The 55197-nt window shown below is 60.3% G+C and carries 56 protein-coding genes and 6 pseudogenes (1 of these 62 only partly in view); 31 read left to right on the top strand and 31 right to left on the bottom strand.

The annotated features are described in order from the left end of the window. A partial coding sequence (locus EN846_RS03390) for an ATP-binding cassette domain-containing protein (protein WP_135898713.1) occupies positions 1-238 on the bottom strand: 238 nt, incomplete at its 3' end. Positions 239-461: 223 nt separating this feature from the next. On the opposite strand from EN846_RS03390, the gene EN846_RS03395 reads away from it, so the two are divergent. The 4 genes and pseudogenes from EN846_RS03395 to EN846_RS36495 form a co-directional block, all read left to right on the top strand. Next, on the top strand, positions 462-1514 hold the full coding sequence (locus EN846_RS03395; protein WP_245493425.1) for a GSU2403 family nucleotidyltransferase fold protein: 1053 nt from the start codon (positions 462-464) through the stop codon (positions 1512-1514). Positions 1515-1718: 204 nt separating this feature from the next. After that, a pseudogene (locus EN846_RS35735) lies at positions 1719-1884 on the top strand (TrbC/VirB2 family protein); the annotation flags it as partial. 42 nt (positions 1885-1926) lie between these two features. After that, a pseudogene (locus EN846_RS34965) lies at positions 1927-2165 on the top strand (hypothetical protein). A gap of 12 nt (positions 2166-2177) precedes the next feature. After that, positions 2178-2426: pseudogene (locus tag EN846_RS36495) on the top strand (hypothetical protein); the annotation flags it as partial. 207 nt (positions 2427-2633) lie between these two features. Here EN846_RS36495 and EN846_RS03410 read toward each other — a convergent pair. After that, positions 2634-2996, bottom strand: coding sequence for a low affinity iron permease family protein (locus EN846_RS03410; protein ID WP_127390862.1), 363 nt, complete (start codon positions 2994-2996; stop codon positions 2634-2636). Positions 2997-3136: 140 nt separating this feature from the next. On the opposite strand from EN846_RS03410, the gene EN846_RS03415 reads away from it, so the two are divergent. The 3 genes from EN846_RS03415 (at position 3137) to EN846_RS03425 (ending at position 4015) form a co-directional block, all read left to right on the top strand. Next, the gene (locus tag EN846_RS03415; protein ID WP_127390861.1) at positions 3137-3316 is read left to right on the top strand and encodes a hypothetical protein; all 180 of its coding nucleotides are present in this window, start codon (positions 3137-3139) and stop codon (positions 3314-3316) included. A 74-nt stretch (positions 3317-3390) separates the two neighbouring features. Further along, the gene (locus EN846_RS03420; RefSeq protein ID WP_127390890.1) at positions 3391-3627 is read left to right on the top strand and encodes a DUF982 domain-containing protein; all 237 of its coding nucleotides are present in this window, start codon (positions 3391-3393) and stop codon (positions 3625-3627) included. A gap of 79 nt (positions 3628-3706) precedes the next feature. After that, the gene (locus EN846_RS03425; RefSeq protein WP_127390860.1) at positions 3707-4015 is read left to right on the top strand and encodes a hypothetical protein; all 309 of its coding nucleotides are present in this window, start codon (positions 3707-3709) and stop codon (positions 4013-4015) included. An 80-nt stretch (positions 4016-4095) separates the two neighbouring features. On the opposite strand, the pseudogene EN846_RS35740 reads toward EN846_RS03425, so the two are convergent. Then, positions 4096-4574, bottom strand: a pseudogene (locus EN846_RS35740) (hypothetical protein); the annotation flags it as partial. A 56-nt stretch (positions 4575-4630) separates the two neighbouring features. Here EN846_RS35740 and EN846_RS03430 point away from each other — a divergent pair. Then, a complete protein-coding gene (locus tag EN846_RS03430; RefSeq protein WP_127390859.1) occupies positions 4631-4822 on the top strand; it encodes a hypothetical protein in 192 nt (63 codons plus the stop codon). Positions 4823-6080: 1258 nt separating this feature from the next. On the opposite strand, the gene EN846_RS34970 is transcribed toward EN846_RS03430, so the two are convergent. The 4 genes from EN846_RS34970 to EN846_RS03450 form a co-directional block, all read right to left on the bottom strand. Further along, positions 6081-6239, bottom strand: coding sequence for a hypothetical protein (locus tag EN846_RS34970; protein ID WP_187331246.1), 159 nt, complete (start codon positions 6237-6239; stop codon positions 6081-6083). Between the two features lie 157 nt (positions 6240-6396). Further along, positions 6397-6903 (bottom strand): ferritin-like domain-containing protein, encoded by a 507-nt coding sequence (locus EN846_RS03435; RefSeq protein WP_127308749.1) that lies wholly within the window; start codon positions 6901-6903, stop codon positions 6397-6399. Between the two features lie 59 nt (positions 6904-6962). Continuing rightward, positions 6963-7166, bottom strand: coding sequence for a KGG domain-containing protein (locus EN846_RS03440; RefSeq protein ID WP_127393799.1), 204 nt, complete (start codon positions 7164-7166; stop codon positions 6963-6965). A gap of 604 nt (positions 7167-7770) precedes the next feature. Beyond that, entirely contained in the window at positions 7771-7971 is a 201-nt protein-coding gene (locus tag EN846_RS03450) for a DUF982 domain-containing protein (protein ID WP_127393800.1), read from the bottom strand. Between the two features lie 468 nt (positions 7972-8439). Between EN846_RS03450 and EN846_RS03460 the strand changes: the two genes are divergently transcribed. The 3 genes from EN846_RS03460 (at position 8440) to EN846_RS03475 (ending at position 11797) form a co-directional block, all read left to right on the top strand. Then, positions 8440-8907 carry a hypothetical protein gene (locus EN846_RS03460; protein ID WP_127393801.1) on the top strand — a complete coding sequence of 156 codons (468 nt, stop codon included), beginning with the start codon at positions 8440-8442 and terminating at the stop codon, positions 8905-8907. A gap of 149 nt (positions 8908-9056) precedes the next feature. Continuing rightward, entirely contained in the window at positions 9057-9881 is an 825-nt protein-coding gene (locus EN846_RS03465; protein ID WP_127393802.1) for a Ku protein, read from the top strand. A gap of 1043 nt (positions 9882-10924) precedes the next feature. Next, the gene (locus EN846_RS03475; protein WP_127393269.1) at positions 10925-11797 is read left to right on the top strand and encodes a hypothetical protein; all 873 of its coding nucleotides are present in this window, start codon (positions 10925-10927) and stop codon (positions 11795-11797) included. Positions 11798-11820: 23 nt separating this feature from the next. Here EN846_RS03475 and EN846_RS03480 read toward each other — a convergent pair whose 3' ends face one another. From EN846_RS03480 to EN846_RS03490, 3 genes are all read right to left on the bottom strand, one after another. Then, complete coding sequence (locus EN846_RS03480; protein ID WP_127393270.1) at positions 11821-12114, bottom strand: hypothetical protein; 294 nt, start codon at positions 12112-12114, stop codon at positions 11821-11823. A 208-nt stretch (positions 12115-12322) separates the two neighbouring features. Continuing rightward, positions 12323-13594, bottom strand: a complete 1272-nt coding sequence (locus EN846_RS03485) for a phospholipase D-like domain-containing protein (protein WP_245493404.1) — start codon at positions 13592-13594, stop codon at positions 12323-12325. 73 nt (positions 13595-13667) lie between these two features. Further along, complete coding sequence (locus tag EN846_RS03490) at positions 13668-13994, bottom strand: low affinity iron permease family protein (RefSeq protein ID WP_127393272.1); 327 nt, start codon at positions 13992-13994, stop codon at positions 13668-13670. A 513-nt stretch (positions 13995-14507) separates the two neighbouring features. Between EN846_RS03490 and EN846_RS03495 the strand changes: the two genes are divergently transcribed. From EN846_RS03495 to EN846_RS03505, 3 genes are read left to right on the top strand one after another with little or no spacing between them, the layout of a single operon-like run. Then, complete coding sequence (locus EN846_RS03495) at positions 14508-15563, top strand: glycosyltransferase family 2 protein (RefSeq protein WP_187331245.1); 1056 nt, start codon at positions 14508-14510, stop codon at positions 15561-15563. Further along, positions 15538-16230 carry a class I SAM-dependent methyltransferase gene (locus tag EN846_RS03500; protein ID WP_127393274.1) on the top strand — a complete coding sequence of 231 codons (693 nt, stop codon included), beginning with the start codon at positions 15538-15540 and terminating at the stop codon, positions 16228-16230. Before EN846_RS03495 ends, EN846_RS03500 begins: the two co-directional genes overlap by 26 nt. After that, a complete protein-coding gene (locus EN846_RS03505) occupies positions 16223-16651 on the top strand; it encodes a GtrA family protein (RefSeq protein WP_127393275.1) in 429 nt (142 codons plus the stop codon). The genes EN846_RS03500 and EN846_RS03505 overlap by 8 nt, the downstream gene beginning before the upstream one ends. 17 nt (positions 16652-16668) lie before the next feature. Here EN846_RS03505 and EN846_RS03510 read toward each other — a convergent pair whose 3' ends face one another. Beyond that, positions 16669-17214 carry a hypothetical protein gene (locus EN846_RS03510; RefSeq protein ID WP_245493403.1) on the bottom strand — a complete coding sequence of 182 codons (546 nt, stop codon included), beginning with the start codon at positions 17212-17214 and terminating at the stop codon, positions 16669-16671. A gap of 64 nt (positions 17215-17278) precedes the next feature. After that, positions 17279-18442: a hypothetical protein gene (locus EN846_RS03515; RefSeq protein ID WP_127391122.1), complete on the bottom strand. Its 1164-nt coding sequence runs from the start codon at positions 18440-18442 to the stop codon at positions 17279-17281. A 275-nt stretch (positions 18443-18717) separates the two neighbouring features. Here EN846_RS03515 and EN846_RS03520 point away from each other — a divergent pair, with 275 nt between their 5' ends. From EN846_RS03520 to EN846_RS03535, 4 genes are all read left to right on the top strand, one after another. After that, entirely contained in the window at positions 18718-19197 is a 480-nt protein-coding gene (locus EN846_RS03520) for an inorganic diphosphatase (protein WP_245508990.1), read from the top strand. Between the two features lie 165 nt (positions 19198-19362). Further along, positions 19363-20277, top strand: a complete 915-nt coding sequence (locus tag EN846_RS03525; protein ID WP_127391123.1) for a hypothetical protein — start codon at positions 19363-19365, stop codon at positions 20275-20277. Between the two features lie 50 nt (positions 20278-20327). After that, positions 20328-20759: a hypothetical protein gene (locus tag EN846_RS03530; protein WP_127391124.1), complete on the top strand. Its 432-nt coding sequence runs from the start codon at positions 20328-20330 to the stop codon at positions 20757-20759. A gap of 171 nt (positions 20760-20930) precedes the next feature. Next, positions 20931-21539 carry an alpha-ketoglutarate-dependent dioxygenase AlkB gene (locus tag EN846_RS03535; RefSeq protein ID WP_127391138.1) on the top strand — a complete coding sequence of 203 codons (609 nt, stop codon included), beginning with the start codon at positions 20931-20933 and terminating at the stop codon, positions 21537-21539. A gap of 41 nt (positions 21540-21580) precedes the next feature. Here EN846_RS03535 and EN846_RS03540 read toward each other — a convergent pair whose 3' ends face one another. Continuing rightward, positions 21581-22594 (bottom strand): ATP-dependent DNA ligase, encoded by a 1014-nt coding sequence (locus tag EN846_RS03540; protein ID WP_127391125.1) that lies wholly within the window; start codon positions 22592-22594, stop codon positions 21581-21583. Continuing rightward, positions 22588-23019, bottom strand: a complete 432-nt coding sequence (locus EN846_RS03545; RefSeq protein ID WP_127308755.1) for a GFA family protein — start codon at positions 23017-23019, stop codon at positions 22588-22590. The genes EN846_RS03540 and EN846_RS03545 overlap by 7 nt, the downstream gene beginning before the upstream one ends. A 761-nt stretch (positions 23020-23780) precedes the next feature. On the opposite strand from EN846_RS03545, the gene EN846_RS03550 reads away from it, so the two are divergent. The 4 genes from EN846_RS03550 (at position 23781) to EN846_RS34975 (ending at position 27098) form a co-directional block, all read left to right on the top strand. After that, complete coding sequence (locus EN846_RS03550) at positions 23781-24236, top strand: hypothetical protein (RefSeq protein WP_127391126.1); 456 nt, start codon at positions 23781-23783, stop codon at positions 24234-24236. Next, a complete protein-coding gene (locus EN846_RS03555) occupies positions 24233-25453 on the top strand; it encodes an Nramp family divalent metal transporter (RefSeq protein WP_127391127.1) in 1221 nt (406 codons plus the stop codon). The genes EN846_RS03550 and EN846_RS03555 overlap by 4 nt, the downstream gene beginning before the upstream one ends. After that, a complete protein-coding gene (locus EN846_RS03560) occupies positions 25453-25812 on the top strand; it encodes a hypothetical protein (RefSeq protein ID WP_127391128.1) in 360 nt (119 codons plus the stop codon). Before EN846_RS03555 ends, EN846_RS03560 begins: the two co-directional genes overlap by 1 nt. A 440-nt stretch (positions 25813-26252) precedes the next feature. Beyond that, the gene (locus tag EN846_RS34975; protein WP_245493267.1) at positions 26253-27098 is read left to right on the top strand and encodes a cytochrome c; all 846 of its coding nucleotides are present in this window, start codon (positions 26253-26255) and stop codon (positions 27096-27098) included. A gap of 40 nt (positions 27099-27138) precedes the next feature. On the opposite strand, the gene EN846_RS03570 is transcribed toward EN846_RS34975, so the two are convergent. The 8 genes from EN846_RS03570 to EN846_RS03600 form a co-directional block, all read right to left on the bottom strand. Next, complete coding sequence (locus EN846_RS03570; protein WP_127391139.1) at positions 27139-27555, bottom strand: c-type cytochrome; 417 nt, start codon at positions 27553-27555, stop codon at positions 27139-27141. Continuing rightward, the gene (locus EN846_RS03575; protein ID WP_245493266.1) at positions 27548-28393 is read right to left on the bottom strand and encodes a cytochrome c oxidase assembly protein; all 846 of its coding nucleotides are present in this window, start codon (positions 28391-28393) and stop codon (positions 27548-27550) included. The genes EN846_RS03570 and EN846_RS03575 overlap by 8 nt, the downstream gene beginning before the upstream one ends. Before the next feature lie 20 nt (positions 28394-28413). Beyond that, the gene (locus EN846_RS35565) at positions 28414-28722 is read right to left on the bottom strand and encodes a hypothetical protein (protein WP_135858882.1); all 309 of its coding nucleotides are present in this window, start codon (positions 28720-28722) and stop codon (positions 28414-28416) included. Further along, on the bottom strand, positions 28719-29321 hold the full coding sequence (locus tag EN846_RS03580) for a cytochrome c oxidase subunit 3 (RefSeq protein ID WP_127391131.1): 603 nt from the start codon (positions 29319-29321) through the stop codon (positions 28719-28721). Before EN846_RS03580 ends, EN846_RS35565 begins: the two co-directional genes overlap by 4 nt. Further along, positions 29318-31228 (bottom strand): cytochrome c oxidase subunit I, encoded by a 1911-nt coding sequence (gene ctaD / locus EN846_RS03585; RefSeq protein WP_135913799.1) that lies wholly within the window; start codon positions 31226-31228, stop codon positions 29318-29320. The genes EN846_RS03580 and ctaD overlap by 4 nt, the downstream gene beginning before the upstream one ends. Further along, on the bottom strand, positions 31225-32184 hold the full coding sequence (gene coxB / locus EN846_RS03590; protein ID WP_127391140.1) for a cytochrome c oxidase subunit II: 960 nt from the start codon (positions 32182-32184) through the stop codon (positions 31225-31227). The genes ctaD and coxB overlap by 4 nt, the downstream gene beginning before the upstream one ends. A gap of 29 nt (positions 32185-32213) precedes the next feature. After that, positions 32214-32762, bottom strand: coding sequence for a cytochrome c (locus EN846_RS03595; RefSeq protein WP_127391141.1), 549 nt, complete (start codon positions 32760-32762; stop codon positions 32214-32216). Between the two features lie 74 nt (positions 32763-32836). Then, the gene (locus EN846_RS03600; protein WP_127391133.1) at positions 32837-35233 is read right to left on the bottom strand and encodes an FdhF/YdeP family oxidoreductase; all 2397 of its coding nucleotides are present in this window, start codon (positions 35231-35233) and stop codon (positions 32837-32839) included. Positions 35234-35892: 659 nt separating this feature from the next. On the opposite strand from EN846_RS03600, the gene EN846_RS03605 reads away from it, so the two are divergent. The 5 genes from EN846_RS03605 (at position 35893) to EN846_RS03625 (ending at position 40737) form a co-directional block, all read left to right on the top strand. Beyond that, positions 35893-38004, top strand: coding sequence for a catalase (locus EN846_RS03605; RefSeq protein ID WP_127391134.1), 2112 nt, complete (start codon positions 35893-35895; stop codon positions 38002-38004). Between the two features lie 327 nt (positions 38005-38331). Further along, the gene (locus EN846_RS03610) at positions 38332-38913 is read left to right on the top strand and encodes a hypothetical protein (protein ID WP_187331243.1); all 582 of its coding nucleotides are present in this window, start codon (positions 38332-38334) and stop codon (positions 38911-38913) included. Further along, complete coding sequence (locus tag EN846_RS03615) at positions 38903-39298, top strand: phage holin family protein (protein ID WP_187331242.1); 396 nt, start codon at positions 38903-38905, stop codon at positions 39296-39298. The genes EN846_RS03610 and EN846_RS03615 overlap by 11 nt, the downstream gene beginning before the upstream one ends. Next, entirely contained in the window at positions 39295-40179 is an 885-nt protein-coding gene (locus EN846_RS03620; protein ID WP_127391135.1) for a hypothetical protein, read from the top strand. Before EN846_RS03615 ends, EN846_RS03620 begins: the two co-directional genes overlap by 4 nt. A 360-nt stretch (positions 40180-40539) precedes the next feature. Beyond that, positions 40540-40737 (top strand): hypothetical protein, encoded by a 198-nt coding sequence (locus tag EN846_RS03625; protein WP_127282294.1) that lies wholly within the window; start codon positions 40540-40542, stop codon positions 40735-40737. A 675-nt stretch (positions 40738-41412) separates the two neighbouring features. On the opposite strand, the gene EN846_RS03640 is transcribed toward EN846_RS03625, so the two are convergent. Then, positions 41413-41730, bottom strand: coding sequence for a YMGG-like glycine zipper-containing protein (locus EN846_RS03640; RefSeq protein WP_127282295.1), 318 nt, complete (start codon positions 41728-41730; stop codon positions 41413-41415). Positions 41731-42052: 322 nt separating this feature from the next. Between EN846_RS03640 and EN846_RS03645 the strand changes: the two genes are divergently transcribed. Then, positions 42053-42331 carry a hypothetical protein gene (locus EN846_RS03645; protein WP_127391136.1) on the top strand — a complete coding sequence of 93 codons (279 nt, stop codon included), beginning with the start codon at positions 42053-42055 and terminating at the stop codon, positions 42329-42331. 857 nt (positions 42332-43188) lie between these two features. Here the strand turns inward: EN846_RS03645 and EN846_RS03660 are convergent. The 3 genes from EN846_RS03660 to EN846_RS03670 are packed head-to-tail and all read right to left on the bottom strand — an operon-like array spanning position 43189 to position 48180. Next, a complete protein-coding gene (locus tag EN846_RS03660; RefSeq protein WP_127391142.1) occupies positions 43189-43575 on the bottom strand; it encodes a response regulator in 387 nt (128 codons plus the stop codon). Beyond that, the gene (locus tag EN846_RS03665) at positions 43572-47180 is read right to left on the bottom strand and encodes a CheR family methyltransferase (RefSeq protein WP_128346017.1); all 3609 of its coding nucleotides are present in this window, start codon (positions 47178-47180) and stop codon (positions 43572-43574) included. The genes EN846_RS03660 and EN846_RS03665 overlap by 4 nt, the downstream gene beginning before the upstream one ends. After that, positions 47134-48180: a chemotaxis protein CheB gene (locus EN846_RS03670; RefSeq protein WP_245493264.1), complete on the bottom strand. Its 1047-nt coding sequence runs from the start codon at positions 48178-48180 to the stop codon at positions 47134-47136. Before EN846_RS03670 ends, EN846_RS03665 begins: the two co-directional genes overlap by 47 nt. A 942-nt stretch (positions 48181-49122) precedes the next feature. Here EN846_RS03670 and EN846_RS03675 point away from each other — a divergent pair. Next, positions 49123-50377, top strand: a pseudogene (locus tag EN846_RS03675) (GGDEF domain-containing protein). Positions 50378-50593: 216 nt separating this feature from the next. On the opposite strand, the gene EN846_RS03680 reads toward EN846_RS03675, so the two are convergent. Beyond that, the gene (locus tag EN846_RS03680) at positions 50594-50965 is read right to left on the bottom strand and encodes a nuclear transport factor 2 family protein (protein ID WP_127308800.1); all 372 of its coding nucleotides are present in this window, start codon (positions 50963-50965) and stop codon (positions 50594-50596) included. Between the two features lie 119 nt (positions 50966-51084). On the opposite strand from EN846_RS03680, the gene EN846_RS34980 reads away from it, so the two are divergent. Beyond that, positions 51085-51240 (top strand): hypothetical protein, encoded by a 156-nt coding sequence (locus EN846_RS34980; RefSeq protein WP_187331265.1) that lies wholly within the window; start codon positions 51085-51087, stop codon positions 51238-51240. A 284-nt stretch (positions 51241-51524) separates the two neighbouring features. Continuing rightward, positions 51525-52709 (top strand): acyltransferase, encoded by a 1185-nt coding sequence (locus tag EN846_RS03685; RefSeq protein ID WP_127392774.1) that lies wholly within the window; start codon positions 51525-51527, stop codon positions 52707-52709. Here EN846_RS03685 and EN846_RS35745 read toward each other — a convergent pair. From EN846_RS35745 to EN846_RS03705, 4 genes and pseudogenes are all read right to left on the bottom strand, one after another. Next, positions 52663-52842: pseudogene (locus EN846_RS35745) on the bottom strand (SAM-dependent methyltransferase); the annotation flags it as partial. The gene EN846_RS03685 and the pseudogene EN846_RS35745 overlap by 47 nt on opposite strands. Positions 52843-53490: 648 nt before the next feature. After that, positions 53491-54261, bottom strand: a complete 771-nt coding sequence (locus EN846_RS03695) for a hypothetical protein (RefSeq protein ID WP_127392775.1) — start codon at positions 54259-54261, stop codon at positions 53491-53493. Positions 54262-54322: 61 nt separating this feature from the next. Then, positions 54323-54928 (bottom strand): BRCT domain-containing protein, encoded by a 606-nt coding sequence (locus EN846_RS03700; RefSeq protein WP_127392776.1) that lies wholly within the window; start codon positions 54926-54928, stop codon positions 54323-54325. Between the two features lie 10 nt (positions 54929-54938). Beyond that, a protein-coding gene (locus EN846_RS03705) for a thermonuclease family protein (protein ID WP_245518717.1) crosses the window boundary here: on the bottom strand, positions 54939-55197 show its 3' portion. It continues 476 nt past the right edge of the window; the window shows 259 of its 735 coding nt (coding positions 477-735); its start codon lies off the right edge, out of view; the stop codon is at positions 54939-54941.

Raw genomic sequence — 55197 nt, forward strand, 5'->3', positions numbered from 1 at the left:
CCATCGCAACGTTGCGCCTGCCCGGCGCAAGGTTCTCCGAGCGCACCCCGTCGATCGTCAGCGTGCCCACGTCAATGCTTTCGAGGCCGGCGATCATGCGCAGCAGCGTCGTCTTGCCGGAACCGGACGGACCGAGAAACACGACCAGTTCTCCCGGCTCGATGTCCAGGCTCACGTCACGGATCACTTCGACGGCGCCGAAGTGCTTTGATACGCCCGAAAGCGTGATTCCCGTCATGCTTGCGATCCTTCTTTCCTACATAATTTCGGATAAATACCCGATGTCAAGGAATGTTGGGCTTCGGCACAATGGGCGATCCGTGGTACGCCGAGACGCCCATCGCGCCAAACGCGATCGAGGCAACAACGGGCGGGCCGCCCGTGGCCGCGCGCGCAGATCCACCGGCGTCGGAACAACGGGCCGTCTGTTCAACGATTTGCACTTTCGTTGAACACGACGTATGTTCAACAAGCTAATTTTTGTTGAGCATCCCATGTTCGATCGCCACTCGCCCATTGCCCACTCAGCCTATCATGATCTACTTGCGTCCTTGCGCGATGAGGCGATCGCGGAAATCCGTGGAACGCCGACCCGCGTAGAGCGCGGGCGCCGAACCTACTGGTATGATTCCTATCGTGTCGGCTCCGACGTCAAAAAGACTTATATTGGGGAAGACAGCGAAGCACTACGCGCCCGAATGCAGCGCATCGGCGCGCTCCGAGAGGGCCGTGAAAATCGCAGGCGCAACCGTGCCCGGCTGGTCCGTCTGTTGCGCGCCGAAGGGTTTCTTGGGATCGATGCAGCTACAGGCAGCCTTCTGCACGCATTGGCCTCAGCCGGCGTATTTCGCCTTGGCGGAACCGTCGTTGGGACGCAGGCATTCCGGCTCTACGAGGGTGAACTTGGCGTTCGCTTCAGCTTCGACCAGACAGCTCAGACGAGCGATATCGACATTGCGAGCTTCGAGCGCCTTTCCATTGCGCTTGAAGATAACGTATCGAGGCCGCTCGATAATGTTCTGAGAGATTTCTCATTTGAACCGGCGCCAGCGCTGGACCCCGTCAAAGCCTGGCGCTGGAGGCAAACGCGTAACGAGACGCTAGTCGAATTTCTTACACCATCCTTTACCGAAGACGAGCCCTTGCGGCCATTGCCTGCTCTGGGTGTCCATGCCCAATCGCTGCATCACCTGAACTATCTGCTTGCGGAGCCAATCCTGGCCGCGGTCACATATCGCGACGGCGTTCTCATCCAGATACCTCGACCGGAACGCTTCGCGATCCACAAGCTCATAGTCGCGGACCGGCGACTTGATGGGCCAGACAGCCTCAAGGCGCTGAAGGACCGGCTACAGGCCGAATTTCTAATCACCGTTCTGGCCTTGGACAGGCCCGATGATCTGCAGGAAGCCCTTGAGGATGCTCTGTCACGAGGAAAGCGCTGGCGCGAACGGATCAAGAAGTCCATCAACAAGTCGCCATCGCTTCAGGCTAGGCTTGGTCCGCTCACCTAATCGACAGTTGCACGTTCGGGTTCTGAAGCGCCATCAACCGAATACGAGCACTTAGCCCGAGGAGGCCGTCAGCGCTTGGCGGACGATCCCGAGGCACGGGAGGGGACGGTGAGCCTGCCGCTGTCGACGAGCAGAGAGACACCCACGCGTCGATCAGGCGGCATCCGCGTGGTCCTACCGTTGCGCATTCGCGCAAGCGCCGGCCTGCACAACATCGTCGACCTGCCGACCGGCAACATCGCCAAGCTGCTGGCCACCATCGCGATGATAGTGATCTGCATTGCCTGGATGTTCGGCTACATGGATCTTAGAAGGGGAGGGTTCTCGATCATCGGCACCCGGCGCCACCGAACTCGTGAACATCATCGTCGAGCTGACGCCATGGCGAATTCGCGGGCTGCACCTGCCCGTGATGGTCCGCCGCGTGACCGTGGAAGCCATCTGCGTGAACATCATGCTCACCACCAGCGCCGGCTCCATCGCCCAAGCTCTCGTGGACGTGGGTTGCGCGCACTCGTCAAACACGACCACAACATGTTTCGCATTCTGCTGACCTGGGTGGAGACCTTGGCGGTCCCAGAACAGCACCTATTCGGGCGAACCAACCTTACACGCCTGAGACCCGACCGACGCTTCTTCGGTGGTCGGTAGCATGGCCGTTCGGGCATCATCAAGGTACTTCTGGGAAGCGTGACAGAAAGCGTTCTGCGTTCGGTCGCCGTCGATGTCTTTGCGGTACCGCCTATCCGAAATTGGTCAAGGTCTGCGTGGATGATAGTTTGTGTTCGTCTTGGGAGTCCGCGGTCGCCACGAAGGGGCGGGACGCCATCGTTGCCCTCACTGCGGTCCATGCGCTTCCTCCAAACGACCCACGCTGCGGGAAGACTGACGGCTGCCCATTCTGTCCGATGACCTCGCCGACTTCAGTCCGAACCAGTTGCATAGGATGAAGTCCGCTTGTCCAGTGCATGTGGCCACCGGCTACTCCGAGCTGATGCGCACGCCTGCAGCTCAATGTGCATCCCGAGATGAAATTCCAGCTCCTCCATAGTGCGGGTGCATGGCCCCACGGATAACGCGGAGAAGAACTGCGAGTCACCCGTCTTCGACACGCGCAGTCTACACATCTCGTGACCTTTCTTTCGCCCGGGCGCACGCTGCGCGAAACTCTTCGACCTCTTGCTCCGTCAGATGTTCGATGCCGATAAAGGCGTTCTTGCCCTGGCCGGAGCGGATCAACTCATCGAGCTTTGCCTGGATGGCGGCGCCATCGCGGTTCTGTGTGTTCTGAATCAGGAACACCATCAGAAAGGTGACGATGGTGGTTCCGGTGTTGATGACCAGTTGCCAGGTCTCGGAGTAGTGAAACACAGGGCCAGTTGCCGCCCAGGTCAAAACCGATCCCAAGCAAAGAGCGAACGCCCACGGCCTACCTGTTGCGTGAGCGACTGCTTCCGCCATTCGATTGAACCACTTTTCCATGACACAAACCTTGGATGATGATGCGCAACCAACGTTGGTTTAGGGCACCAGTTCCCACCGATCAGGATCGCGATTTCCGGCAACTTTTGCGCGCTTGCCGAGTTTGTTTCCTGAGGGTTTCTAGAAGGAAGAGCGTCACCATGGAAGCGACACAAATTCAGCCAGCCGCGGTAGGAGCCGGGGTGGAACGCAAGCGCTGCGCCGACATAGTCGACCTGCAGGCCTTACATTTTGAGCGAAAGAAAATCATCCCGGTAGCCAGGGCGCTGAAGGCGGTCGCGCAAGAAATTCGCGGGGTTGAATCTCCGCCCCCGATGTGAGCCCGCTGCGCCCCGGCAGGGCCGATAAGCGCGATGACCGGCTGGCAAGGCGGCGCTTCTATTCTCCGGTCTATGTGAGAGCCGCCCCGGCGGACAGGCCTTGTGAAGTCGGCCACGTCCAGGAAGCGGCCGAGCAACTCGTCAAATGGCCGAAGCGGGGCCCCGGATGGCACAAGGCAATGATCCTTTGCCTGTCAGCTCTGGAGGGCGATCCGATTGATCCGCAGGTCATACGCCAAGCCTTCGAAGCTGCGGCAAGGGAGGCTGGGATGTTGCTCACTTTCGACCCACGTAATGCCAGCCGAAATTAATTCGCTTTCCCCGGAACATCTCATCCATGAACCCTGTTTTCTCCTTGAGGTCCTTCGGCGATCTAGGGAGGATAAGCTGATGAACGTCGCCAACTTGCAACTTGAAGGCCTTCTTATGTCCCTAGCGTCAATCAACAATCTGCTGGTTCACAAGGGGGTTCTTTCGATCGACGAAATTGACCGGGCCTTACAACATGCCGAGGATTCGCTGTTGGACGACGCACGGCTTTACGAGGATATGTCCCCGTCAAATCGCGATGCTGTGTGTTTTCCGCTGAGATTGCTTCAGTTGGCTAACTTGGCTCAGTCGGAAACAGAGATTCCGCCATTCTCCGAACTTGCCAGAATGGTGGCCGAGCTCAAGCAGCCCTATAACGAAAAAGGCTAGCTCCACGACGTCGCCCCGTTCGTGCCGTACGGGGCAAAGCGCCTTCTGATTGCACATAGCATTGCCCCGCCGGCGCTTGGTCAGCGGGCAACTTCGCCTTCTCTATGACTGCCCCTTTCGTCACCGAGGTAGCTCCTGGCAAGCGGCCTAAGGCCGCGCAGCACGCTTTCGCATTCGACTTCATCCGGCCCGTATGCAGGCGCATCTGGTTGAATTCGCTCCATCCGCTGGCCTCATACTCCTGACGGCGTTCAGACACGTCAACCGAACCGTCCTGCCCGAGGATGCGCTCGGCTTCCGGAACGGAGTTCATCCTGACTTTGGCAGTCACAAGTGTTCCGCCGCGTCTGATGTCTTCGGCGCAGACGTGAGCATCCCGCTCTGGCACTCCGGATTCGGTGAGCGCGCCATGATCCCGCCGGCCGCTCCCCAACTGCGGCGCCGCTACCGCGCCGGCTGCTGTGGCGACGAGCCATCCAGCTGCAACTACAGGGGCCATCCCTGGGATGGTCATTATGCCAAGACCCGTCAAAAGAGCCCCGGCTCCCCCGATAGCCGCTCTGGATTATCAGGCAGCGTGTTTGCCGGCACCCAATGAACGCGATGGAGAGAAAAATGAAAATCCCCACGGGAACGGCGAATTGGATGCGTTCGGAGTCTCCTCGGCCGATATCAGTCTCTTACGCGGCAGACGACGACAACGCTGCACTCAAGACATTCGCCCAAGAAACGCTCCCCACGCTGAAAATGCAAAAGGAGATGATCGACATTCCGCGGCTGGGGCGGGACAACCCCGACGGCCGATAAAGACATCGAGCACCCCGTCGACAGCGTCTCCCGTGCCTGGTGCCAACAGCTTCACGGAGGACCATGCCAAAGCCCGGATCGAAAGCGCCGGGTATTCGAACGTGGCCGACCTAAAGATAACCAAGGTATCTGGCGCGGTCAGGCCACCGCCACGAACGGGCAATCCACAATCGTGGCTAACAACTCTGCCGATTGGGTGGCGAACCCTCTGACGTTGCAGACGATTCAGCAGGCGGTGCCGGCATATAGCTTTCAAACAGGCCGACAGCATTTGCTCCAGGTGAATGGAGTAAGGCAGGCGGCCAACAGGGCCACGTGCTCACGCTGCAGATTTCCCCGCGTGCACTACGATCCCGCCGCGGACGGCCCGAAAGTGAGAATAATCAAGAGGGCGACAAAAAGCATCGCGGCTATCATGGCACCCCACATCAGGATATTTCCGGTGCCGCGTTGCTCCGGGGCGCGAGACAGGTGTTTTGCCATTGGATGCGAACCTCAGTAAAATCATCTCTCAGCAACGTGCCTTCACAAGGGCTGGTTCCCGGCCGCTGCACCGCATCCCAAGTGGGGCTGAGGTCTTGTTCCGAAGATTCCGGGGCGCGGCCGGAACATTAGCGGCTTTGAATTAGTTAGGTCCTTGCGTCGGATGAGGCTGCTTGGAGTTCGGCGTAGGCTGGTGGGGCAAAAACATCAGCCGCGGCCCGCGTTATCGGTCCTCCGTAGCGCGGGCTTTTTCATGCCGCTGGAACAATGCGGCCACCTCTCAGTTTTCATGGTTGGCGGTGCATTCCAGATCACAACTCCGTGGCGCCGCCCGGAAAGCTAGCCGAATGGAGCCCGCCTCGGTCCCCTCCGGTGCGGGCTTCATCCAATATGACGCGGCCGGGGGCCGACTGAGATGGCGATTGACGGCCAAGACCCATTCAGAACTAGACCAACGAATGGAGCGAACGAGTAGGGCAGCGCGTGAAATCATCCAAATGGAAGCAGCCGCGCGCGCTGAGAGGGACTAAGAGGTTGAAGGATTTGCGCGAAGCAAACAAGCCACTGTGCGGCAGCCTGTGAGGAAAACCCAAAGACGGCCGACTAGCACCTAGGAGTCGAAATCCATGCGCCGGTGTCTGGGCTGCTCATGCCAGACAACCTGTCGCAAGTCGCGCCAGTCCACTGCTTGACCCCAGACGGGACATTTGTGGAAATGATCGCCGGCGCTCAGGTCGCGCGCCGGCAAACCGCCGCTCAAGATCAGAAAGCTTGGTCATTTTACGAAGTCGGGGGTCTGCCGTCGTTCGTCCCATTCGCGAACGCTTTCATCATCGTCGCTCCCCCGGATCTCTTCAGCAACTGACGACAGAGCCCGTGAAACATTGAACAGGTTTAGCCGTTCAAAGGCGCGCGCTCGTTGCTGCAGGATCATTATACATCGTCGACGTTCAGAGACGGCTTCGGTCACCGATGCGACTGGTACCATCGCATCGGCTGGTTGTTCTACATGGAAGTTGGATTGCATCGGTATAGTCATCGTAGCACCATGCGGCTCCGGACAAGCACCGGAGCCGCTTGTTGAGAGCTGATCAGGCCGCTTGCAGGGCGCGCTCGTTGGCGTCGCTCTCGCCCAAAGCGCTGAGCGCTTCGTCGGTCGCCGTCTCTTCTTTGAGGGTTTCGCGCAACAGCGGGATGGCATCCTTCATGCCGAGTTGCTCCGCCCAGGCGATGAGGGTCCCGTAGCGGGCAATCTCATAGTGCTCGACCGCCTGTGCGGCGCCTACAAGGCCCGCATCGAGGGCAGGCGCCCCCTTATACTCTTCGAGCACCTCCGAGCCCTCTTCGAGAATGCCGTCGATGGCGGGGCACGTCTTGCCTCTGGCAGGTTTGCCAAGTTGCTCGAAAACCTGTTCGAGCCGTTCTACCTGGCGTTCTGTTTCCATCCGGTGTTTCTCGAAGGCAGCACTCACCTGCTCGGATTCCGCTGCCTTTGCGAGCTTCGGCAATGTCTTCAGAATCTTTTTTTCCGCGTAGTAGAGATCCTTCAGGCCCTCCACGAACAGCGTTTCCAATCCCTTTTCCGATTTCATCGGCATCGCGCTTTCTCCTTCTGAATGACTAAGAAAAGCGGCGCCTCAGAGCGCCGCTTCCTCTATCAGGACTGACCACCTTTGCGACCGGCTTCCGAAGCCTTCTCGCGGTCGTCAGCAAAGTTGCCGCCGCCGCGCTGTTGGCCGCCGCGTTGCTTGTCGTCGGCCTGCTGCTGACCGCTGCCGCGACGCTGATCCTGATCGTCGGCGGATTTCCGGCTCTGTCCTGTCTTCTCATGCTGTTTGCGACTTCCGCCTTGATTGGCCATGTCATTCTCCTGTCTTGGTAAGATTTTCCTAACCATACTCAACTGCGGCCATCGCGCTCTGTTCCGGCGGAAATATTTCGTGATTGGTATCGAAATGATTGACCTACGACAGCCCGGCCACTTATTGGGTTGGTCCCGCACTTAAAGGCGACCGGATCACCGGCTCGAGGTCATGTGGGAAGTCTGGAGCATCGACCGGTATGGCATCGGCTTGGCTTCTTTTCCGATTGGTCAGCGCTGGGAGCAGATCCGCCACCTCTTCCCAGATAACTCTGATAAGCTCACTCATCACTGGACCTACACAACTGCGGATGAACGCGTTGCCTAAGGGCCCGGTTCCGGTTTCAGCATTCGCCCCCTAATGGCCGAGCGCAGCACCGGGCGCTATGTCGGGAGCGGCTTCATCGCCTTGAAAAAGGGCGCGAACGGAAAGGCTGGGGCAGCGCGTCAAGGAGCACGACCCCGCCCAAGGGTACGAAGCGGCGGCGACGCAGCTGATCGGCCGTATGAAGCTTTGCGCGGCGAGGAAGACCTGCGGCATGCCTCACTGCGGGATTTTCGCGAGGAGGTTGGGAATGAGGCGGCGTGGGCCGTCTCTGCCTCATTAAAGATGGGCAAAGGCAACGAAAATGCCTCTCGCCGGTTCAGAATCGACATCTCCCACCAACGCGGCCTTGCAAGCGCGAACAGCCGCTTTCTGTTCCGGGCTGTTGCCGCACGAATCGCTGGCGACCGTGTTGAGTTGACGGGGAAAGCCCAGTACGACCCAAACGCGGGCCGACTTTTCGAAGGGTTTGGACAGCATGGGTGACCTCCCGGCAGCCTAGGCGAGCGCTCCGCCGCCGCAGCCGTGATTGCCGCTGACCATCCAAGGCAAGGCGGTGGTCACTTCCTCATGGATTCTAGCCGGCTTAGGCGAGCGCGGGGCCACCCTCCTCAAAGGCATACCTTGCGACGTGGCCAGACAACGCGCAGTGTAACGGGCTCCGGCAACCCTCAATGCTGGTGTATGGCCCGGCCTGCCCGAATCCTGTGTCACAAGATGAAAAGCAGACCGGGCTATCGCTCAACCCTGAGAGATCCCGAACCGTCTTCAACAGCGTCTCATGAAGCGCGTGCGTCGATCGGCAATGATCGCATTGCGGCGATATCAGCGGATCGACGATGCTCTTATGTGCAAGCCCTCCGCGGCGCGCAAAATTGGCAGTTCTTTTTCTTTGTCGGCGGCCTTGTTCAGTCTGGATGCTATCTGAGGAAGCGCTAAATCACGCCAATGACACGTTTTCTGCTGAGCCTCGTATCGATCCTATTTTTCAGCACGCTTCTTCAGGCGCAAGCGTGGCAGCCTTTCGGCGTCAGGCAGTTTGGATTCACATTCGATGTCCCGCCGGGCTTTGTCTTGACCCAACGTTCGGACCAGGGCGCGGCTTTTCGGGGCGCAAACGAAGCCTTCCTCGCCGTGTGGGGTGCGAGGCTCGGCAAGGCCAGTTTTCGGGCCGAGATCAAGCATCGCATGGTCGAGGACGAAAAGGCCGGCTGGAAGCTGACGTATCGACGCGTCACGCCCCGATGGGCCAGTTACTCGGGCATCAACAATGGCCAAATCCGATATGTCCGTGCCATTGCCGTCTGCGATGACCGTGCCGCGCTCTTCACCATCAACTACAGCAAATCCGAAAAAGTCCCCTACGATCCGGTTGTGGTCCGCATGGTGCGATCCCTGAAGGCAGAAGGCTGCTGAGCTGAGTCCGCTGATGAATTGTCGGCACACGGGTTCATCTCCGCGTTTCGCTCGATGTCCTCGCGAGACTGCCAAGTCGAACCTGCCGTTTGGAACATCTCCAGCTCCTGAGTATTTCGGTAGAACTCCAGAAAAGCGAGGCAACGACCATGACGGCGCCGCGGGCAGTTTGGAAAGGCTTCCTGAAAGTTGGTTCGGTCTCCTGTGGCGTGAAGCTGGTCGGCGCGACCAGTGAAGCCTCGAAAATCCATTTCAAGATTCTGAACAGGAAGGACGGTCTTCCGGTAAAGAGCGCCTACGTCGATGAGGAGACCGGCGACATCGTCGAGGCAGAAGACCAGACGAAGGGATACGAGGTCGAAAAGGGGGAATTCATCGAAGTTCCGCCCGACGACATCAAAAAGCTCAAGCTGACGTCCGCCCACACCCTGGAGGTCGAGGAATTCGTCGCTCTCGACGACATCGACACGCGTTATTTGGAAAAACCTTACTACGTCATCCCTGCCGATGGCGCGGCTGTCGAAGCGTTTTCGGTGCTGCGAGAGGCCATGGCAAAAAAGCGCGTAGCGGCCAGATCCTGTGTGGTGCTTTACCAGCGCGGGCGGGAAGTGGTGATTCAACCCTTCGGCAAAGGCATGCTGCTCACCGAGCTGCGCACCCATGACGAAATGATCCCGGAAAAGACCGTCTTCGACGATCTGAAGAGTCCTAAGTATGATCAGGACCTGCTCGAGATCGCCGGCCTGCTGATCGACAAGAAGGTGACCAAATTCGATCCATCGAAATTCGAGGACACCTACGAGGATGCGCTCGTTGCAATGATCGACGCAAAGCGCAAGGGCAAGAAGCCGCCGAAACCGGCACCAAGGCCTAAAGAGAACATCGTCGACCTCGCGTCGGTGCTGCGCAAGAGCCTTGCCAAGGAAGGCATCAAAGAAGGCTCCAAGGCAAAGGCAACTCGTAAGTCGGCATGAGGGAACTTGCCGCTGATCAGTGGGTTGATCCTCATGATCTTCAGGAGCAATGAGCTATGACAGGCGATGAAAACCGTCGCGAGACGGGTGCCAGGAAATATCCGGCGTCGAAAGACGCCGATCCATCGGATGATTTCGAGCAAGAGGCGGCGGGCAACAAAAAGCCGCCGGGCGGGATCGGCCTAACGAGGCCAACCGGTCAAGGGGACAGCTCCCATCGGTCCGCCGGCCAGAATCCAGGGAAACAGGCGACTCCGAGCCCAGCAACAGAAAAGACATCTGGAGCCGGCCCTGCGATCTCGGAACATTCGAAAGACGCAAAGGCGCCCAAGACAGGTCGCCAACCAGGCGCTTACGTCAAAGAGTGAGCCTGAACGTCAGCGGCGAGGCGACGAAATCCGTTTGGATGCTTGACACTTTTGGCGTGCCAGATCGCGCCGTAGCGCGCCCTTCTGATCGCATCGACAGGAAACTTGACGTCTGCTGTCTTCAACTCCTGAAGGCAAAGGACGTCATACTTGGTTTGACCCAGTCACTCCAGAAGAACGGTAGCCGGCCGTTGACGCCATTCAGATGAACGTTGCGATGCGCGTCATTCGAACTCTACCATCTGGGACCATGAGACTGTCATCTCGAGAACGGGAAGCTCATTTTTCGTCCTTGTAGGATTTGGCGGCTTCATCGATCTTGCGCCAATCGTGTCCATACCGACGCACAAGTTCTCGCGCCTGGGCTGGCGACACATTCTGGGTTTCCACAATATGTTTCACCTCTGCTCCCTCACCTTTCAGCGGCCGAGAACGAGGTCTTCTCGGCCGCATGGGGGGTGTCCCTGTTTCATCGCGTCTCGGCATGGTCTCACCTTTCCGAGTTAACCGCCGAATGTGGGGAAGGTTTCACCGCGCAGAGTGCTTGCATACGTAGGGCTACACTTGTCCTCCTGCCGCAGGATCGTTTGAAGTTTGTGAACCTGCTGGCTCGGCCGGCGTTCAATGCATTGAACCGTGATCCCGCAGGGAGCGGAAAAATCGGACGCTGGTCCCATGCCACAAAAGCCGCATACTCCCGGTGCCGAAGCGCGCTTTCCCTTCGACAGGATGGCCGTCGAACGGTTCCGACAGGCTTTTCCGCGAGCGAGGTGGAGCGACGAGCGCAAGAGTTGGTTCGTTCCTGGAAAGACGGCCGCCGGGCGGATCGACCGTTGGCTGGAAAAAGAGGCAGCAATGCTGGCGGTTCACGGCGACAGCAAGGGACGCGACGCCTTCGCCTTTGATCCAATATCAAGCGCATACCTGGAGGTGTCCGACGACCTCCGTATTCGAACCCCGTATTCGAAGACGGTTATCGAGGAACTGCGAACAGTACCCTGGGCCAGTTGGGACGAGGAATTGCGGGCCTGGCGAGTGCCGTTCCGTTCTTTTGAAGAGCTACGACGCCGTTGGCCCAGCATCGAAAAGGCCGCCCAACAGGCGGAACCGGAAGAAAGGAAACGACGACGAGAGACTGCCAAAAGCTCTGATGCTTACAAGGCCGCTCAACTGCGGAACGCCGAACGCCGCCGTCATCGCTATCCACTTCCAACTGAACACTTACCGCCCGTTGGCAAGCCGGTTGCGACAGAAGAATATGGCATTGTCATTTTCGACGAAGTGTCCGGTGAACTCGTCGAGGCGGAAGATTTGACCGCCTCCTATCCAAACGCGGCGTGCGCAAACGCGAGCTACATCTGGGGCAGGTGGCGTTCGGCCACGCTGTCCGAACTGATCGCCACATGGCCAGCTCGCAGTGCGCCAAAAGCGGACAAACGTTCGAGGGGTTGGTGGCAACCGACACTTCCCGAACTGAGAGTTGCTCGTCGAAACGCCCGCAGCATGGAACGCAGAAAACAGACTCGCGACCTCAGCAAGGGTTGCTGACTGGGGAGGTGCTTCGAGACTGCTCAACCAGAACGCATGACACCGGGCTCTTCGATAGGTGCCTTGCTGCTGGAGGAGCGCGGTCCAGAAGTGTCACGCACTAGATCGGAGAAATTGACGGTCGCCACCAGATAGCCTGCCGCATCGTAAACCTTGATGATCGAGCCCGATTGGGCAGCGCCGGCGGGGTCCTCGGCGACGAGTGCGGCGTGAGCCATTTCCAGCGCTCTCGGGCTGGCCAAATCGGCGCTGGAGAGCTTTTCCTCGACTATCCTGGTCTTGCCGAATTGGACCGTCTCAAAGCGGAAAGTGGGCATGGGAAATCTCCTGTCCCCATGCAATGCTCAGGACGGCGTAGCGTTCCAGCAAAGGCGATCCGCCTCCACCAAACCGGCGGGTAGAGCGCGAACAATCGCGCACGCGCCTGCAAAGGGGGCGCCGCTGTGCCGATGTTGGTCGAGAAGGCGCCGACGAGTTTCCCATCCGGCCATGTTTATATGCGCAGGGGCAGGATCACAACGTCCCTCAAAGTTGAGAGCGTAGCCGACTGGCAAACCAGTCCGTGATCTTTTCGGACAGGGGACGCGCTTCCCATTCGTCCAAACTGACTTGCCTTGATCGCTGAAGATCCTGGTTGAACAAGTCGATCTGCGTCGTTGCGAAATCCTTTCCGTAGACGTTCAGCGTGGCTTCGTCATTTAGCCGCAAAGAGCGCTCGTCCAAATTGGCAGAACCAAAGCTTGCCCAGACGTCGTCAACGATCAAGAGCTTGGGATGATACATGGTAGGCTGAAACTCGAAGATCCGCACACCTGCTCGGAGCAAGTCGCCCCAGAAGTAGCGCGAGCTCTTTCGAGCCAGCGGCACATCCGTCAGCGAACTGGGCACAATAACGTCTACCGATACCCCGCGCCTCCTGGCATCCAAAATCTGCTGGAGGGCGATGTCGTCCGGCACGAAATAGGCCATTCCGATGCGCAAGTGATCTTTGGCGGCAGCAATGGCCGCCAACATCATCACTTGCATGTTCTCTGAGCCATTGGGCTGCGAAGACAGTATCAACTGAGCGCTCAGCGCACCTGCGGGTTGCGGTGGAAGGTAGAATTTCTCACCCTGCAGGGTCTCTCCGGTTGTTTCCAGCCAATTTTCAGCGAACGCCGCTTGAAAAGCAGAGACCACTGATCCTTCTACCCGGTAGTGCGTATCACGCCATTCATTGGGGTTGCGGGCGTTGCCAAGCCAGTTATCTGCAATGCCGACGCCGCCGGTAAATGCGACGCGCCCATCGACAATGAGCAATTTGCGATGCGTCCGATTGTTTACCCGGTCCAACGTATACCAATAGACGGGCCGATAGCGTTCGAACGCAACGCCGGCTCTTGTCATGATTCGGATCAGGTCTTCATCGAATGGAAGGCTTCCGACCCAGTCAACCAGCACACGGACTTCAACTCCATCTCTGGCTTTAGCGGCCAAAGCTGTCGCGAACTTGTAGCCGACGGCACCCGACCAGTAGATATAGGTCTCCATATCAATGGTGGACCTGGCCGCGCCGATCGCCTGCAACATTGAAGGAAAGATCTCATCTCCGTTGACCAAGGTTTGCACTGCGTTCGAATTGGAAAGCTGCCCTTGCGAATACCCGCTCATGCTCGTGGGAAACTGGGGGTCTGAGGCGTCGAAACGGTGAGGCACGATGGCTCGCAAGACGCGAGGTTCAGGGATCAGGTTTATGACAAGCAACGTGATCAAAACAGCGATCAACGCAACGGCCACATAGCTCAGAAACTTGAGCAAGCGTGCGAACCTTCCGTCGGACCCGATCGCTTTCCCTCCTGCCAGAAACGCCACGAGACCGGAAGGCCGCACGTCAATCTCCCTGCTGTTTGCGAACGCGATGTTTTTCGATTTCCTCAAGTTCCTGATCGTCAATCCGGGTGATGTTTGAAGCCGAGCTATTTGATCGCAACATCTCATCCAGCTTGGCGTGGATTGCCTGAGTGTCGCGATGCTCTGCTCGCTGGATGAACAGCGTCATGGCCCAGGTGAAGAGAGTAGCCGCCCCATGCCAATTCAAACTTTGCCGATCGAATACCATCCAAAGAATGGAATAAACCAACAACACCAGGAAGGCGGCAGGACGAGAGGTTAAGGTGCCGATCGAGGTGAGCACGCTCGTGATTGGGTGATTGGCCATCACCAAGAACTTTCGACTGTGACGCAAGTTCCCGCGCGACCTGAAGGTCGGGGGGCAAGCCACCCCCGGTGGATGCCCCTTGCGTTGATCTGGCGCGCCGATCCGCGATCGCTCTGCAATCCGGGCAGCTCTGCTCGAAGGTTTCGAATGGATGCGCTACGAAGCGGCCTCGGACCAGACCCCTCTACCGCACGTACTCATGGTGGCGCCTGCCGAGCACGGGTCTTCGATCTTCACCGCAAAGCTCGACATGCGCGAGACGCGACCCTGCGCAACTCGTGACCGAAATGGCGTAGCGCCTCATGCGCGCCGCCTTGGTCGAGGGTTCCGATCCGCGAGATAGATGAAGTAATAGGCAGTGTTACGAGGCGATTATTATTAGAGCGCCGCAGGCGCAGGCTGGCCGGTTGCATCATTGGCTGATCCCAGAAGGCTGGCAAATTAGCGATTTCTGATGTTCCTTGGGAACTTTGTGGCGGGTGTTCCATTTTCAACCGCATGCGAGACGCTGTGATGCACGGCATTCGGACGCGCGCAAACGCGCAGTCCCCGCGCTACTCATTGGTGCTGCCGATCTACAATGAGGAGGAGGTGCTGCCCCGGCTGGTCGAGCGAATAAGCCTGCTGGTGGGTCAGCTGGACGCAGAGGCGGAGGTCATCTTCGTCGACGATGGAAGCCACGACGGAAGCGTGAAATACCTTCGGCGCATGGTCGCTGCCGAGCCGAGGTTCCGGCTGATCGAGCTTTCCCGCAACTTCGGACACCAGATCGCCATCACGGCCGGCATGGAGGCGGCGGCGGGCGAGGCCATCATCGTCATGGATGCCGACCTGCAGGATCCGCCGGAGGTCGTGCTCGACCTCGTGGCGAAGTGGAAGGAAGGCTTCGAGATCGTCTATGCAAGGCGCACCAGGCGCGAGGGCGAATCCTGGTTCAAGCGTATGTCCGCGAGCCTCTTCTACCGCGTATTGGAGAAGATGACGCCGGTCGAGATTCCCCGCGATGTCGGCGACTTCCGCCTGGTCGGCCGCAAGGCGCTGGAGACCTTCAGGCGCATGCCCGAGCACGACCGCTTCGTCAGAGGCATGTTCGGTTGGATGGGATTCAAGCAGGCGGCTGTGTCGTTCGAGCGACCGGCGCGCACGCTGGGCGAGACCAAATACCCGTTCTGGAAGATGGTGCATCTTGCGGTCCACGGCATCATCAGCTTCTCGGAAAAACCGCTGCGTCTGGCGCTTTGGGCGGGATTGGTCGTTTCCGCCCTTGCCGTCCTTTTCGGCGCTTACGCCATCTTTGCGTGGCTCTTTGAAGCGGGCGTCCTCGCCGGCTGGACGTCGACCGTGGTCGTCGTGTCGCTGCTCTGCGGCATCAACCTTTTCATGACCGGCGTTGTCGGGCTTTATGTCGGCAGCATCCACGCCGAGGTCAAACGCCGTCCCCTCTACGTGGTCGACAGGCTGAACGGCTTCGGCCGCTCGGTGCGCGTCGCTTCCGGTGACCGGCGCACCTCGTTTCGCAAGGCAGAGAACGGGGTTGCGGCCGATGTCCGAACACTTCGACAGCTATAACACCAGTTACCGCGATGTGGTCGAAGGCTCGATTCGGTTCTCAGGGCTTCAGCATGATTTCTTCCTCGCAGCCAAGGCCGACCTTTTGCGGCGCCTGGTCGTCGAGCGGTACCTTCGCGCGGGCAGGGCGGAGGTGCGTGCGCTCGACGTGGGTTGTGGCATCGGCGCGCTCCATCCCTATCTCGAAGGCGCCTTCGATCGCCTCGAGGGTTGCGATGTTTCGCGGGATTCACTGGCGCGCGCCGCGCGCGACAATCCGCATGTCGGCTACAGCGCCTGCGCCCACGGTAGCCTGCCTTATGAGAGCGGCGCCTTCGACCTGGCCTTCGCCAGCTGTGTCGTCCATCATGTGCCGCCCACATCCTGGCTCAATTTTTTCCGCGAGATGAGGCGTGTCCTGCGGCGGGGCGGCGTTGCCTGCATCATCGAGCACAATCCCTACAATCCGCTCACGCGCATGGCGGTGCTCCGCTGCCCGTTCGACAAGGACGCCGTCCTGCTTGGCACCCGCAAGGTGGCATCGCTGTTTCGAGAAGCAGACTTCAGAAATATCCGGTCCGAGCATTTCCTGTTGCTGCCTTCAGCAAGACCCTTTGCCAGGAAAGTCGAGCGCGCGCTCGCCGCCCTGCCGCTCGGAGCACAGTACGCGTGTGTCGCTTATGCCTGAGCACCGCTTCACCGCTGGCGTGAAATTCCTGGCGCGCTTCGGATCGGTCGGCATCGCCGCGACAATTCTCTACGCTGTCCTGGCCGCGGTCTTCGCCCGGGCGGACCTCGGCTTCACGCCGGTGCAGGCCTCGCTCGCCGCTTATGGAGCAGCGGCACTGTTTTCCTATTTGGCGCACAAGTCCTTCAGCTTCATGTCGGCCGGATCGCATCGCTCGGAAGCCCCACGTTTCCTGCTGCTGACGGCGACCGGCCTCGGCGTCGCCTATGCTGCGCCCAAGCTCTTCACGGTGATGCTCGGCCTGCCGCTTTTCGTCCCCATACTGCTGACCTGCCTGATCATCCCGGCGCTCAATCTTATCGTGCTCGACCGCTGGGTCTTTGCCGGGCGGGGAGCCGACCGAAGGGGCGAACCGTCCTAGGTGAATGTCGCTTGCGCCTAGAGCGCATCCAGCCGAAACGAGATCAGCTTGATGGACCGGTTGTATATGTTGCTTGCTGCCGGGCTCTGCGCGATGCCGTCGGGATAGTCGAAGAACAATTCCAGCCTGCCGGTGTCGGCCAGGGCTGCCTGGGGAATGAAGAAAGCCACCGTCATCGGTGCCGCGCCCGAAACTGTCGCCTGATGCAGCCTTACGCCATTTGCCGATATGACGATCCTCTGTGTGAGTTGGGGAGGGCGGATGACGGCGGCCACCTGCAGCGTGGCCAGAAGGCCGCCACGGACGGGCGGCAGCGCCAGGCGAAGGCGCGAGGACTCGCCCAGCGAATGGGTGCCGTCCGCCACCGGACCCGACCAGCCGCAAACCCTCATAGCCGCGGTCTGTCTGGCGCCATCGGACCGAAACGATATTGTCCTGCCTGGCGTGTAGCTGCCGATCGCGTCGCGGTTGAGGCACGTCGTCGTGCGGTCGATGTAATAGGCGCGGTAGTCGCCGTTGACGTCGGGATTGAGGGCAAGCGTGAGGATGGCGAGCTCGGACAAGGCAAGGGCGGCCGCCAGACCGTAACCGCCAAGTGATACAGCGGACCTAGGGGATCGCAGCGCTTCAGACCAAGGCAAGATAGCCTCCGATCCACGCCACCGTCATGAAGTAGCAGGCGGCGAGGAACAGCGCCAAGGCCGCGACGAAGGTCAGCTTCGACGCTGACAGCAAGACGGCTACCAGTATCGCCAGCGGCGCGAGCCCGACGACGTATCTGACCATCGAGGCAAGGTTCGTGGTCAACGGCAAGATGATGCTGACGGCGCAGAAAAGGGCCGCGCCATATTGCCTGCGAGCCCCGAGCACCAAGCAGAGCGCCAGGCCGGCAATTGCCGTCATTGCGCTCCATTGCGGCGCCGTGGGCAGCCAGCCGGCATTCGGGTGGTAGGACAGGCCGTCCCACAGGAACAGCAGCGGATTGCCCGCCACGCGCCCGAAAGCGCGCTGGATGTGGAGGAAGGCAAAGCCGTCCCCGACCGTGAGATGGAGAAAGAGCATGTAGGCGAACAAACCGGCGGGCGAGATGAAGATGGCGACCAGAAGGTCCGGCCGGCCGAGCAGCCAGCGAGGAAAGGCGACGATCGAACCGCCCTTCGCGCGATATTCCTCGTACATGTGGATGACGGTGGCGAACACGGCTAGCACGCCAACGAGCCGCGTTGCCGACAGAAGCGCCGAGGCCACCCCGGCGGCGAGATAGTTGGAGCGCTTGAGCGCTAGGAAGACGCACGAGGTAAGCAGCACGAAGAGCGGCTCGCTGAGGAAAGTGGTGAAATGGAACGAGAACGGGCCACTGAGCAGGAAGGCGCAATAGAGCACGTAGGCGCGCATGTTCTTCCCCACGAGCGGCCATGCCACGAGGCAGGCTGCGTAGCTCAACGCCAGCGACGTGATCGTCGCGATCAGGATCGTGGGGAAGGGCAGGACGGATCGGATCGCCGCCACTAGAAGCGGATAGAGCGGGAAGAAGCCCCAGCGCCCGACATTGCTTGCGTTCGGAATTGGGAAGCGCTCATAGCCCTTTTCGGAGATGTCGACATACCAGGCGCAGTCCCACCTGCAGAGCGCCTGAGCATAGGCCGCAAAACCCGTATCCGACGATACCGAGGCAAAAGCCGCATAGCGAATGGCAAGGCCGCTCAGCGCGAAGAGCAGCGGCACCGCCACCACAGTGACTATCATGATGCGAATGCCGATATTCGCACGCGCCGCACCTTCAAGCGCCACGTATGTCTCCACCGTCCGCCTCGGCCCGGCAGCCGCGTATTCGGTAAAAGCGACTGCGGGAATTTTGGTTCCGCGGCAGCAGCCGGCTCGGCGATGAGCCCGCTCGACGCCTGAGCGCCCATTCGCCCCAACGCGTCGGACTGCGGCTGGGCTCGCGCTGCCCTTCGGAACATTCGTCGCGTCTTGAAGTTCCAACCGGAGCACCCCCCGCGATAGAGCATCGCAATGCCCGATTATCTGAAGCTGCCAACCACGACGAACGGGTTGTCAGAGTAGTGATTGAAACACCGCGTGGTGCGGAGGCGAAAATCGCCTACGATCGCGCAACCCGGACCTTCGGTTATGTCCGCCCCTTACCGGTCGGGATGACTTATCCCTACGACTGGGGCTTTATCCCTTCCACCTTGGGCGATGATGGCGATCCCCTCGACGGGCTGGTCATCCACCAGGCGGCTTCCGCTCCTGGCATCGTCATCAAATGCGACCTGTTGGGTGCATTGCGTGTCAAGCAGAAAGACTCCGGTGGCGAGGCCTTGCGCAACGACCGCTATGTCTTCTCTCCACATAGGGAAGATGCTGCCGAACCGGTTGCGGCGGATCGTGTGCCAGATGACCTGCGGCGCGAAATCGAGCAGTTCTTCCTGTCGTCCGTGCTGGGTACGGGCAAGACCATCAAGTTCAAGGGATGGCAGAATGCCGACGAGGCTCGCAGGGCGATCAAGAAGGGCATGAAGGCCTTTGCCGCCTGTAAATGACCCGGCTTACCGCCAACGGAACAGAAGACCTGCAGCGACATTGTTAGATCATCACACACTAACCCACAGGAGGCTTCCATGGGTCGCGGTATCTTGCTCTGGCTGCTCGGCATTCCCATTCCGATCATCATTCTCATCATGCTGTTTGCGCGGTAGGAGGCACAGATGCAGGCAACACTTGTGACCGCCGAGGCCTCTGCACCGACAGAATCCTCATCTTCAGCAGTGAACTGGGGGCCGATCATTGCCGGCGCCTTCGCCGCTTCGACCCTGACAGTCATTCTCCTGTTGTTGGGCTCTGGCCTTGGGCTGAGCATGGTTTCGCCGTGGTCCGGTGCCGGCGCGTCGGCCACGACATTTGCTGTGTCCACCGCAGTCTGGCTGGTGGTCGTGCAATGGCTTTCATCTGGCGTCGGTGGATATCTCACGGGTCGGTTGCGCACCAAATGGGTGGGGATTCATACCGATGAAACCTACTTCCGCGACACAGCTCACGGTTTCCTTGCCTGGGCACTCGCCACGCTTCTTGTTGCGGGAGTTCTCGGCTCAGCGCTTTCGGCGGCATTGGGTTCTGGAGTGCAGGCAGTTTCGACGGTGGCCGCGGGCGCCGCGACCGGGGCTTCGGCCGGTGCCGCAAGCAAGGACGGCTCAGCATTCGACAGCACGTCCTACTATGTGGATGCCTTGTTCCGCCCCGCCGACCTGACCAAGCCCGTCGATGCCAATCCGCAGAACGAAGCTGCAGCGACCGCGCAGGCGTCGCGCATCCTGCTCGCGACTGCTGCGAACGGCGGCGAACTTGCGGCTGACGACAGCGCCTATCTGACGCAACTCGTGGCCGCCCGCACCGGGCTTCCGCAGGCCGATGCCAAGGCTCGGGTAGATGCAATGATGGCCAAGGTGAAGGACGCAAAGATCAAGGCCCAGCAGGCGGCCGACACAGCCAGGAAAGCCGGCGCCACCTTCGCCCTTCTTGGCGCCCTGTCCATGGTGGTAGGCGCCTTTATTGCCAGCGTCGCAGCGGCGCTTGGCGGACGCCAGCGTGACGATGAGGAGGCCACTTATTTAGCCGACCGATAGGCTTGTCGCGAAAACCCCTTGGGTGAATGCTCGATCAACAGGAGCTGATTATGAAACACCAGACCCTCGAACAACTGCAGGCGATCGCGGACGTCAAGCCGCTGGCGCAGAGCCCCGTTATGACCCGGAGGCAACGGATCGAGCGTTGGGCGGAACTGCTCGAGCGGCACCCCGGCCGATGCCTGGGCGCGCTTGCTGGCACCGAACGCCTGCGTCTGGACGCCCGCCAGGCCGCACGAGCCGATGGATCGCCAATTTCAGTTGCCTTGGAAGATCCGCTGCTGAAAGCCGCGGGACTTAGAAACGACACCTATGGAGAGGCCCTTCGCTTCTTCGAGCTCAGCGATTGGCAGTTGCACGAAATCGTCTGCAGCTGTCATGTCGGCGCCACCATGCAAGGCAAATGGGCCGCCGCCAGGGTGCGCAGGACCGTCAATGGCAGCCGCTTCCTGGCTTGGTTGAGGACCCTCCTCTTGCACTGAGTACTGCGGCGCTTGCCATTCAGGCGGCGACCGAAAGGGCAGGGCGGCCAGGCACGGCCACCGGCTGCAAACCATGACGCCTTGGCGTCCACGGCACGGGGGAACGTTAGTATGCGGATCCGCCGCGTCGTAGGCCTTGCGCTCAGGGAGCAGCTTGACCAGCTATTGTGCATGCCATCTCTAAAATCCAAAGCTCTGGCCGGCGTGAATGTTGACCAGCCCGACCTGTTCGCCGCGGCCGATGATCTGCCAGAAGGGTTTCGCTATCAGGCGAACCTTGTCACGGCGGATGAAGAAACGGACCTGCTGCGCCACCTTCAGAGGCTCCCTTTCCAGCCTTTCGATTTCCATGGCCACCTGGCAAATCGGCAGGTGATCGGTTTCGGCCTGCGTTACGACTACGATCGGCGCCAGGTGGTCGAGGCGCCCCCGATACCAGATTTCTTGATGACGCTAAGGCGCAAGGTAGCGACTTTCGGCGGGTTGCCGGAAAGCGCTTTCGAGCAGGTTCTGATCAACGAGTATCGACCGGGCGCGGGCATTGGCTGGCATCGCGACAAGCCGCATTTCGAGACGGTGGCCGGCGTATCTCTTCTTGCTCCCTGCAGCTTCCGACTCCGGCGCAAGAACGGCACGAAATGGGACCGCAAGACAATCATTGTCGAGCCGCGGTCGGCTTACCTCTTGAGCGGCCCGGCGCGCGATGAATGGGAGCACAGCATCCCGCCCCTGACCGAACACCGCTATTCGATTACTTTGCGAACCTTGCGCAAAAAGTGAATGCGCAATGGCAGACAACATTCGTCGCGATTGCTAGGCCACTACTCGATCTGCTCGAACGTGCACTGGCGCGGCGCCTTGTCGGGCCGCCAGCGCAAAAGCCTGGTTCCGTGGCGGAAACGGTCGCTGGTAATATGGTCGAAGCGCACCTCGACGACCAGTTCCGGCCGCACCGGCTCCCATTCGCCGCTGCGTTCCGTGCTCCAGCGGCTTGGCCCGCCCGGCGCCTTGCCTGAGAAGCCGGGTCCGCCGCGCAATTCCTCGAGCTTCACGGTGATCGCCTGCCGATCTTCATTGCTGATGGTCGAAGTGAAGCCGACATGGTCGAGCAAGCCATTGTCGTTATAGAGGCCCAGCAGGAGCGACCCGACCTGGCGCTTGCGGTTCAGGTAGCGGAACCCGCCAACCACGCAGTCTGCGGTGCGCAGCCGCTTGACCTTGACCATCGCACGCTCGCCTGGCCGATAGGGTTGGTCGAGCATCTTGGCGACGACCCCGTCGGTCGAACCGTGGCCAGCACCCTGCAGCCACTTGTTGGCGTTGGCGATACTCGTGGTTGCCGACGAAAGTCGCAGCGCCTCATTCTCCGCCCGAGCGACAAAATCTTCGGTTGCCCCGCGTCGTTCCCGCAACGGCCTTTCGAGAACGATCTTGCCTCCGGGCGCGGCAAGGGTATCGAAGAGGACTATCCGCGCAGGCGTTTGTCTGCTCAGCTTCCGGATACGGCTCTCAGCCGGGTGAAGCCGCATCTGCAGCGCGTCAAACGATGCGCGTCCTTCGATCTCGATTATGATCTCGCCGTCTACGACGAAATCCTGTGCTTCGAGCTCGCCCAGAAGCGCCGTCAGTTCGGGAAAATAGCGGCCAAGCGGCTTGCCGGATTTCGCCCTGAGATCGACCGCCTTTCTTCCTTTGAAGGCAAGGCAGCGAAAGCCATCCCACTTGGGCTCATACTGCCAGATGCCGTTGCCCTCTGGCAGCGTGTCGGCAGTCCGGGCTTCCATCGGCGGCGTGTCCACAGTGAGCGGAAACTCATGATCGGATTCCGCTACCATCGCTCTTCCGTGTCGTGATGCGGCAAGTCAACGCCACAGCAAACCCAGGCAAGCCGCTGCGAGGACCCGTAATTGTATTGCGGTTCCAGACCTTCAGGATTGTCAAAGGTTCCGACATGCAGAGCGACTTCGCCCTCGGCGGCGGCGTAGGAAAGGGTCAACGGAGAACCGCATGCTCCGCAGAATCCCCTCCGGGCGATGGGCGAAGATGTGCGATAGGCAGGCTCCTCGCTGAGCCATGACAGGTTGGACGAGGACGTCCAGGCCAACACGGCGAAGGCGCTGCCGGTCGCGCGGCGGCACATGTCACAGTGACAGTAGTGAACGCGCGGATCGCCAGTCACTCGATAACGGATACTGCCGCAGAGACATCCACCTGTTCGTTCGACGGCGGCGGTCCGGGAGGCAATCTCGACTGTGTCCATCTGGCTTGAACGTTCGAACGGAAATGTGGTTTCCGTCCTACGGTCACATCGAGATCCATTCCATTGTGATGGTGGCGATGGAAGCGGAAAGCATCGCTAAAGAAGTAGCCGAGCGTCTCCTGGGGGCGAAGAGAAATCGATCGCAGCTTTGGCGGAAGCCAGTCTTGGCCCGGGCGGAACCGCCGTCGACCTATCTCTCCACTGAGGTCGTTCCTGTCAGCTGAATTTATGAGACGAGGCGGAACCTTCGCGCCCCGGCAGCTTTACACTCCATGATGAACCAGGAGAGGCCAAACCCAAGCCTGGGATGCGACTTGATCGTCCCGCATTTCCAACCCGGATTGCGATGATGCAGGAGACCGGCGTTGGTACGAGGGGCGACGCCAGCGTGGAAAGGCATATGATGCAGTTCTTCGTATTTCTTCACGACGTGGCCTCTCGTCGAGGGGACGGACTCCACCCCGAACTTGTGCATCTTTTCAGACAACAAGCTGCTTTGTCGGCGCAAGGCGTTGTGACGTTGCGACCCCTTGGCCGAGGTAGAAGCGAGCCGGCCGGTCCCAATCCACACAGGCTTTCGAAATGCAACCTGCCTAGCGATGTCATACCCTTCCCGGGAGGCCGAAATCCTTAGATCGGGATTCGTGATGTCCCTGATAACCAGCTTCAGATCCGATCAGGCAGATGGAGCCGCACCATGCACCCGTTGCCCATCTCTGAATGCTTCAAGCAGACACCATTACTCGGGCTGGCCGGAGGCCATGCCGCTGACTGTAGGCATTGTCGATGACGACTGCTATCGGGTTTGCCGTTCATGCCTGTTGTCGACCATGCTCGCCTTGGCTGCCTGTTCGTCGTCCGGACCCGTCGAGCAGGAATCAAAAATCGCGGCGTCGGCTTCGCAGACAGCGGTGATGGTCATGGACGCCTGGGCCGCCGGCGCGGCTCCTTCAAACTATGCATCGGCCACATTGCAATCGACGGCCGAGGCGCTTGTCGAGGTCGGTCGTCAGATAGAATCTGACAATCCTCCTGAATCCCCCAAGCGGCGCGAGGTCGTAACGGCGGTCGGTCAGCTGTCGGCTGCGGCCAAGGACGCTCAAGCGGGGGTAGAGGCTGGCAACCTGCGGCAAGTGAGTCAGGCGCGGCAGGAACTTCGGGCGGCCACGGCGAACCTGGCCGCCGCCTATGCCAAATATTTCGCGCCGAAATCATGAAGAAGCTGCTCGAAATCTCGCTTGGTATCGTCACCAGCGTTGGCGGCTTTCTTGAAGTCGGATCAATGGCGACAGCCGCGCAAGCCGGCGCCACTTTCGGCTTGCGGCTGATCTGGGCCATCCTCCTCGGCACCATCTGCATCATCTTCCTGGTCGAGATGGCGGGCCGGTTCGCGGCCGTCAGCGGCCACACGATCGCCGACGGAATCCGCGAGAGGTTCGGCTTCAACACCTTCCTATGGCCGTTGCTGGCCACCTTGCTGGTCAATTTCATGGTGATGTCGGCAGAGATCGGCGGCGTTGCCATCGCGGCTGACCTTGCGACAGGGATCGGCTTTCAATGGTGGGCAATACCAGTGGCATTCCTGGCGTGGCTGTTCTTATGGAAAGGCACCTTCGGGTTCATCGAGAAGGGCGTGGCGGTCCTCGGTCTTGTCACGCTCTGCTTCGTGGTCGCGGCGGTGATGCTGAAGCCGGATTGGAAACAGGTTGCGGCTGGCGCCGTGCCGAGCTTGCCGGATCATGACGCTGAAAGCTACTGGTTCATGGCAGTCAGCATTCTGGGCGCGTCGATATCCCCCTACCTCTTCATGTTCTATTCCTCAGGCGCCGTCGAGGACCACTGGGACAAGACCTATCTCGGCACGAATCGCGCAATTGCGGGCCTCGGCATGAGCTTTGGTGGCACCATCTCGGTCAGTGTGCTGATCGTGGCCGCGCTGGTCTTAGGCGAGCACGGAGTTAACCAGGTCGATGATTATCATCAACTGCCACTGCTCCTGATCCCGATATTCGGGTTCTGGGGCTTTGTCCTTTTTGTCGCTTCGCTTGCCATAGCCTGTTTCGGCGCGGCGCTCGAAATCGCCCTGCAGCAGGCCTACCTCGTCGCGCAAGGCTTCGGCTGGACGTGGGGAGAAGACAGGAAACCACGCGAAGATCCCGGCTTCTGCAGCGTCTATACGATCTCGCTGCTTCTTGCCGCCATACCAATAGGCCTTGGCCTCGACCCGCTGAAACTCACGATCTTCTCCATGGCAGTCACGGCAGCCAGCCTGCCCCTGACCGTGGTGCCATTCCTCTTCCTGCTCAACGATGAACGTTATGTCGGCGACCATCGCAACGGCATGATTTCGAATGCCGCGGTGATCTTCGTCATTGCGCTGGGTTTCGTCCTTGCCGTGGTGGCCATACCCTTGCAGATATTCGGAGGCTCGTGATGGATCTGCTGCGCGATCTACTGGACAAACAGGTCGTCGACCGCAGGCAGGTCAAGATCGGAAAGGTGGACGGATTGGTGGCCGAGTTGAGGCACGGCAAACCGCCCAGGATCGTCGCGGTCGAGCTTGGCTCGATCACGCTGGCGCGCCGCCTTGGTTCGCGACCGGGACGCTGGGTGGCCTGGCTCGCGGCAAGGCTTGGCGGCGAACGCCATGCCGAGCCGCACCGCATAGCGTGGAAGAAGGTGCGAAATATCGGTGTCGACATCGAAGTCGACGTTGATGTGCGGCGGACGGCGATCTTCGATTGGCAGGACTGGCTGCGCGATCACATTATCGGCCGCATTCCAGGAGCTTGACCATGGCCTCCGTCAACCTCGAACATCTTGCCGGTCGAAGGGTGCTATCGCTGCGCGGCAAAAGCGTCGGTCACATTGAGGAGATACGCGCCGAGCGTGATGGTGACGATCTCGTCGTAACCGAATTCCACGTCGGCATTTTCGCTGCTTTCGAGCGCCTCTCTGCCTCGGCAATTGGCGTCGCGATGCTGGACTTGTTTGGCTTGCGCCACCGCGACTGCCTGTACCGCATTCCCTGGGAGAAGCTCGATATCTCCGATCCAACCAGACCTCGGCTGCGATGCACCCTCGAGCAACTTTCTCATATGAAGGCGGGAATTGACGGCAAGGGCAAGGCATGGTCGTCCAACAGCTTGCGGCACGTCATGGCGAGCTCAGTGTGGAAAATTGCTCTCACAGTTTTCCTATGTGCAAGCGGCGTTGGTACGGTCTTGTGGTACATGACCGGGGCGCAGCCCCCTTTCTCGAACCAGGATCAGCAATTTGAAGGCCCGGTCGATGTCGCGCATGGTGAGCTCGTCTTCGCGGCAGGGGATTGCGCTTCCTGTCATGCGACACCGGGGCAATCCGATCGCCTAAAGCTGGGCGGCGGGATGGCGCTCGCTTCACCATTCGGCACCTTTCGGCCTCCCAACATATCTCCCGATCCGGTGGATGGCATTGGCGCATGGACCGTCACCGACTTGGCAAATGCACTCCTCGGCGGCGTGTCGCCAGAGCGTCAACACTACTACCCTTCTTTTCCCTACACGAGCTTTACCAGCATGACGGCCGAGGACGTCAGGGACCTGCACGCCTATCTCAGGACGCTTCCCAAGGTTTCGGGGCGTGCGCCACCGCATGATCCTGCGATCCTGTTCGGCATCCGGCGGTCCATGGGCATTTGGAAAATGATGTTCTTTCGCCAAGGCACGACCTCTGCGCGCCTCGACGGAGATCCCGTGCATGATCGCGGCGCGTATCTCGTCGAGTCCGTCTCGCATTGCGCTGAGTGCCATTCGACCCGCAACGCTTTTGGCGCCATCAAGTCGGACACTCGATTTGCCGGTGGCATCGATCCTCAAGGAACGGGATTCGTGCCAAACATCACGCAGCACAGATTGAGCGGATGGACAGAGAACGACATCGCGACGATGCTCAAAACTGGGGAAACGCCCAGCCACGGTCGCGTCGGATCCTCGATGGCCGATGTAGTGACGAATACGGCAATGCTGCCTGACAGCGACCGCCAGGCGATTGCACGTTACATCAAACGTCTGCCACCGATTGCCACGCCGCGCCCTTGAAGCAATTCCAGGGAAAGCATGAAGTGACATTTCATCCGCTTCATTGTGCGTAGAGATACGCTGCGAGGTCTTTGGCTTCCTGTTGCGAGATACCGGTCGCCGGCATCGCAGTCCGCGGGGAGAAGCTCCGGGGCGAAACGATCCATGCGACAAGGTTGTCGGAATTGTTTTCCAGTACGCCCGCGATGTACAGCCGCTTCGACAGCCCAGTGAGAGGCGCGCCTGTCTGGCCGTCGGCTCCCGGTATCCCCTCAATAGTGTGGCAGCCGGAGCAGCCGTATCGTCGGAAGATTTCCGGTGCGCGTGCGGGATCGCCGTCGGTGATCGCTTTGGCTACGGCCGCCCGGCTGTGGTTGTCGCGCGCGATATTGATTGTGGCAAAAGCGGCCGATGCCGCGACGAGGGCAATGCCTATTAATGCGGTCCGGCCTGAGAGAGGTGTCGGCTGGTCAGGCATTTTGAGCTCTTCGTTCACTCGATCCCAGAATCCAGAGCGCAAGCATCGCCATTGCCGCCACCGCATAGATCGTGCCGGCGGGCACCCACATGATCATGCCCGCCAATTGCTGGTCTTCCAGAGGCGTCAGCCCCCAGGCCATGGCGGTGCGGGTCTGCGCGATGTAGAGCACGCGTGGAGCGAGAGCGATCAAGGCACCCAGAATACTCGTGTGAACCATGGTCGCGAACAGATGCCAGGCCGAGGCGCCGTAATCACTCCGCCAGATCATCGCCCACCAGAACAATATCGCTGTCACAAAGAAGCAAAGATGCTGGACGCGATGCAGGGCAGTGTTGGTGACGGCCGCGTCGAACAATACCGGCAGGTGCCAGGCCCAGATCGCGAAGCCATGAACGATGGTCGCATTCAAGGTGCCCGTACACCAGTCCCACGGACCGCGAACCAGGGGCGAACACATCCCTGATGCAGCCACGCGACGCGCTCGTCCTGGCAGCCCCCACATCAGGATGCCAACCGGGCGCGCAAGCACGATCAAAGGTGCCGAGACGGCCATGACCATCTCGTGCTCGATCATATGGAATGTATAAAGGTGCTCACCTAGCCAGTGAAGCGGCGACAGCAGCGCCGCCGCCAGTGTCAGCCAGCCGCTACAGTAGAGCAAAGCGCGCATGAGCATGCCGCCGGGTTGCCGCGCGCGCCGTGCCAGCCTTGTCACGCCCGCTCCGTAGAGTAGTGCAAGCATCGCAAGTGGCACGACGATCCACGGGTCAAAGGTCCAGGGATAGCCAGAACCATGGGTCTCGTCGCCGTGCGCCATTGCCGGGGAAGCGATCATGAAGAAGAACAGTATGCGGATCAGCGCTGGCATGGGTCGAGCAGCATCGTGGCCGCCTCCTGCAACGACAACGCAAAGACAAACGCCAGTGCGACCAGGAAACCTGCGTCAACGACAAATCGCTTCGATTTGACCAATCCGTTTGACGTCACCCGAGATGCGGCGACGCCGGCGACCGACGCAACGAGAAGGATGCCGCACAAGGCGGCGGTCCAGGAAAAACTTTGCCGGCAATCGATGTAGGGTGTGATCTGCCCAAGCTGGGTGCTGAGCGCCCAGCTTATGGGCGGCACAAGGAGTCCAGCGTTTGGGAGCCAACTTTTGGTCAAAGCCGTGGAGCCCAATAGAGGCAGGCATACATTGGCAACCAGGTCGCCACGACGAAGTTCCAGTACATCACATTGTCGCTGACATCCCCAAAGCGCCGCGGATTGTCGCCATGCCGCGAAAACATCAGGCAAGTCAGCACCAATGTCTCCACCAGATCGGTCAGGATGTGGGTGGTGTGCAGGCCGAGCATGACCCACACGATCGAGCCGTAGGCATTCTGATCCCACTGGATATGCATCGCCGGAAACTCGAAGGCACGCAGGACAAGCGGCGCTATTCCGATCAGGGACATGATGATCAGCCCGATACGCACCTTCCGCAAGTCCTGGTCACGCGCCCAGCGTGCCAACAAGATGTTCGGAAACAAGCTCGCCACCAGCAAAACCGTCAGCGTCGTCCCAGGCAGCAGATCGGGCGGCGGGGCATCCGGAGGCCAGCGTGGTGCCAGGCTCATGAGATAGAGGTAGACGACGATGGAAAGCGCAAAGCCAGTGGCTTCAATAAGCATGAATGCGAGCGTCCCCCACCAGGACAAGCTCGCGGTGCCGAGGCCATGCGGGGGAAGGTCCGTCAGGTCAAGCACCACGCCTTCCTTCATGACTCGTCCTCCGGCACGCCCTTGGGCCAGAACCAGCCAATGAGTGCAATCGCGATTGGTATCGATCCCCAGACCACCGCCCAAGGTGTGAATATCGACCAGATCAGCGTCGCGGTGGTGGCGATTGCCGCCAATAGCGGCCAGATCGAATCCCCGGATGACGCTTCACGCGCCTCCGGGGTCGCTTCAACGATGCTGCTGACCAACAGCTCACGACGGTCGACGCGCAGGCCCGCAGCAACGGGAAGGACATCTCGGCGGTCCGACAGGGGATCAAGGCCGCCGACCACCGGTAGCCGGGCGAAGTTGTACGGCGGTGGTGGGGACGAGGTGGCCCATTCGAGCGTCGAGGCCTCCCAAGGGTTGGACGACGCGACGGCGCCTGTCCTCGCACTGCGTATGACGTCGATGAAAAACAAAAGAAAGCCGCCAGCAAGGATGACCGCGCTGAGGCTGATGAACATATTCAGGCCGGACCATGGCATCTCTGGCTGGTAGGTGTAGATCCGGCGCGGCATGCCCTGCAGGCCGAGGATATGCATGGGAAAAAAAGTCAGGTTGAAGCCCACGAAGATCAGGCCGAACACCCAGCGTCCGCGTGTCTCGCTCATCAACCGCCCAGTCAGCTTCGGGAACCAGTAGTAGAGCGCACCGAGCAAAGGAAAGACCGCGCCGCCGACCAGGACGTAGTGAAAATGCGCGACGACGAAATAGGTGTCGTGGACTTGGGTGTCGAACGGCACAGACGCCACCATCACTCCGGTCAGACCACCGATGACGAAGGTGACGATGAACCCGATTGCGAACAAGAATGGCGTCGTGAAGATCGGTCTGCCTGCCCATATCGTCGCGAGCCAACAGAATATCTGCAGTCCCGCCGGAACCGCGATCGCCATGCTCGAGGCGGTGAAAAAGCTCTCTCCCAACCGGGGAAGGCCGGCCACGAACATATGATGGACCCAAAGCCCAAAGGCCAGGATACCTGTGGCGATCAATGCCATCACCATGGCCAGATAGCCGAACACCGGCCGACGCGTAAACGTCGCGACGATTGTCGATACCATCCCCACCGCCGGCAGGAAGATGATGTAAACCTCCGGGTGTCCGAAAAACCAGAACAGGTGTTGCCATAGCAGTACATCGCCGCCTTCGGCCGGATTGAAGAAATGTGTCTCGACCAGTCGGTCGAGAATAAGGGCCGTGCTTGCGACCATGATCGCTGGCATCGCTAGGATGACAACAAACGACGTGACCAGCATCGACCAGACGAACAACGGGATACGGTCGAGAGACATTCCTGGCGCGCGGTGCTTGAAGACAGTCACGACGATCTCGACGGCTACAGCGAGCGCGGAGACTTCGGTGAAGGTGATCATCTGCGCCCAGATGTCGGCCCGCTTTCCCGCCGCGTATTGGGGACCGGAGAGCGGGACATAGGCGAACCAGCCGACATCCGGTCCGGTATCGAGCACAAAGGCGATCCATAGAAGCAAGCCGCCGGCGAGATACATCCAATAAGAGAATGCATTGAGACGCGGAAAGGCGATGTTTCTGGTCCCAACCATCAAGGGCACGAGGTAGACCGCCATCGCTTGCATGACGGGCACGGCGAACAGGAACATCATGTTCGTGCCGTGCATGGTGAAAAGCTGGTTGTAGCGATCGGGCCCGATGAAGCGAGCTTCGGGTTGCGCCAGTTGCAATCGCATTAGCAGGGACAGCAATCCGCCAAGCGCCAGGAAGACAAAGGCAGTGGTGATGTAGCGTCGGCCGATGACTTTGTGATCGACCGTGGCAAGGGCACCCCACACGCCCGGCGTTGTCGACCAGATCGCCGCAAGTCGACGGTCGATTTCAGCAGCGTCGAATGCTGTGTCACGAAGCGCGCCGGCATTTCTTGACGTCATTTCAGGCTCTCCATGTAGGCGGAGATATTTTGCAGCTCGACGCTGGTCAGCGGCACCATCGGCATATTGTTCCCGGGTTTGAGCGTCTGGGGATCGGCAATCCAGGCCGCCAACGAACCACGCGTGGTTTCCAGCAGCCCGGCCGCGATCGTCTGACGTCCGCCGATGTGAGTGAGGTCTGGTCCGGTCGTGCCTTTGGCCGCCGTACCGCGTACCGTGTGGCAGGCCGAACAGGGCTTGGCCAGAAAAGCCACTTGCCCAGCGGCCGCATCCGGATCGGCCGGCGTCAATGCATCACCACGTTGCGACGCAGCCCAGCGTTCAAAGTCGGCCGGCGCCTCGGCGATCACCAGGACTGCCATGTGGCTGTGCTGCAAGCCGCAGAATTCCGCGCATTGGCCCCGATACGCCCCCGGCTTTTCGGCACGCAGCAGCAAACTGTTGGACCGGCCCGGGACAACGTCTTGCTTTCCGGCGAGGCTTGGCACCCAGAACGAATGGATGACATCGACGCCTTCAAGCCGGACCTGGACATCCGTCCCCACGGGGATGTGGATTTCGTTGGCCGTCTGAAAGCCGCGCGACGCATCGGAGCCGGCGTAGAATACCTGCCACCACCATTGCTGTCCCCGCACCGTGATCGTGAGGGCCGCGCTCCCCGGAACACCAATGTTGCGGGTGGTGTAGAAGCTTGCAATCGTCAGACCGGCAATGATGACAACGCTGGCCGCGACCGCCGCGAACACCACTGTTGTCAGCCGGCCCTCGGAGTTTGCGTCTTCCGCTCCGGCGCGGCGGCTCCGCAGGAGCGCCAAGCCAAGCACGACGATCACCACGATCCAGATCACCGTGCACACGGCGACTATACCGATGATCAGGTGTTCGACATGAATTGCAGGACCGCCGTGCGGATCAAGCGCGGACTGCTTGCCGCTGCAGGCAGATGCAACAGCCATGATTGAAAGCAGAATAAGGCGAACATTTCTCAAGGCGAGGGTCCCTGATCCGGGTGGACGCCTACTGGTCCCTCGTCGAAAAGGATTATCGCCGGACCGCGATTCTCGGCCGGGCGAGTTTGTTTGTCGTCGTTGCGACTGGGTGCCGCCACCTTCGGGCTGTAGGAACCGATCGTCTGGACATATCCCGCAAGCTGCCAAATTTGCTCGATGGTCAGGCGGTCGCGAAACGCGGGCATACCGTGCGGGCGGCCGTCACGAATGGAAGCCACGATGGAAACCATCTCAGGCCCATAAAGCCACCAGCCATCGAGGAAGGACGGACCGACCCCGCCGCGACCGTCACCATGACAGGTACCGCAACCGAACCAGGCATAAAGCCGCTTGCCCTGGCTTAGATTGTAGGCGTCAGCCTCGTATGGCTTGCCAAGTGCGAAATAGCTCTCGGGCGGCGTGCCCCCGATGCCGTTGGACATGAGGCGGAACCAGTCGAGATCAGCTGCAACCGGCGGTTCGAAACGGAGCTCTCTTGGCTGCCGCAAATAGCCAAGCACCCCACCTGCGCTGGCGAGGGACAGGAGAACCGCAACCGCCAGGACCGACTTCGCAATGCTGAAAACCCTCTCTGTCAAGCGTTCCTCTGCCCTGGGGGTCAACCAACGGGAGTTAGGTGTGATCGGCTGAGACGGACTGGCAAAAGCTTGTAGGACGGCGTCTTCGACTTCGGGTCGTGATGCGCCAAGGGAAAGAGAGGGTTGGTTTCGGGATAATACGCCCCGCAACAGCCCTTCGGGATATTGTAGGGAACGATCTTCAGACCGGTGACCGTGCGGGCGACATTGTCATCGATCGCCGTGGTCACATCGACGATCTCCCCATCGGCGAAGCCTAGTCGGAGGATGTCTTCCCCGTTCATGAATATAATTCGGCGCGTGCCTTCAACGCCGCGAAAGCGGTCACTGTAGCCGTAGATCGTGGTGTTGAACTGATCGTTGGATCGCAGCGTTGCAAGGTGCAGAACGTCGGCCCTGCCAGAGGTTGAGAATTCAGGAAAGAGTTTGGCTGGCGTGATGAAATTTGCCTTTCCGCTTTTGGTCACCCACTTGCGTTCGCGTGCCGGCAGCGGCCTGGCAAAGCCACCCGGTTTGAACATCCGCTCGTTGAAGTCCTTGAAGGTTTCCGGGTACGTCCGCTCGATGGCGTTTCGTATCTCGGCGTAGTTGCCGACCCAGGTGTCCCACGGAACCTTGGTTTCGCCGAGCGTGGCCTTGGCTATCCCGGCGATGATTGCAGGCTCCGATAGCAGCGCGGTACTGGCGGGCCTAGCTTTGCCGCGCGATCCGTGGAAATGGGCAATGGAACTTTCGATGGACACGGCCTGCGGTCCCGTCGCTTGCTGGTCGAGTTCGATGCGACCGAGGCAGGGCAGGAGATATGCAATCTCGCCATGCAATACGTGGCTGCGGTTAAGCTTGGTCGCGATCTGCACGCTCAGACGCAGTTTGCGCCACCCCTCTTCCATGGCGGCGGTATCAGGCACCGCTTTCAAGAAGTTCCCGCCAAGGCCGATGAAGGCGCGGGACTGGCCGTTCATGATGGCTTCGCAGGTTTCGACTGTGGTTCGGCCCGTCCAGCGCGGCGGCTCGAACCCGTAAAGTTCGGAAAGCTTGTCCAGCGGCGCCAGCCCGGGCTTTTCGGTAATCCCGACGGTGCGTTGTCCCTGAACATTGGAATGGCCGCGTACGGCGCAGATATTGGCTCCAGGCTTGCCAATGTTCCCCCGCAGGAGTGCGAGATTGCAAACCATATGGACGTTCTGGACACCCATGAGGTGCTGCGTCAGCCCCATGCCGTATACCATCATGACGGCATCGGATTTCGCATAGGTGGCCGCTGCTTGCATCATCTGGTCGCGGCTGAGCCCGGATACACGCTCCAATTCGCTCCATTTGTGATCGCGGGCAGCTTGGGCAAATTCCTCGAATCCGGCAGTATGCTGCTTGATGAAATCATGATCGAGCACGTGCTTTTTGTCGGCTGAAGCCATCGAGGCGGCGAAAGCGACCATCGCCGCATTGTTCGGGTCCTTCTGCTTGCCGTCCTCTCCCGCCACGCGCCTGTCTCCAGATGCCTTCAGGGCGTCGTCGGCTTCGATGAGCGCCTTGCAGACGCCGAACAACGCCGCGATGTCGCCGCCATTGTTGACCTGATAATATTCCGAGGAAATCTGCGTCTCTTTCCCGGTCAGCATCTGGGCTGGCGACTGCGGGTTGACGAAGCGTTCCAAGCCGCGTTCGCGCAGCAGATTGAAGGTGATGATCTTCACGCCACGATTGACGGCATCCTGAAGGTCGTGGAGCAGGCGAGGTGACGACGTACCCACGTTTTGCGCGATATAGAAAATACAGTCGGTGTTTTCAAAGTCCGACAAAATAGCCGTGCCGACAGAGGCGCCGATGCTTTCTGGAAGCGCCACCGAGGAGCTCTCGTGGCACATGTTGGAGCTGTCAGGCAGGTTGTTGCTGCCGTACATGCGCGCGAACAACTGGTACATGTAGCTCGCTTCGAGCGACGCTCGGCCGGAGGTGTAGAGGTCGACCTGATGCGGATCGAGCGCGCGAAGCTCCCTGCCGATCTCCTCGAACGCCTCTGACCACGCCACCGGGACATATTTGTCACTGGCCGCGTCCCAGCGCAGCGGCTGGGTCAGCCGGCCCTGTTCCTCCAGATCATGATCTGGCCAAAGCTCCAGTTCGCTCAGCGGCTTTCCGGCGAAGAATTCGGGGTCGGCCCTGCGGGAGGTGATTTCCCACGCGGTCGCCTTCGCGCCGTTTTCGCAGAATTCGAGTGGATGCGGTTGTGAAGGTTTTGCCCAGGCGCAACTGACACACATGTAGCCTTCCGGCCGGTTCTGGGTCGAAAGCAATCTTGGTCCTTTCAAGGGGACGCGTTCTCTCAAAATGATCGCAGCCACGGATTTGGCTGAACCCCAGCCGCCGGCCGGCCCGCTGTAGGGCTTGGAAATGGCCGAGCTAGTCTTCAATGTCATTTTTAACCCCATCTGCCTGAGGCAGGCCAGGCTTCTCCTCAAGTGGAGCATGTAATCGTCTTGCTCCAAGGCGCGCGAACGGCCACGCTCCCACCTCATGGTGATTGATGTCCTGCGCCGACTTGCGTCGAGTTCCCCGGCGCCCCTGGCCTGGTATAGCGTTCAGGAGGAAGCTCGCGTGCAGCGGGGCGTACGCCTCTGGGTTTTTCATAACCCGCCTTCTCAGGTCTCCGAACCTATGTTCCAAGCGTCCCAGATAACGCAAGCGCGCCGCACACGTTCCCGCGAGCCAGGTAGGCGGCGGGACGAGAGATCAACGTGCCGATCGAGGTGAGCACGCTCATAGATTGGGTGATTTGCCATCACCAAGAACCTTCGACTGCGACGCTGGTTCCCCGAGGAGATTTCGTGGACATCGGTCGCATTGGCTAGTCGGCTAGGCGCAGGACGGCTAGTGCCGTCGACGCAGGGGCAAGCGGCGGCTTCCGACGAGACCGGCTGCCCCCGCGGATCCCAAAGCCTCTTGCGCTCCATTCAACGAAAAACTCGACGTGCTCGAGATGCGAGACCTTTCCGCAGGTCTGGAGTTTTCAGGAACCTAGAGTGCACCCCGGCATTGAGAGAGTTCAACCTGCTCCTCGATCCTTGGGAAAATCACAATGGTAAAGACGGCAAAACGGCCCTCAGGCAAGTCCGCGATAATCCATGACCAAAAGCTTGTGCGGGGCAATGGGGGAGAGCTTCACCAGATCGCAGGGGATGACAACGCAGTGCTCACCACTGCGCAGGGCGGCTTGGTCTCGGATGACCAGAACTCGCTGAGGATCGGCGAGCGGGGGCCGACGGTCCTGGAAGATTTCCACTTCCGCGAGAAGATTTTCCACTTCGACCACGAGCGGATTCCCGAGCGTGTCGTGCATGCTCGTGGCTACGGCGCGCACGGCTATTTCGAAACCTATGACTCGCTCGCCAAATACACCCGCGCCGACATCTTTCAGCGCGCCGGCGAGAAGACGCCGGCCTTCGTCCGGTTCTCCACCGTTGCCGGATCCAAGGGCTCGTTCGATCTGGCGCGCGACGTCCGGGGCTTCGCGGTCAAGCTCTACACCAAAGAAGGGAACTGGGACATCGTCGGCAATAACATCCCGGTCTTCTTCATCCAGGACGCCATCAAGTTTCCGGACATGGTGCATGCCGTCAAGGAGGAGCCGGACCGGGCCTTTCCCCAAGCCCAGTCCGCGCATGACAATTTCTGGGATTTTATTTCGCTGACGCCCGAATCCATGCACATGATCATGTGGGTGATGTCGGATCGCGCTATCCCGCGCTCCTTCCGATTCATGGAAGGGTTCGGGGTGCACACCTTTCGCTTCCTGAACGCGAAGGATGAGTCGACCTTCGTCAAGTTTCACTGGAAGCCGAAGCTTGGCTTGCAGTCGGTGGTCTGGAACGAGGCCGTGAAGATCAACGGCGCCGATCCGGATTTCCATCGCCGCGATCTGTGGCAGGCAATCCAGTCGGGCAATTTCCCTGAGTGGGAGCTGCGGGTTCAGCTCTTCGACCAGGCCTTCGCCGACAGTTTCGCTTTTGACGTCCTGGATCCGACGAAGATCATTCCGGAGGAAGAGCTCGAGCCAATTCCTGTCGGTCGCCTCGTTCTCGACCGCATGCCGGACAATTTCTTTGCCGAGACCGAGCAGGTAGCATTCATGACGCAAAACGTTCCACCTGGCGTCGACTTCTCGAACGACCCGCTGCTTCAGGGGCGGAACTTCTCGTATCTGGACACGCAGCTGAAACGCCTTGGCAGTGCGAACTTCACCCATATTCCGATCAATGCGCCCAAATGTCCTTTCCACCACTTCCAGCAAGATGGGCATATGGCAATGCGCAACCCTGTTGGCCGGGCGAACTACCAGCCGAACTCTTTCGGAGAAGGACCCAGGGAGTCACCACAGCGCGGATTTCGGTCTTTTGCGGACGCGGAGGAAGGCCAGAAAGTCCGCCTGCGGGCGGAAAGTTTCGCCGATCACTACAGCCAGGCGCGGCAATTCTTCAACAGCCAGACGCCACCCGAACAACGTCACATCGCAATGGCTTTGACCTTCGAACTGAGCAAGGTGGAGACCCCAGTCATCCGCGAGCGGATGGTCTCGCATCTCCTCAATATCGACGAAGGATTGGGCGTGACCGTCGCTGGCAAGCTCGGCATACAAGAAATGCCCAAGCCGGCGGATGCCGCTGTCGTGCCAAGGGACGATCTCGAACCCTCACCGGCGCTCAGCATAATCGAGAATGGGCCAGCCAGTTTCGCGGGACGCAAGGTCGGCGTGCTGGTGAGTTCCGGCACCGATGCCGCGTTGCTGAAGAAGCTGCAATCGGCGATTGAGAAGGAAGGTGCGACGATAGAGGTGGTTGCCCCGAAAGTCGGCGGTGTCGAAGCCGGGGATGGAAGCTGGATCGAAGCCAGGCATATGATCGACGGAGGACCCTCCGTCCTGTTCGATGCCATAGCTGTCCTGTTGTCGGAAGAGGGAGCAGATCGGCTAGCCAGAGAGTCAGCAGCGCGGGACTTCGTGGCGGACGCCTTTGCTCATCTCAAGTTCATCGCCTTTGTCCAGTCTTCCTCCCCGCTTTTTGTCAAAGCCGGGGTTGCAACCGACGCAGACGAAGGGCTGATATCGCTCGACGGAGTGAGCGGGATAAACACGTTCGTGCAATCCTGCCGGAGACTGCGTCTCTGGGGGAGGGAACCGGCCGTCAAGCTCTAGAAGAGGGTGGGGACGACTGTTGTCTCGGTGAGACTTTCCCTGCATCTCAGCTCAGAAACAGTTCCCTCGGCATCCACTTGGGCACCATCGAAGCGGCACGGTAAGCGCCTTGGCACAGGGCGCTAGCGACCCCGCGCGCGGCTCGGCGGATGAGTCGCAGGAATCGATCTCGCTAATTTAGTGAAAACGGATGGAACCTGATGGTCGCCGGTAAGTTCGATATCCAATCGAGGAGATTGCCGCCATGAACAGCGTCATTTACCTGATAGGCTTTGTCGTCGTCGTGCTTGCGATCCTCTCCTTCCTCGGAATCCATTAGGAGATCCCATGCAGCGCGAAGACGATCACGGCCGTAAGCCGGCCGATTTCGAAACAGCCAAAAGCGAACTGTCCGAAACCTTCCAGCAGGCAACGCAGACCGCGACAGAAGCGCTGCATAGTGCTCGCGATGAACTCACCAGAAAGGCGAGCGACTATGCCTCGGAAGCAAAGCAGGCGTTGTTCAACAAGGCCGAGGGAACACAACACGATGTCAGCGCCAACCTGAGGGTCTTTGGCGGAGCGCTGCGAGCGGCAAGCGAACACCTTGCCAACAACGATCAACGAACCGCATCGAAGTTCGTCCTCGATGCCGCGGGCGGCCTCGAACGGCTTTCAACTTCATTACGGGACAAGCCATTCGAAGAGGTTCTTGGCGAGATCCAATCGTTCGGCCGCGAAAATTCCGGGGCGCTGATCGCCGGTTCAGTGTTGGCAGGCTTGGCGCTGGGGAGGTTCATCAAGAGCTCATCACGCCCTGTCGAGAGTTTTGGATCGCGGCCGTCGGGAACAACTGAACCGACGCAGCCCCGCTCCAGCCCGGCTGGCGACAACTGGGCCGCAAGCACGGAGGAGAGCCATGATCGGTAATCAGGACAATCGCGGTCTCACCACCCTCATCGGCGATCTGGCACAGCAGGTCACGACGCTGCTTCAAACCGAAAGCAGGCTATTGCGGGCTGAGATGTCGGAAAGCCTGAGCAAGGTCGGCGCGGGTGCGGTCGAGTTTTTGGGCGGCGCGATTTGCATTCTCGCCGCCTTGATCGTGCTCTTGCAAGCTCTCGTGATCGCATTGGCGAATGCCGGTCTGGGACCGGGGTGGTCCTCGCTTCTCGTCGGGATCGCTGTCGCAATTCTGGGCATCTTTCTGTTGCGCAGCGGCACAGCAAGCATGGCCCCTTCTGAGCTGACGCCGGATCGGACACAAGACCAACTCAAGCGTGACGCACGCGTGATCAAGGAACAAATAAAATGAGCGAGAAATCCGCAGCCGAGCTGGAACGAGATGCCGATATCGCCCGGGCGAAAGTCGTGGACACCGCTGATTCCATCCGCAGCAGGATGACTCCCGGTCAATTGATCGATGAATTTGCCGGAATGTTTGCCGGCGGGGAGGGAGCCGTCATGCTTGGCAATCTCAAGGCGCAGGTCAGGGACAACCCGCTGCCGCTAACGTTGGTTGGAGCCGGCCTGGCCTGGCTAATGCTTGGCAACGGGGCGTCAGCGACCACTTCAGCGGCTGGCAACCATACAGGCATGAGGCCAAGCGACTCCCTGTCCGACCGACCCGTCGATGAGCTCAATGAGGACAGCGAAGGTTCCGGAATTGCGGCGATGCTCTCCGATACTGCGGACTCAGTTGCATCAGCCGCAAGCGATGCGATCACAACTGCAGCCAACGCCGCAACGGGCGCAATGGAGGGGATCACGGGTTCGGCCGGGCAGCTTGGATCAGGCGCTAGTGAGATGAAGGCCCGGGCACGTCAATCGGCACAGGATATATTGGAACGAGAACCGCTGGCAGTCGCAGCAGTTGGCCTTGTCCTTGGCACTGCCCTGGGCACGATGCTGCCCCGCACGACCACGGAGGATGAACAGCTTGGCGGCTACAGCGACAAACTTCGCGACACCGCAGAGAAGGCTTTCGAAACAGGCCTTGAGCAGGTAAAGCAAGTCGCCGCCGAAGCCTACGATACTGTCAAGGAAGAGGCGGACCGGCAAGGCTCTGGTGGAGATGCCGGCACGCTAGCAGGCCAGGTCGGCAAAGTCGTGAAATCGACGGTAGAAAAAACCGAGGAAGCCATACGCGATCGGTTGCCCGAGTCATCGGAGGGATCTTCCCAAGGTGGGTCATAGCGTCCCCGCAACCTGATCTAACGCTGTCCGTCACTATGGCGAAGAGAATCTGACTCTGCAAAGCAGCCTCGTCCAGCCCAGCCGTGAGGTAGAACCGCCACAAGATACTCTCCGACCATTGTAAGGCCGGCTACGGCATATAGCTGGCCCGCCAAAAGGTTGCCCTTGCCACACGTGAGAACAGCCTCCGCCTAGTCCCCCCTTGCGCGTTTGCTCAACTGCCGAGTTATACCTACACGACCGTCGAGCCAGCCGCGCAGGTCCTGGGGACTGTCTCAGTTTGAATTTCAGAAAATTGACGTGGTGTTTGAAGCCCTAGGCGAAACCGCCTATGCTTAGCGGAAAGCACGAGGATGTGTGATGTCGGAACGCGCACGCCAACTGTTCGACAAATACGTTGCCAGCAGTCTGAACCACCCAGACCTGAAGGGATTGAGCATGGGAACCCATTTGTTCAACCTGAACATGGCAGCGAGTGAGGCGCGCATCCCTGCATCAGAGATGATCGAGGAACTTGGTCCGCTGGCCCAAGCCCTCATTGCTGCTAAGATAGCCTGAATGCCAACCGGACCTAAAGGCCGGAAGCGACCAGCCGACGTGATCGGCAACGCAGTCCGCGTATGCGCATTGCCACTGGGGAGGAGACCGACGACACGCCGGATGACGGCAAGGGCGCCGCCGCCAAACCTTGCTTTCGGAAAGCGGCGCGGGCCGTATCCGACATATCAGATCGCCGCCAGCACGCCGGCGCACGATGTGCCCACGAAGATAATATCGACGAAACCCGCCACAGCCCATAGGCCCACACGGGGCGCGCCGAAATGCGCCATGGCTCCTCAGCAAAGCCGCCTTTTGACCATCAATTGCTTCAGCCCGGCGTCCGATGGTTGTAGTCGTGCGGCTTGGGCATGGACCCTGAACAGGAACGGGGTGGCGACCATCGCCCAGCCGCGCGGGCGGGTCATGGCATGGATGTTCTCCACCGCCGCCCCCGGCCCGCCTCGAGAAAGGCAACGCCTCGATCCGGCGGATGCGTCAGCCAGTTGCGGCTCTCGTAGCCGATCAGCCGCTTCACCCCTTGCTTGCTTCGGATTTTCAGGGTGCCGGCAGGTTTGTCGTTCAATCCTCCGCAGGTCCCGCCGCCAGACTCCTTCTACATCGAGAACCGTACAAAGAATGACGCTACGAGGAGGCCAGCGCCAAACGCCGGCCTCCCCAGTCAAATGTCTGGGCTCAATAGTCGCCGTTGTAGTACCGGTCGTCGCAGGGCGCGGTGTAGATGCGGCCATAGCGATCCTGATAGCGGCAGAGCTGCTCGCCGCGGCGCTGCGGCGTCGTGGCCGAGCCGACGACCGCGCCGAGCAGCGCGCCGCCGGCCGCGCCGATGACTGTGCTCTTGGTGTTGCCGCCGATCGCTTGGCCGACCAACGCGCCGCCGGCGCCGCCAACCAGCGCGCCGGTGGTGGCCCGCTGCTGGCTTTCGGTCTGCGTCTCGCAGCCGGCAAGGGCCGCGGTCATCAGCACTGCCAGAATAGCCTTCTTGATGATCATCTCTAGAACTCCTCTGAAGCGCCCCAGAGATTGAAATTGGGGGCGAATGGTTGCCAGTTGCTGGCGCATTGCGGCGGAACGTAGGCGGCGTTCCTCACGAAGTAAGACATGGTTTCTCGGCTCTTGAGGATCGTGGTCGCCAAACTGCAAACGCCTTGCGCGAACAGCACGATAACGCTTCGGCTTGAATCAGGTTGCGAAAGCGCCAAGCCGCCTCGGTCCGCATCGCCATTTTCGCAGCGGCAGTCAGAAAGCCGGAGGGCTGTAACCATGACGTTCCGCTTGGTTGATCTGGTGGAGGACATCCTCCGGAATGCTTACGATGACCCGCACCGGCTTCATTCGGCCTTCAGGCAACCAATATGGCGACGCCCGCCGGATTGTCCCGATCGGATACGGATACTCTCACTGGCCATCCCGCAAGCGCCGGCTGTTGGGGGCTGACGTTTCGGTGCTGATCCGGGTGCTGCCCGATAATGCAACGGTCCGCTATTATTTCCTTGCGCCGGCCTGGGAAGCAGAGCAGGCACCGCCCATGCTACCCCAAACAACGGCGTGCGCCTTGACGCCTTCCTATTCCCGTCTCTGGCGCCGTGGTTGAATTGGCAAAACGGGCACCCATCGGAGGAGCAGCATGACGCTCGACTGCTATGGAAATTGAGTTTGCCGAAGTAAGCCAAGGGTTTCGAAACGCCGCCGAGCGCTGTGGCTCGTGGAGCCTCGAACTTGTGGCGGCGCGAGGGTATATCAACCGCCTGATGGACAGTCCCAAGGTGGTGCGGTGTGTCGCCCATCGTTTCCCAGAACAATTTGCGGCTTTCAACAGGCATTGGAAACAATCCCCAAATTCTCTGTTTTAGAAAATCCTTAATTGCCCTACGGTAATGTCATTATTTGGCGGGTGGGGACCCGCTGTGGAACGTGGACTAGCAGCGTTCCCAGGCAGCGCATGCATGGTTGGGCAAAATGGGGTTGGCGTTACTTAAAATCGACGAGTGCCAAGGCTGCGGTGGCACCGGCACGATGTTTGATTGTCCGAGATGGCGAAGCTCGAACGGTCATTGCTGCCCGGCGGGCACGCATCAGCACAGATGTCCTGGAATTACCGTGACATGCGCTGAGTGCGATGGGACGGGCGGGGTGAAAACGCCTGCGGGATATGCGGAATCGAACGCCGCCTGACGATATTCGGTGAGCATAGGCTGCCCTTACTAAGGCGACTCCATAGGAATAATGAGGTGGAGCGATCCTCGCAGAAGGTCGCCACTAGGCAGGGCCGAGCAACTCAGACAATTCCTGGCAGCAGCGGAGCGGCTGCATCTAAGCATCGTCGGCCCGCTGATATGACCGCAATGCGATCACTACCGGTCGCTCCAAGTCCCGCATGAGACGCTGTTGAAAACGGTGCGAGACGTCACCGGGAAGGAAGTGCGTTCATTCGGTGGAACGGCACAGGGGTCAGCTGAAGCCGTCGTGCCTGCGGAAATGTGCGACCGCCTCGGTCAACGCCTTGGGGTCAACGGGCTTCGACAATCTTGGCGATTGCCGGAACGCATCGGGAAAGACGGTCGAGCTGTCATAGCCGGTCAGGAACAGGAAGGGGATGCCGCGCGCGGTCAGCAATTCGGCTATCGGAAAGCTCCGCTCGCCATTCAGATTGACGTCCAGGACGGCGCCATCGAGTTCGACGCCATCAATCTCGCGCAGGGCCTGCTCCACCGAGGCGGCGGGCCCGATCACCTGGCATCCCGAATCCGTCAACTGATCGCAAAGGTCCAGCGCGACAAGGAACGCATCCTCGACGACGAGAACGTTGAGCCCTGAAAGAGACGTTTGCTCATTCATACCTTGCCTGGAGCAGGCAGGGATAAATAGTCGATCATTGCCGACTTGGGCAGCGGAATGCTCAACAAGCACTCCAGGCCGGCCCTTTTGAAACGCAGATCCACATTTCCACCTAGCTCGTACTCCAAACTCTGCTGGATGAAAGTGGTTCCAAAGCTTGTCTTCGACGGCTCCTTCACCCTCGGTCCGCCGCTCTCTTTCCAGGCGATCGACAGCATTTGCGATCCATCGACGCGCCAGGAAACCTCCACGCGGCCTTTTTCGGTGGCAAGCGCGCCGTATTTGGCGGCGTTGCTGGCCAGCTCGAAGAAGACCAGGCCGAGCGTGGCAGCCGCGCTGGCATTGAGCTGGAACGGCTCGCCCTGAACGACGAGGCTCTGGCCTTCCTTGCCGCCATAGGGAGACAGGGTCGCCCGCACCAGCTTTTCGAGATCGGCGCCTCCCCATTGGTAGGAAGCCAGCAACTCGTGCGTGCGGGCCATCGCCTGCAGGCGAGCGTGGAAGGCGCTCGCGAAATCGTTGAGCGTGCCCGATGAACGCACCATGCGAGAGGTGAGCGCGGTGACAGTGGCGAGGATGTTCTTCACGCGATGCTGCAATTCGTGCAGCAGCCGCTCCTGGTTGCGCTCGGCATCCTTGTGGCTGGATATGTCGATTACGGCAGCAATCGCTCCGCGCACCTTGCCAAGCTCGTCGAACAACGGATTGGCCGACATCATGACGTCGACGCTGCCGCCCTTGGTGCGCGCGATCCGCGCCTCGAAACCGGGAATGGGCTTGCCTGTCCGCATCGCCTTCATCAAGGGTTGATCAGCGGCGTCGACCACGGTGCCGTTCATCATCAGCGGCAGAATGGCGGGCATGGAACTGAGCTTGCCGTCCGTGGCGGGCCGACCGGCGAGCTCCACCGCGTGGCGGTTGCCGCGGATCTCTTCGCCGTTGCCGTCCTCGGCAATGAAGATGCCGACAGGCACAAGATCGAGCAGGGTTTCCAGGCTTTCGACGCGGTTGCGCAGGTCGTGCGAAAGCGCGCCGATCTTTTCTTCCGCCCGGGCGATCTGGGTGACGTCGACAAAGGTGACGACCACGCCGGCGATGACATTGTCGACGGTGCGGTATGGCATCACGCGCATGATGTAGCGTCTGCCATTGTCGATGCCTTCCACCTGCCGCTCGATGGTGCCAAGCTTCTGCAGCACCTGCTCAATGTCGGACTGCAGGCCGTCGGCGAGAAACCGCGGACGGACATGCGCGAGCGGCCGGCCGACATCGCTTTCGACCAGCCTGAACAGGTCCCGCGCCGTCGGCGTGAAGCTCTTGATGCAGAGGTCGCGGTCGAGGAACACGGTCGCGATCTGCGTGCTTTCGAGCAGGTTCGCCATGTCGTTGTTGGCGCGGCTGAGCTCGTCGACGCGGATGTTGAGCTCGGCGTTGACGGTCTGCAGTTCCTCGTTGATCGACTGCAGCTCCTCCTTGGAGGTCTCCAGCTCCTCGTTGGAAGACTGCAGCTCCTCGTTGATCGAAGACAGCTCCTCGTTGGAGGATTTCAACTCCTCATTGGAGGATTCGAGCTCCTCTGTCGTGATCTGCAGGCGCTCCCTGGTCTCCCTTAGCTCCTTCTCGAGCTGGCTGACATTGGCGCTTTCGACATCGTCGGTGGTATGGACGGGCTCGCTTTCGGACTCCGGCTTGATACCGCCGACATCACGAAACACCAGCATATAGAGTGGGTCCGCACCGCTCTCGGTCGGCAGCGGTTGCACGACAAGGCTGATTGTTTGGCGGCCGCCGTTGGTGCCGACTGTGATCTTGTTCTGGATCGCCACCTGGCCCGTGCTCACCGCCTTATGCAGAGCGGCCCTCAGGTCCATCCGCAGGCCGCGCCGGGCCATGGAAAAGACGTTGGAGTCGGGAGCGCCGGCGGCGAGCTCCAGATATTTCCCGGTGCCGCCCGAGCTGTGGATCAGCTCGCCGGCCGCGTTGATGACTACATAGGCGGGCGAATAGCGGTCGAGCAGAAGCCGTTCGGCGCTCTCCTGGAGGGTTCCGCCGGTCGCGCGTTGGCGCACATGAGGGGCCTGCCGGGTCGCGGCGGCGAGCGGGAATTCGGGCAGCCGCTGCGCCGTGACGCCAGCACGCTTCTGGAACAGGCGGCTCGGCTTGTCGACTGTCGAGAACAGGCGCACGTGACGAGTGACGTTCTCGGAGGATCCGAGGAAGAGATAGCCGTTGTTGCGCAAGGCGTAGTGAAAGATTGGAACGATCTTCTCCTGCAGTTCCGGACCCATGTAGATTAGAAGGTTGCGGCAGGCGACCAGGTCGAGCTTGGAAAAGGGCGGGTCGCGCAGCAGATTATGCGACGAAAACAAGCATACCTCGCGAAGCTCGGACGCGACACGATAAGTGCCGTCCTCGCGCGAGAAGAATTCCTTCAGCCGCTTCGGCGTGATGTCGGTTGCGATGGTCGCGGGATAACGACCGGCGCGCGCCACTTCCAACGCACGCTCGTCGATGTCGGTGGCGAATATCTGCAGGTTGGGCGAAGCGGCACCGCGCGGCGCGTTCTCCTTGAGCAGCATGGCGATCGAATAGGCTTCCTCGCCGGTGGCGCAGCCCGGCACCCAGACCCTGATCGTCTCGTCGGGCTTGCGGCCCTCGAAGAGCTTTGGAACGACAAGCCGCTCCAGCGCATCGAAGGCATGCGCGTCGCGGAAGAAGCTGGTCACACCGATCAGGAGATCCTGGAACAGGAGATCGACCTGCTGCGGCTCCTCGCGCAACCGTTCGTAGAAGGCGGCCGGATCGTCGATCTGCAGCACCTGCATGCGGCGCTGGATGCGCCTCAGGATGGTGTTGTCCTTGTAGCCGCTGAAATCATGGCCGGTGCGCATGCGAAGCAAGGCGGCGATCCGCGAAAGCTGTTCGGCGACGTCGCGATTGTGGCGATCGCGCTCGCCGTCAGAGCGGCTCGAATGGCGAAAATAACTCACCAGTTTGCCGGCCATCTGCTCGGCCGGAAGCACCATGTCGACCAGGCCGCTCTGGACGGCGCTGCGCATCATGCCATCATATTCGGCGCTTTCCTGCGCCAGCGTGAGCCCGCCGCGTTCCTTGATCGCCCTCAGGCCAATCGTGCCGTCGCTGCCGGTTCCCGAGAGAATGACCCCGGCGGCGTTTTCGGACTGCTCGTGGGCAAGCGAGGTGAAGAAGTCGTCGATCGGCGTTCGCCGGGCGCGCGTGGTCGCCATCTTGGCGACGTGAAAGCGATGGTCCTCGACAGTCACCGAAACCCCAGGCGGGATCACGTAGATCTTGTCCGGCTCGATCTCTATGCCCTCGGCTGCGGTCTGCGTTTCGATCGAGGTGCAGCGCTGGATGATGCTAGCGAGCACGCTTTCATGCTCGGCGTCGAGATGCTGGATCACCACATAGGCAAAGCCACTGTCGGCTGGAACCTCGGGAAAGAATTTTTGCAATGCCCCGATACCGCCCGCCGACGCGCCTATGCCGATGAGGGGGAAGAAGCCATTGGCAGGCGCTTTGATGCCGTCGCCTGGACTAGCTCGCTTTTTCCTTCCCGTTGCCTTCTTCGGTGACTGCGCCATCGTCCGTTACCTGCACCCGCCTGCTTTCCAGAATGCGCTCAATGACAGCGGCATCCGCCTCATATTCCCTGGCTCGCTCATCCAACTGCGTGGCGAGTTCGGAGCGGAACTTTTTCTTTTCGCGTTCGGACATCCGCCGGGCAAACGCCGCCCGTTGCTGGTGTGAGCGCAGCAAGCTCCACAATATCTCGTCTGCCTCGACCGCCTGCGCTTCCATCATCGCGTCAGCGGTGAAGGCATGGCCGGTATGGCACCGATAGCGAACCATGTCACCATCTTCGATCTCCCACAGCGGCCCGTGGCATTCCGGACATGTAAACACCGACAATTCGCCGAGTCGATCTTCATCTTTCATGGTCGAATGCTCCTGAGCGGCGACCGCCGCTTCCAGCCTGACGCTTGACGGGGCGGGCAAGGTTTTGCCGGCCGGCTCTGCCGCCAGTTTTGCCAGGCAGACGCCCAGTTCAGCCGCGGGCAGGCAGTGGTCGACCTCGACATGGTGCAGCGCGCTTTGCACCATGGCCGGCACTAGCGTGTCCTTCGGATGCTGGACGAGGGCCAGCCCGCCGACCGCCTTGATCGCCCTCAGGCCCGCCGTGCCGTCGGAAAGCGAACCCGACAACAGGACACCGATGACGGCAGCGCCGTAGCTCAGCGCGGCAGAGCGGAAAAGCGGGTCGATGGCCGGCCGGGCAAGGTTTTCGCGCGGTCCGCGCCGCAACATCATGTGGTCGCCATGGAGCAGAAGGTGGAAACCGGGCGGCGCGACGTAGATCTTGCCGGTCCTGAACGTGGCGCCGTTCTCGGCGACCAACGTCTTGAGCCGGCCGGCGCGATCGAGGATCTCCGCCAGATAGCTGACCTGCCCGACATGCAGCACCACGAACACCGCCGCCGCCAGATCGGACGGCAGGTCGCCGACGATCTGTTTCAGCGGCTCGACCCCGCCGGCAGACGCGCCGATGACGATGACGAAGCGGTTGCGCGGCGCGGGCGTCACCTGTCGCTCAAGGCGTGTCTCATCCTCGCTTATGGCTGAAACAGGGTTCTGATCTTCGGCCATTGCACCATACCAGGGTCACGGAATGCGCCCTCGGCCTCGGATCAACAATGGGTGAGGGGGGACTTATGTTCCATGGCGCGCCTGACCTGCCTTCACAAGGAAGCAATGGATGGGGTAGGAGGCAAGAGCATTACGACGAAACGGTGATCACGCAGGCAAGGGGGAGCGATGGTTCTGCGCTGAAGCCGCAGCGCCGCACGGCGGGCTGGCGAAAGGCGCGGCGATGAAGCATCGGAGACCTTGGAGAGGTCGTCAGGATGTCCTCGACATCGCGGGGATGACTGGTAGGTCCTCGATGTCCTGCATGGCTTTGGACAGGATCGCTGTTGCCGCTTGCATGTCCGCATCGGAAGCGATGTCACGGCAGATGCGGGGACCCGCGAGCCTTAGCAGCCTTTCCGGTCCGACCAATTCCTCTAATCCGAGCAACCCGAGAAGGGTCAGCGTCGTCGCCGACAGTTTCGGCGCGTATGCCTTAGCGACGGGCGATCAGCTGACAGAGCTGGCGTCAGCCGCGGTCATAACCATCTTGGCTTAACCAGTCGCGAGGCGGTACAACACTCTCCCGCCCGGCAGGTAGAAGGCTCGTCGCCAAGCGACGGTCCTTTTGCTGCGTTCCCACAGGCTTCGATACCCCTCGTGGGCCGGGGCTAAGCCGCCGCCCTCGATCGCCAGTCAGGCATTCGTCCAAGCGCTTGTTCTTAGCGGCGATGCGCGAGCCCGAACGGTTGAACCCTATTCACGAGACAGGCACGGATGAATGGGATTTTCGTTCAACTGGAAAGCAAATCTTTAGAAAGACCGGACATGTTTTGCCTGTTCCGCCACCGCGCTTGGTTGGAAAACCGTTAGGGGAAAGCGGCCAAAAGGCCTAAGGTTGTGTCAAATCTGGTGCCTTCCGACGAGCAGTCCGACCCCGCCATAGGTGCAGAAGTTGACCAGCTTCCGGCTCGCCGCACGCGCCACATCCGCCTCAAAGGCGAGATCATGCGCCTGTTCAGGGCGCGTGTCTGGTCACAGACCGCGAAGATCACGTGCATGGATGATCTGGGTGGCTTTGTTGGATGTGCTCACCCTGACGGTCAACATGGTGATCCTTCCAGGCGCGGTCGCCACTCGCATGCTTCTGCCGGCCGCAATCATTCCTCCCGTCGCGATGGCCGTGGTCCTTCTCTGGCGAAAACCGCAGGCACCGTGGGTCGAAGCGTCCTCGCTCATCACAGGGATGTTTCTCATCTTGTTGTCGGTCGCATTGGTCGGCGTAAGCGCTGGTGGCGAGTTCTATGAACGGCAATTGAATGTCATGTTGTTCGTGGCCATTACCGCGATCATCATTTTCGGTATCCCGCTGGCCTGGACGGTGGCCATCGCCGGGCTGGCGCTCGGGCTGTATCTCGTGTTTCAGCTGCAGAACCCCGCCATCGAACATGGGAGCGCGGCCGCTGGGACGCTGTTCTTCGCCAGCGGTATCTTCGCAACAGTCGCCGCGCGACGCATCATGACAATTCTGGCGCAGAAGACTTTCCTGTTTGAGCTTCGCGATCGGCGCAGGGTTGCCGAACTGGCCAAGGCGAACCAGCGGTTGGAACTGTTGGCAAGGACCGATCCGCTCACCGGCCTCGCCAACCGGCGCTGGATGACGGAAACGCTCAGCCGCATCTGGGGAAGCGACAAACGCTGCCTCGACGGTGCCGCACTGCTCATGTGCGACATCGATCACTTCAAGAAGCTCAACGATCACCTCGGCCATGCCGAAGGCGACCGCTGCCTGGTCGAGGTCGCTGGGATTATCCAGGAAAACATCAGGCGCGATCAGGATCACGTGGCCCGCTACGGCGGCGAAGAGTTCCTCGTGCTTTTGCCCGGGGTGACGGAGGAAGAGGCGAGCGCCGTGGCCGAACGCATTCGAAAGAGCGTTGAGGCCGCAGCCATTCCCAACCCGGGCACTCGCGCGCGCCGCGTTACTCTCAGCGTTGGAGTTGCAATGCAGGCCGCGGACGAGGCCATCTCACCGGAGCAGCTACAGCGCCACGCCGACACAGCGCTCTATCTCGCGAAGGAAAGAGGGCGCAATCGAATTGTGCTCCGCAGACCGGACTGTGAGGAGTGTAAACCTGTTCGTTGGGCACAGTGATGCCGCCAAAGGCCCCGGTTCGGGTCCGGCCGGGTGAGCATCCATCGTCGCTCGTGTCGCCTTCGCGCTCATCGGTGCCGATTTGCCGAGTGCGTTGGAGTCGTCGATCTTAACCGCTGCAGGCTTGGCGGCCTTTGAAGTTTGGATACGGAGTCCTAGTGGCGAACGATCAGCGGAGCGAATTGTGGACCGCCTAGAGTTGAGGCACGCGCCGTTCTACTCGACCATCTTCCAGTACGAGTCCTTGCGGATCACCTTGCCGTCGCGGAACGTGTAGAAGTCGCAACCGCGGACTTCCTTTCTCGTTCCGTCGCGGGCAGTGCCGGTGAGGAGCCATTTCGAGATGCCGGTATTGTTTGCCGCATCCACGAAATGCTCGCCATTCCCATAGTGAACATCGGGCAAGCCTTCGAAACGTGTGGCCAGCGCGTCTCGGACATTTGCCTTGCCTTCGAGGCGGGAACCCCATGGTTTGTTGCCCCTGGGCATCTCCAGGACGCAGTCGTCGGCAAAGCACGCCATGATGCGATCGAGATCGTGGGCGTTGAAGGCGTCGCATAGCTCCGTCAGCGTCGATCGAATGTCCATTCGCCCGTCTCCTCCAGTCGTATAGCCTATAACGTGCACGTTCGATGATCGAAGTAGGTCACTGGCGGCGATGCCGGTCAAGGCCTCCAAGGCTGCCCGGAAAAAACGCGTGCCCGCTCATGGCCAGCCGCATCATCGCCGCCACGCTGCGTGGTCTCTCCTACATCGCCGCCAATCTGCGCCCCGAGGACCGAGCCGAGATCGATTGCCAGCTCGACCATTGGTCGCCGGCGTTGCTGGCACTCACTGCCCCTGCACGGCTCTGGAACTGGTGATATTGGCGCCGGCATGCCCGGCGGGTGAAGCGGCGATGATACGAGGGCCACTAGGGGAAGATCGGCAGTTCCGGCCTTCCACCTTTCCACCCGGATCGCCTCAAACCTCCACTCATGTTGCACTGCGTAAAATTTGTTGCATTGCGATATCGGCGCACCTGCTCGAAACTCCTCGCGGCGGGGTTTTCTGACAAGGTTTTTGGCGTGTCAGCATCATCCCGGCCACCGGCCTGCCTCGGTGAACGATTTGCATTGCTGAAGCTCCCGCTCTCAAGGAGTTCGGCATGACCCGGTCCCGTGTCGAATGCCTGGACGGGCTTCGGGCGCTTGCCGCGATGTGGGTGCTTGTCGGGCACTGTCTGCTTCTGACCGGCTGGCGTGTTCCGATCCTGGGCGAACCGGATCTCGGCGTTGATCTCTTCATCATGCTGTCCGGTTTCCTGATGGTGTTCCACTACCAGCTTCGCCAGGACAACGAGCCTTGGCAAAGGCCGGAGACCTGGCTGAAATTCTGGACGCGCCGCTATTTCAGGATAGCGCCGCTGTTCTATGTCATGCTTTTCCTGGCGCTGGCGCTCGGGCCCTATCTCTACGAATCCAGGACGGTCATCGACGACTTCCTGCTGAGATCGCATCAGGCGCCCGAGCGTTACCTCGACAGCGGCCTGAAGAACATCGTCGCCCATCTTCTGTTCCTGTTTGGCCTGTTGCCGAATTTCGCCTACCGCACGCCGCTTCCCGACTGGAGCCTGGGGCTGGAGATGCAGTTTTACGCGGTCTTTCCGGCCGTCATGCTGCTTGTCCGCAGGCTCGGCTGGATACGGAGCGCCGTGCTGATCGCGGCGCTCGGCGGCCTCGTCGTGTTTGCGATGGGGCAAATGTCGGTGCATTTTCCGATGCCGTCGTTCCTGGCGCTGAAGATGCAGGTATTCCTGTGCGGGATGCTTTTGGCCGGCGTTCTGCATGCGAGCCGGCCACGGCCCATTCTCTATCTGGCGTTGGCCATGCTGTTGGCGGCGCTGCCCTATGGCGGCGAATATGGGCTGGGAAAGTTGCTGATACGCGAAGTGCTGGTGATGGGCTTCTTTGCTCTTGTTCTCTATCGGATGCTGCCGGGAATGGCGGGCGTCGTGGCAGCAAGGATAGCCACGACGCTCGGCAACCGGTTCTTTCATCTGATGGGAGAGCTTTCCTTCAGCATCTACCTGATCCATCTGTTGGTTCTCCAACCGGTCGCGGCTTTCGTCATCACGCAATATGGCCACGATCTGGTGGCGCCGCTCCGCTTCGCGATCGTCCTTCTCATTGTCGTGCCGACGGTGAGCCTGCTGTCTTGGATCACCTATAACCTGATCGAGATTCCGGGCCAGAAGGCCGGCCGTTTCGTCGTCCAGCGCTTTGGCCGCAAGACGATGCTGGAAACGACGCCGTCGGCCGCTGCACATGCTCCAGCCCCTGGTCGGCGATGACGACTGAGAATTGCTCGTCAGTGCGGTCGCGGCAGATGTTGAAGTCGGGGAAGACCGAGGGATAGTTGCGCGCCTCGAGAAAAGCGGTGAACGCCTCGATCTGGCGGATGCGCAGCCAGCTGCGGCTATCGTAGCGCGAAGGGCGGCATCAAAGTCGGCGACGAGGTCGCGATCACCGCGGCCGTGCGCAAGCGCGTGACTGAGGATCGGGTCGCCGTGTTGATACCTTCCTACCACCAGCCGCATTCGATCGTAGAGTGAAGGTTCCGCTGCCTTGACGGCCGTTTACCTAGACGAAGTCACCTTTGCACTTTCGCCCTTTGTTGCTGGTGATGGTCAGGTTGCCGGCACGTCTGTGTAACCTGTGGCGCTACCTGTGAAGGTCTCCGCACCATCCCCAGATTGACCCGCACAGGCAGCGTCATGGCGCATCCACGAAGCAAGATTATTCTTTTGCACTCTAGGACCCCCTTCGAACTTCGCGGCCGCATACAGCCAAAGTATCAGTCGGGTCTCAAACGGCCATTCAGGCTGTCTATGGGACATACTAGCTTTGCGCCATACTGTGTGGCCAACTCGGGGGCACGGGCACAATTTGCCCAGGTGAACGGCAGCCTTTGCGCCTCCTTTGGGTCATTCAATTGGGTTATGACGCCTGCTGAAAGCGGACTCGTCCGATACGGGCCGCCATGCGCGCTAGGTCCGCGACGATCGCCCATGACGGCTGTTTCGACGGTCAGTCGCCGCACGCCGGCCGCCATGGGTTGGCTCGACGCTCAGGTCAGAAGGACAGACGAGCGATGATCTTCGCTGGCTTCACTGCTCGGATCGAAGGTGTGACGGCTTCTGGTATTTGGAAGGTCCTCAGGTTCTGAGCTTTGGATGTGGAGCCCGGTATCGCTGCCTCTGCGGAAGCAATGTCTTTTGCACTCACCTGCAGCGACTTGCAGGCTCCCTTCTCGTCCCAAAGATTCTTGGCAACCGCGCTTCCCACCGCCGCCGTGATGGCAGTGGGTGCGACATCGTTCGGCGCGACTTGGCGCGTCACGATCAACGCCTTGATTGCCTCACCGAGGATCGCAGCGGAGTCGTTGAAGCCAATCCCGCGAATTTGATCAAACCTCTTCTCCGTGCTCCCGTCAACGATGCAGTGATGCGCAATGAAGATCCAGTCGTGGACCATGTAGGCTGGGGCGTAGCCCCAAGGCGACAGCCCTTTGAAGACCTGCGCGATCTTCGGGATTGAGCCGCCGTCCGTGTACATGAGGCCTGGCTTGATCGTGCTTCCTGGTGCTGCCGGATCTGCCCGATGGAAGATCAAGGGATCATGAGGGTCGGGCACGAACAGGAAACTCCCGTCACCGGAATTGTTGCCCTCACCGACCCACATCACGAACAAGCTGCCGGATATCTCACCGGTGGTAAGCTTCTGGTAGTCTATGGAGGTGCACCCAGCTGCAGTTGCAACTGCGAGCGCGAGCACGCTCGTAATGAAGCGACCTGCAAATCGCCGAGACAGGCGGATCTGATCGCTGAACGCATTGTGCTGCATCGTTCCACCTCGGTCGAATAGAGTGCTGATGGTATTAGACGCTGCCAAACCACGGACGAAGTCAGAGAAAACCGACCCAATGGCTCTCGGCGACAATCGAGATTGGCAACCCCTCGTCGCGCCAGGCGGTCGCTTTGAAAATCTTGTCGCCAAACGATGAGTGCTTCCAAGACTCTGTGGCGTACGCACCGATCACGAGCACGTCGGTCTTTTGCGTCAAACTGCCGGCGCGGCCGCCACGATCCGCTATGGCCTGCTCGCAGTATTTTCGCTGGCCATAATTGAACGTCCCGGTGAAACAGTACGACCGACCTTCAAAGGTCAAATGCGGAGGCGGATTGCAAAGGGGCAGGGTGGTCGGCTTCAACACTTCACCAAGTTCGAAATCTCGGTTCGAGAAGCTGTTCAACGTATCGAGAAGTTCAGTGTGTTCATCGGCGTCGAGCACGCCGTCCGCAAGGATTTTATTGACCCGTCGGTACAAGGTCCGGACGATCGGCTGATCGCTAATCTCGACGTTCGCGGCCAGCCATTTTTGAAAGAACTCGACTTCCGCCTTGTTGATACTTCCGTCTGCAGCGACGCCGCGCGCTAACCCAATCAACTCATCGATCTGCCGCGAAGAAATACGATCGCCGCCGACGCGGTTGTAAAACTTGTCATCCATGAACCCCTCCCTAGCAAAGCGTCTCGCACGCTACCCCGTCACCATCCCTATCCAGCTTGCGGCCCCACGCACAGTTGTGCAGGTACCATTGGGCGTCTTCGCAGGAGCTGATTTGCGAGCAGTACCGCCGGGGCTCGCACGAAAGGCCGCCGCTTTGCGCGACCAGCTTGCGACTGATGATGCCGAACGGCTGGCTCGACGGCGCAGCCCCGTCGCCATGCGATGCGCGCCAGTCCCAAGGCGCGTCGAACTTGCCAACCCATAGACCA

Origin of the sequence: Mesorhizobium sp. M4B.F.Ca.ET.203.01.1.1, assembly GCF_004791025.1 — a bacterium.
Taxonomy (GTDB): Bacteria; Pseudomonadota; Alphaproteobacteria; order Rhizobiales; family Rhizobiaceae; genus Mesorhizobium; species Mesorhizobium abyssinicae.

What these genes read in the sequence shown, in the direction of transcription:
- EN846_RS03395 (WP_245493425.1), top strand. Translation starts at nt 462, where the DNA reads ATGTTCAACAAGCTAATTTTTGTTGAGCATCCCATGTTCGATCGCCAC.
- EN846_RS03410 (WP_127390862.1), bottom strand. Translation starts at nt 2,996, where the DNA reads ATGGAAAAGTGGTTCAATCGAATGGCGGAAGCAGTCGCTCACGCAACA.
- EN846_RS03415 (WP_127390861.1), top strand. Translation starts at nt 3,137, where the DNA reads ATGGAAGCGACACAAATTCAGCCAGCCGCGGTAGGAGCCGGGGTGGAA.
- EN846_RS03425 (WP_127390860.1), top strand. Translation starts at nt 3,707, where the DNA reads ATGAACGTCGCCAACTTGCAACTTGAAGGCCTTCTTATGTCCCTAGCG.
- EN846_RS03430 (WP_127390859.1), top strand. Translation starts at nt 4,631, where the DNA reads ATGAAAATCCCCACGGGAACGGCGAATTGGATGCGTTCGGAGTCTCCT.
- EN846_RS34970 (WP_187331246.1), bottom strand. Translation starts at nt 6,239, where the DNA reads ATGATCCTGCAGCAACGAGCGCGCGCCTTTGAACGGCTAAACCTGTTC.
- EN846_RS03435 (WP_127308749.1), bottom strand. Translation starts at nt 6,903, where the DNA reads ATGCCGATGAAATCGGAAAAGGGATTGGAAACGCTGTTCGTGGAGGGC.
- EN846_RS03440 (WP_127393799.1), bottom strand. Translation starts at nt 7,166, where the DNA reads ATGGCCAATCAAGGCGGAAGTCGCAAACAGCATGAGAAGACAGGACAG.
- EN846_RS03450 (WP_127393800.1), bottom strand. Translation starts at nt 7,971, where the DNA reads ATGCTGTCCAAACCCTTCGAAAAGTCGGCCCGCGTTTGGGTCGTACTG.
- EN846_RS03460 (WP_127393801.1), top strand. Translation starts at nt 8,440, where the DNA reads ATGACACGTTTTCTGCTGAGCCTCGTATCGATCCTATTTTTCAGCACG.
- EN846_RS03465 (WP_127393802.1), top strand. Translation starts at nt 9,057, where the DNA reads ATGACGGCGCCGCGGGCAGTTTGGAAAGGCTTCCTGAAAGTTGGTTCG.
- EN846_RS03475 (WP_127393269.1), top strand. Translation starts at nt 10,925, where the DNA reads ATGCCACAAAAGCCGCATACTCCCGGTGCCGAAGCGCGCTTTCCCTTC.
- EN846_RS03480 (WP_127393270.1), bottom strand. Translation starts at nt 12,114, where the DNA reads ATGCCCACTTTCCGCTTTGAGACGGTCCAATTCGGCAAGACCAGGATA.
- EN846_RS03490 (WP_127393272.1), bottom strand. Translation starts at nt 13,994, where the DNA reads ATGGCCAATCACCCAATCACGAGCGTGCTCACCTCGATCGGCACCTTA.
- EN846_RS03495 (WP_187331245.1), top strand. Translation starts at nt 14,508, where the DNA reads ATGCACGGCATTCGGACGCGCGCAAACGCGCAGTCCCCGCGCTACTCA.
- EN846_RS03500 (WP_127393274.1), top strand. Translation starts at nt 15,538, where the DNA reads ATGTCCGAACACTTCGACAGCTATAACACCAGTTACCGCGATGTGGTC.
- EN846_RS03505 (WP_127393275.1), top strand. Translation starts at nt 16,223, where the DNA reads ATGCCTGAGCACCGCTTCACCGCTGGCGTGAAATTCCTGGCGCGCTTC.
- EN846_RS03525 (WP_127391123.1), top strand. Translation starts at nt 19,363, where the DNA reads ATGCAGGCAACACTTGTGACCGCCGAGGCCTCTGCACCGACAGAATCC.
- EN846_RS03530 (WP_127391124.1), top strand. Translation starts at nt 20,328, where the DNA reads ATGAAACACCAGACCCTCGAACAACTGCAGGCGATCGCGGACGTCAAG.
- EN846_RS03535 (WP_127391138.1), top strand. Translation starts at nt 20,931, where the DNA reads ATGCCATCTCTAAAATCCAAAGCTCTGGCCGGCGTGAATGTTGACCAG.
- EN846_RS03540 (WP_127391125.1), bottom strand. Translation starts at nt 22,594, where the DNA reads ATGGTAGCGGAATCCGATCATGAGTTTCCGCTCACTGTGGACACGCCG.
- EN846_RS03545 (WP_127308755.1), bottom strand. Translation starts at nt 23,019, where the DNA reads ATGGACACAGTCGAGATTGCCTCCCGGACCGCCGCCGTCGAACGAACA.
- EN846_RS03550 (WP_127391126.1), top strand. Translation starts at nt 23,781, where the DNA reads ATGCCGCTGACTGTAGGCATTGTCGATGACGACTGCTATCGGGTTTGC.
- EN846_RS03555 (WP_127391127.1), top strand. Translation starts at nt 24,233, where the DNA reads ATGAAGAAGCTGCTCGAAATCTCGCTTGGTATCGTCACCAGCGTTGGC.
- EN846_RS03560 (WP_127391128.1), top strand. Translation starts at nt 25,453, where the DNA reads ATGGATCTGCTGCGCGATCTACTGGACAAACAGGTCGTCGACCGCAGG.
- EN846_RS34975 (WP_245493267.1), top strand. Translation starts at nt 26,253, where the DNA reads ATGACCGGGGCGCAGCCCCCTTTCTCGAACCAGGATCAGCAATTTGAA.
- EN846_RS03570 (WP_127391139.1), bottom strand. Translation starts at nt 27,555, where the DNA reads ATGCCTGACCAGCCGACACCTCTCTCAGGCCGGACCGCATTAATAGGC.
- EN846_RS03575 (WP_245493266.1), bottom strand. Translation starts at nt 28,393, where the DNA reads ATGATCGCTTCCCCGGCAATGGCGCACGGCGACGAGACCCATGGTTCT.
- EN846_RS03580 (WP_127391131.1), bottom strand. Translation starts at nt 29,321, where the DNA reads ATGAAGGAAGGCGTGGTGCTTGACCTGACGGACCTTCCCCCGCATGGC.
- ctaD (WP_135913799.1), bottom strand. Translation starts at nt 31,228, where the DNA reads ATGACGTCAAGAAATGCCGGCGCGCTTCGTGACACAGCATTCGACGCT.
- coxB (WP_127391140.1), bottom strand. Translation starts at nt 32,184, where the DNA reads ATGGCTGTTGCATCTGCCTGCAGCGGCAAGCAGTCCGCGCTTGATCCG.
- EN846_RS03600 (WP_127391133.1), bottom strand. Translation starts at nt 35,233, where the DNA reads ATGACATTGAAGACTAGCTCGGCCATTTCCAAGCCCTACAGCGGGCCG.
- EN846_RS03605 (WP_127391134.1), top strand. Translation starts at nt 35,893, where the DNA reads ATGGTAAAGACGGCAAAACGGCCCTCAGGCAAGTCCGCGATAATCCAT.
- EN846_RS03610 (WP_187331243.1), top strand. Translation starts at nt 38,332, where the DNA reads ATGCAGCGCGAAGACGATCACGGCCGTAAGCCGGCCGATTTCGAAACA.
- EN846_RS03615 (WP_187331242.1), top strand. Translation starts at nt 38,903, where the DNA reads ATGATCGGTAATCAGGACAATCGCGGTCTCACCACCCTCATCGGCGAT.
- EN846_RS03620 (WP_127391135.1), top strand. Translation starts at nt 39,295, where the DNA reads ATGAGCGAGAAATCCGCAGCCGAGCTGGAACGAGATGCCGATATCGCC.
- EN846_RS03625 (WP_127282294.1), top strand. Translation starts at nt 40,540, where the DNA reads ATGTCGGAACGCGCACGCCAACTGTTCGACAAATACGTTGCCAGCAGT.
- EN846_RS03640 (WP_127282295.1), bottom strand. Translation starts at nt 41,730, where the DNA reads ATGATCATCAAGAAGGCTATTCTGGCAGTGCTGATGACCGCGGCCCTT.
- EN846_RS03645 (WP_127391136.1), top strand. Translation starts at nt 42,053, where the DNA reads ATGACCCGCACCGGCTTCATTCGGCCTTCAGGCAACCAATATGGCGAC.
- EN846_RS03660 (WP_127391142.1), bottom strand. Translation starts at nt 43,575, where the DNA reads ATGAATGAGCAAACGTCTCTTTCAGGGCTCAACGTTCTCGTCGTCGAG.
- EN846_RS03665 (WP_128346017.1), bottom strand. Translation starts at nt 47,180, where the DNA reads ATGGCGCAGTCACCGAAGAAGGCAACGGGAAGGAAAAAGCGAGCTAGT.
- EN846_RS03680 (WP_127308800.1), bottom strand. Translation starts at nt 50,965, where the DNA reads ATGGACATTCGATCGACGCTGACGGAGCTATGCGACGCCTTCAACGCC.
- EN846_RS34980 (WP_187331265.1), top strand. Translation starts at nt 51,085, where the DNA reads ATGGCCAGCCGCATCATCGCCGCCACGCTGCGTGGTCTCTCCTACATC.
- EN846_RS03685 (WP_127392774.1), top strand. Translation starts at nt 51,525, where the DNA reads ATGACCCGGTCCCGTGTCGAATGCCTGGACGGGCTTCGGGCGCTTGCC.
- EN846_RS03695 (WP_127392775.1), bottom strand. Translation starts at nt 54,261, where the DNA reads ATGCAGCACAATGCGTTCAGCGATCAGATCCGCCTGTCTCGGCGATTT.
- EN846_RS03700 (WP_127392776.1), bottom strand. Translation starts at nt 54,928, where the DNA reads ATGGATGACAAGTTTTACAACCGCGTCGGCGGCGATCGTATTTCTTCG.